The sequence below is a fragment of the Streptomyces caeni genome, assembly GCF_042678285.1.
Lineage (GTDB): Bacteria > Actinomycetota > Actinomycetes > Streptomycetales > Streptomycetaceae > Streptomyces > Streptomyces caeni.
In genome coordinates, this window is the sequence record NZ_JBHUDX010000013.1 from 3,782 (window position 1) to 58,869 (window position 55,088).

Annotated in this window: 55 protein-coding genes and 2 pseudogenes (1 of these 57 cut by a window edge); 23 read left to right on the forward strand and 34 right to left on the reverse strand. The window is 72.6% G+C overall.

Going from position 1 to position 55,088, the window contains the following annotated elements; genetic code table 11:
- A partial coding sequence (locus ACFSL4_RS05420) for an ROK family protein (RefSeq protein ID WP_381079318.1) occupies positions 1-662 on the reverse strand: 662 nt, incomplete at its 3' end.
- A 217-nt stretch (positions 663-879) separates the two neighbouring features.
- Here ACFSL4_RS05420 and ACFSL4_RS05425 point away from each other — a divergent pair.
- The gene (locus ACFSL4_RS05425) at positions 880-1,944 is read left to right on the forward strand and encodes a LacI family DNA-binding transcriptional regulator (RefSeq protein WP_381079064.1); all 1,065 of its coding nucleotides are present in this window, start codon (positions 880-882) and stop codon (positions 1,942-1,944) included.
- A 429-nt stretch (positions 1,945-2,373) separates the two neighbouring features.
- Here the strand turns inward: ACFSL4_RS05425 and ACFSL4_RS05430 are convergent, their stop codons facing one another.
- From ACFSL4_RS05430 to ACFSL4_RS05450, 5 genes are all read right to left on the reverse strand, one after another.
- On the reverse strand, positions 2,374-3,675 hold the full coding sequence (locus ACFSL4_RS05430; protein ID WP_381079066.1) for a DUF6986 family protein: 1,302 nt from the start codon (positions 3,673-3,675) through the stop codon (positions 2,374-2,376).
- Between the two features lie 350 nt (positions 3,676-4,025).
- The gene (locus ACFSL4_RS05435; protein WP_381079068.1) at positions 4,026-4,988 is read right to left on the reverse strand and encodes an electron transfer flavoprotein subunit alpha/FixB family protein; all 963 of its coding nucleotides are present in this window, start codon (positions 4,986-4,988) and stop codon (positions 4,026-4,028) included.
- 55 nt (positions 4,989-5,043) lie between these two features.
- Entirely contained in the window at positions 5,044-5,829 is a 786-nt protein-coding gene (locus ACFSL4_RS05440; RefSeq protein ID WP_381079070.1) for an electron transfer flavoprotein subunit beta/FixA family protein, read from the reverse strand.
- Between the two features lie 194 nt (positions 5,830-6,023).
- Positions 6,024-6,533 (reverse strand): flavin reductase family protein, encoded by a 510-nt coding sequence (locus tag ACFSL4_RS05445; RefSeq protein ID WP_381079072.1) that lies wholly within the window; start codon positions 6,531-6,533, stop codon positions 6,024-6,026.
- A gap of 226 nt (positions 6,534-6,759) precedes the next feature.
- On the reverse strand, positions 6,760-7,086 hold the full coding sequence (locus tag ACFSL4_RS05450; RefSeq protein ID WP_381079074.1) for a TlpA family protein disulfide reductase: 327 nt from the start codon (positions 7,084-7,086) through the stop codon (positions 6,760-6,762).
- A gap of 356 nt (positions 7,087-7,442) precedes the next feature.
- On the opposite strand from ACFSL4_RS05450, the gene ACFSL4_RS05455 reads away from it, so the two are divergent.
- Positions 7,443-8,171, forward strand: coding sequence for a lysophospholipid acyltransferase family protein (locus tag ACFSL4_RS05455; protein ID WP_381079076.1), 729 nt, complete (start codon positions 7,443-7,445; stop codon positions 8,169-8,171).
- A 6-nt stretch (positions 8,172-8,177) separates the two neighbouring features.
- Here ACFSL4_RS05455 and ACFSL4_RS05460 read toward each other — a convergent pair whose 3' ends face one another.
- The 5 genes from ACFSL4_RS05460 to ACFSL4_RS05480 all read right to left on the reverse strand — a co-directional run bounded on the left by ACFSL4_RS05460 (position 8,178) and on the right by ACFSL4_RS05480 (position 12,815).
- Positions 8,178-8,870, reverse strand: a complete 693-nt coding sequence (locus ACFSL4_RS05460; protein WP_381079078.1) for a B3/B4 domain-containing protein — start codon at positions 8,868-8,870, stop codon at positions 8,178-8,180.
- An 8-nt stretch (positions 8,871-8,878) separates the two neighbouring features.
- The gene (locus tag ACFSL4_RS05465) at positions 8,879-9,469 is read right to left on the reverse strand and encodes a transglutaminase domain-containing protein (RefSeq protein ID WP_381079080.1); all 591 of its coding nucleotides are present in this window, start codon (positions 9,467-9,469) and stop codon (positions 8,879-8,881) included.
- Positions 9,470-9,550: 81 nt separating this feature from the next.
- The gene (locus ACFSL4_RS05470; RefSeq protein ID WP_381079082.1) at positions 9,551-10,621 is read right to left on the reverse strand and encodes a threonine aldolase family protein; all 1,071 of its coding nucleotides are present in this window, start codon (positions 10,619-10,621) and stop codon (positions 9,551-9,553) included.
- Positions 10,618-11,370: an SDR family NAD(P)-dependent oxidoreductase gene (locus ACFSL4_RS05475; protein WP_381079084.1), complete on the reverse strand. Its 753-nt coding sequence runs from the start codon at positions 11,368-11,370 to the stop codon at positions 10,618-10,620. Before ACFSL4_RS05475 ends, ACFSL4_RS05470 begins: the two co-directional genes overlap by 4 nt.
- Before the next feature lie 47 nt (positions 11,371-11,417).
- Complete coding sequence (locus tag ACFSL4_RS05480) at positions 11,418-12,815, reverse strand: DUF6421 family protein (protein WP_381079086.1); 1,398 nt, start codon at positions 12,813-12,815, stop codon at positions 11,418-11,420.
- A gap of 415 nt (positions 12,816-13,230) precedes the next feature.
- Here ACFSL4_RS05480 and ACFSL4_RS05485 point away from each other — a divergent pair, with 415 nt between their 5' ends.
- On the forward strand, positions 13,231-13,914 hold the full coding sequence (locus tag ACFSL4_RS05485) for a glycerophosphodiester phosphodiesterase (protein WP_381079088.1): 684 nt from the start codon (positions 13,231-13,233) through the stop codon (positions 13,912-13,914).
- 49 nt (positions 13,915-13,963) lie between these two features.
- Here the strand turns inward: ACFSL4_RS05485 and ACFSL4_RS05490 are convergent, their stop codons facing one another.
- On the reverse strand, positions 13,964-14,521 hold the full coding sequence (locus tag ACFSL4_RS05490; RefSeq protein WP_381079090.1) for a GNAT family N-acetyltransferase: 558 nt from the start codon (positions 14,519-14,521) through the stop codon (positions 13,964-13,966).
- Positions 14,522-14,594: 73 nt separating this feature from the next.
- Between ACFSL4_RS05490 and ACFSL4_RS05495 the strand changes: the two genes are divergently transcribed.
- Complete coding sequence (locus ACFSL4_RS05495) at positions 14,595-14,987, forward strand: VOC family protein (RefSeq protein WP_381079092.1); 393 nt, start codon at positions 14,595-14,597, stop codon at positions 14,985-14,987.
- A 63-nt stretch (positions 14,988-15,050) separates the two neighbouring features.
- Here ACFSL4_RS05495 and ACFSL4_RS05500 read toward each other — a convergent pair whose 3' ends face one another.
- Entirely contained in the window at positions 15,051-15,761 is a 711-nt protein-coding gene (locus tag ACFSL4_RS05500; RefSeq protein WP_381079094.1) for a MarR family winged helix-turn-helix transcriptional regulator, read from the reverse strand.
- Positions 15,758-17,401: an FUSC family protein gene (locus ACFSL4_RS05505; protein WP_381079096.1), complete on the reverse strand. Its 1,644-nt coding sequence runs from the start codon at positions 17,399-17,401 to the stop codon at positions 15,758-15,760. Before ACFSL4_RS05505 ends, ACFSL4_RS05500 begins: the two co-directional genes overlap by 4 nt.
- A 190-nt stretch (positions 17,402-17,591) precedes the next feature.
- On the opposite strand from ACFSL4_RS05505, the gene ACFSL4_RS05510 reads away from it, so the two are divergent.
- The 4 genes from ACFSL4_RS05510 to ACFSL4_RS05525 all read left to right on the forward strand — a co-directional run bounded on the left by ACFSL4_RS05510 (position 17,592) and on the right by ACFSL4_RS05525 (position 20,710).
- A complete protein-coding gene (locus ACFSL4_RS05510) occupies positions 17,592-18,134 on the forward strand; it encodes a DUF5134 domain-containing protein (RefSeq protein WP_381079098.1) in 543 nt (180 codons plus the stop codon).
- Positions 18,135-18,251: 117 nt separating this feature from the next.
- On the forward strand, positions 18,252-19,187 hold the full coding sequence (locus ACFSL4_RS05515; RefSeq protein WP_381079100.1) for a M56 family metallopeptidase: 936 nt from the start codon (positions 18,252-18,254) through the stop codon (positions 19,185-19,187).
- An 84-nt stretch (positions 19,188-19,271) separates the two neighbouring features.
- Positions 19,272-19,979, forward strand: coding sequence for a phosphatase PAP2 family protein (locus ACFSL4_RS05520; RefSeq protein ID WP_381079102.1), 708 nt, complete (start codon positions 19,272-19,274; stop codon positions 19,977-19,979).
- A 32-nt stretch (positions 19,980-20,011) separates the two neighbouring features.
- The gene (locus ACFSL4_RS05525) at positions 20,012-20,710 is read left to right on the forward strand and encodes an HAD family hydrolase (RefSeq protein WP_381079104.1); all 699 of its coding nucleotides are present in this window, start codon (positions 20,012-20,014) and stop codon (positions 20,708-20,710) included.
- 47 nt (positions 20,711-20,757) lie between these two features.
- Here the strand turns inward: ACFSL4_RS05525 and ACFSL4_RS05530 are convergent, their stop codons facing one another.
- Positions 20,758-21,003 (reverse strand): DUF2630 family protein, encoded by a 246-nt coding sequence (locus ACFSL4_RS05530; RefSeq protein WP_381079106.1) that lies wholly within the window; start codon positions 21,001-21,003, stop codon positions 20,758-20,760.
- Between the two features lie 269 nt (positions 21,004-21,272).
- On the opposite strand from ACFSL4_RS05530, the gene ACFSL4_RS05535 reads away from it, so the two are divergent.
- On the forward strand, positions 21,273-21,956 hold the full coding sequence (locus ACFSL4_RS05535) for a TetR/AcrR family transcriptional regulator (RefSeq protein ID WP_381079108.1): 684 nt from the start codon (positions 21,273-21,275) through the stop codon (positions 21,954-21,956).
- Here the strand turns inward: ACFSL4_RS05535 and ACFSL4_RS05540 are convergent.
- Both ACFSL4_RS05540 and ACFSL4_RS05545 read right to left on the reverse strand, forming a co-directional pair.
- Positions 21,944-22,278: pseudogene (locus tag ACFSL4_RS05540) on the reverse strand (hypothetical protein); the annotation flags it as partial. The gene ACFSL4_RS05535 and the pseudogene ACFSL4_RS05540 sit on opposite strands and share 13 nt — an antisense overlap.
- A 55-nt stretch (positions 22,279-22,333) precedes the next feature.
- Positions 22,334-22,882, reverse strand: a complete 549-nt coding sequence (locus tag ACFSL4_RS05545) for a DUF6214 family protein (protein ID WP_381079110.1) — start codon at positions 22,880-22,882, stop codon at positions 22,334-22,336.
- Positions 22,883-23,057: 175 nt separating this feature from the next.
- On the opposite strand from ACFSL4_RS05545, the gene ACFSL4_RS05550 reads away from it, so the two are divergent.
- Together ACFSL4_RS05550 and ACFSL4_RS05555 are read left to right on the forward strand one after the other, a co-directional pair.
- On the forward strand, positions 23,058-24,431 hold the full coding sequence (locus tag ACFSL4_RS05550; protein WP_381079112.1) for an FAD-dependent oxidoreductase: 1,374 nt from the start codon (positions 23,058-23,060) through the stop codon (positions 24,429-24,431).
- Between the two features lie 131 nt (positions 24,432-24,562).
- Positions 24,563-25,960, forward strand: coding sequence for a nucleobase:cation symporter-2 family protein (locus ACFSL4_RS05555; RefSeq protein WP_381079114.1), 1,398 nt, complete (start codon positions 24,563-24,565; stop codon positions 25,958-25,960).
- Here the strand turns inward: ACFSL4_RS05555 and ACFSL4_RS05560 are convergent.
- A complete protein-coding gene (locus ACFSL4_RS05560) occupies positions 25,871-26,239 on the reverse strand; it encodes an ArsR/SmtB family transcription factor (protein WP_381079116.1) in 369 nt (122 codons plus the stop codon). The genes ACFSL4_RS05555 and ACFSL4_RS05560 overlap by 90 nt on opposite strands.
- 134 nt (positions 26,240-26,373) lie before the next feature.
- Between ACFSL4_RS05560 and ACFSL4_RS05565 the strand changes: the two genes are divergently transcribed.
- Both ACFSL4_RS05565 and ACFSL4_RS05570 read left to right on the forward strand, forming a co-directional pair.
- Entirely contained in the window at positions 26,374-27,453 is a 1,080-nt protein-coding gene (locus ACFSL4_RS05565) for an NADH:flavin oxidoreductase/NADH oxidase (protein WP_381079118.1), read from the forward strand.
- A 117-nt stretch (positions 27,454-27,570) separates the two neighbouring features.
- The gene (locus ACFSL4_RS05570; RefSeq protein ID WP_381079120.1) at positions 27,571-27,858 is read left to right on the forward strand and encodes a metal-sensitive transcriptional regulator; all 288 of its coding nucleotides are present in this window, start codon (positions 27,571-27,573) and stop codon (positions 27,856-27,858) included.
- A 207-nt stretch (positions 27,859-28,065) separates the two neighbouring features.
- Here ACFSL4_RS05570 and ACFSL4_RS05575 read toward each other — a convergent pair whose 3' ends face one another.
- Entirely contained in the window at positions 28,066-28,665 is a 600-nt protein-coding gene (locus tag ACFSL4_RS05575; protein ID WP_381079122.1) for an Rv1733c family protein, read from the reverse strand.
- A 223-nt stretch (positions 28,666-28,888) separates the two neighbouring features.
- Here ACFSL4_RS05575 and ACFSL4_RS05580 point away from each other — a divergent pair, with 223 nt between their 5' ends.
- On the forward strand, positions 28,889-30,031 hold the full coding sequence (locus tag ACFSL4_RS05580) for a WD40/YVTN/BNR-like repeat-containing protein (RefSeq protein WP_381079124.1): 1,143 nt from the start codon (positions 28,889-28,891) through the stop codon (positions 30,029-30,031).
- Between the two features lie 233 nt (positions 30,032-30,264).
- Here ACFSL4_RS05580 and ACFSL4_RS05585 read toward each other — a convergent pair whose 3' ends face one another.
- From ACFSL4_RS05585 to ACFSL4_RS05605, 5 genes and pseudogenes are all read right to left on the reverse strand, one after another.
- Positions 30,265-32,448, reverse strand: coding sequence for a TIGR03767 family metallophosphoesterase (locus ACFSL4_RS05585; RefSeq protein WP_381079126.1), 2,184 nt, complete (start codon positions 32,446-32,448; stop codon positions 30,265-30,267).
- Between the two features lie 313 nt (positions 32,449-32,761).
- Entirely contained in the window at positions 32,762-34,351 is a 1,590-nt protein-coding gene (locus ACFSL4_RS05590; RefSeq protein WP_381079128.1) for an FAD-dependent oxidoreductase, read from the reverse strand.
- Positions 34,348-34,995, reverse strand: a complete 648-nt coding sequence (locus ACFSL4_RS05595) for a DUF5987 family protein (RefSeq protein WP_381079130.1) — start codon at positions 34,993-34,995, stop codon at positions 34,348-34,350. Before ACFSL4_RS05595 ends, ACFSL4_RS05590 begins: the two co-directional genes overlap by 4 nt.
- A gap of 6 nt (positions 34,996-35,001) precedes the next feature.
- On the reverse strand, positions 35,002-35,661 hold the full coding sequence (locus ACFSL4_RS05600) for a hypothetical protein (RefSeq protein WP_381079132.1): 660 nt from the start codon (positions 35,659-35,661) through the stop codon (positions 35,002-35,004).
- A gap of 410 nt (positions 35,662-36,071) precedes the next feature.
- Positions 36,072-36,747 (reverse strand): annotated as a pseudogene (locus ACFSL4_RS05605) (uracil-DNA glycosylase).
- Positions 36,748-36,909: 162 nt separating this feature from the next.
- On the opposite strand from ACFSL4_RS05605, the gene ACFSL4_RS05610 reads away from it, so the two are divergent.
- The 3 genes from ACFSL4_RS05610 (at position 36,910) to ACFSL4_RS05620 (ending at position 39,181) form a co-directional block, all read left to right on the forward strand.
- On the forward strand, positions 36,910-37,062 hold the full coding sequence (locus ACFSL4_RS05610) for a hypothetical protein (RefSeq protein ID WP_381079134.1): 153 nt from the start codon (positions 36,910-36,912) through the stop codon (positions 37,060-37,062).
- A 14-nt stretch (positions 37,063-37,076) separates the two neighbouring features.
- On the forward strand, positions 37,077-38,090 hold the full coding sequence (locus tag ACFSL4_RS05615; protein ID WP_381079320.1) for an N-acetylglucosamine kinase: 1,014 nt from the start codon (positions 37,077-37,079) through the stop codon (positions 38,088-38,090).
- A gap of 167 nt (positions 38,091-38,257) precedes the next feature.
- Complete coding sequence (locus tag ACFSL4_RS05620; RefSeq protein WP_381079136.1) at positions 38,258-39,181, forward strand: sirohydrochlorin chelatase; 924 nt, start codon at positions 38,258-38,260, stop codon at positions 39,179-39,181.
- 125 nt (positions 39,182-39,306) lie between these two features.
- On the opposite strand, the gene ACFSL4_RS05625 is transcribed toward ACFSL4_RS05620, so the two are convergent.
- Positions 39,307-40,335, reverse strand: coding sequence for a lactonase family protein (locus ACFSL4_RS05625; protein WP_381079138.1), 1,029 nt, complete (start codon positions 40,333-40,335; stop codon positions 39,307-39,309).
- 62 nt (positions 40,336-40,397) lie between these two features.
- The gene (locus tag ACFSL4_RS05630) at positions 40,398-41,885 is read right to left on the reverse strand and encodes an FUSC family protein (protein ID WP_381079140.1); all 1,488 of its coding nucleotides are present in this window, start codon (positions 41,883-41,885) and stop codon (positions 40,398-40,400) included.
- Between ACFSL4_RS05630 and ACFSL4_RS05635 the strand changes: the two genes are divergently transcribed.
- From ACFSL4_RS05635 to ACFSL4_RS05645, 3 genes are all read left to right on the forward strand, one after another.
- Positions 41,878-42,081: a hypothetical protein gene (locus tag ACFSL4_RS05635; RefSeq protein ID WP_381079142.1), complete on the forward strand. Its 204-nt coding sequence runs from the start codon at positions 41,878-41,880 to the stop codon at positions 42,079-42,081. The two genes, ACFSL4_RS05630 and ACFSL4_RS05635, sit on opposite strands and share 8 nt — an antisense overlap.
- 37 nt (positions 42,082-42,118) lie before the next feature.
- Entirely contained in the window at positions 42,119-42,595 is a 477-nt protein-coding gene (locus ACFSL4_RS05640) for an Lrp/AsnC family transcriptional regulator (RefSeq protein ID WP_381079144.1), read from the forward strand.
- Positions 42,596-42,667: 72 nt separating this feature from the next.
- Positions 42,668-43,366, forward strand: a complete 699-nt coding sequence (locus ACFSL4_RS05645; RefSeq protein WP_381079146.1) for an HAD family hydrolase — start codon at positions 42,668-42,670, stop codon at positions 43,364-43,366.
- A 44-nt stretch (positions 43,367-43,410) separates the two neighbouring features.
- On the opposite strand, the gene ACFSL4_RS05650 is transcribed toward ACFSL4_RS05645, so the two are convergent.
- Complete coding sequence (locus tag ACFSL4_RS05650; RefSeq protein WP_381079148.1) at positions 43,411-44,343, reverse strand: NADP-dependent oxidoreductase; 933 nt, start codon at positions 44,341-44,343, stop codon at positions 43,411-43,413.
- Positions 44,344-44,420: 77 nt separating this feature from the next.
- A complete protein-coding gene (locus ACFSL4_RS05655) occupies positions 44,421-45,203 on the reverse strand; it encodes a LysR family substrate-binding domain-containing protein (RefSeq protein WP_381079150.1) in 783 nt (260 codons plus the stop codon).
- A gap of 58 nt (positions 45,204-45,261) precedes the next feature.
- Between ACFSL4_RS05655 and ACFSL4_RS05660 the strand changes: the two genes are divergently transcribed.
- On the forward strand, positions 45,262-45,669 hold the full coding sequence (locus ACFSL4_RS05660) for a DUF5997 family protein (RefSeq protein ID WP_381079152.1): 408 nt from the start codon (positions 45,262-45,264) through the stop codon (positions 45,667-45,669).
- Positions 45,670-45,703: 34 nt separating this feature from the next.
- Here ACFSL4_RS05660 and ACFSL4_RS05665 read toward each other — a convergent pair whose 3' ends face one another.
- Complete coding sequence (locus ACFSL4_RS05665) at positions 45,704-46,072, reverse strand: DUF6479 family protein (protein ID WP_381079154.1); 369 nt, start codon at positions 46,070-46,072, stop codon at positions 45,704-45,706.
- A 325-nt stretch (positions 46,073-46,397) separates the two neighbouring features.
- On the opposite strand from ACFSL4_RS05665, the gene ctaD reads away from it, so the two are divergent.
- Both ctaD and ctaF read left to right on the forward strand, forming a co-directional pair.
- Positions 46,398-48,071, forward strand: coding sequence for an aa3-type cytochrome oxidase subunit I (gene ctaD / locus ACFSL4_RS05670; RefSeq protein ID WP_381079156.1), 1,674 nt, complete (start codon positions 46,398-46,400; stop codon positions 48,069-48,071).
- Entirely contained in the window at positions 48,068-48,457 is a 390-nt protein-coding gene (gene ctaF / locus ACFSL4_RS05675) for an aa3-type cytochrome oxidase subunit IV (RefSeq protein ID WP_381079158.1), read from the forward strand. Before ctaD ends, ctaF begins: the two co-directional genes overlap by 4 nt.
- Here the strand turns inward: ctaF and qcrB are convergent.
- The 5 genes from qcrB to ACFSL4_RS05700 form a co-directional block, all read right to left on the reverse strand.
- Complete coding sequence (qcrB, locus tag ACFSL4_RS05680) at positions 48,387-49,835, reverse strand: cytochrome bc1 complex cytochrome b subunit (protein ID WP_465269750.1); 1,449 nt, start codon at positions 49,833-49,835, stop codon at positions 48,387-48,389. The genes ctaF and qcrB overlap by 71 nt on opposite strands.
- 371 nt (positions 49,836-50,206) lie before the next feature.
- Complete coding sequence (locus ACFSL4_RS05685) at positions 50,207-50,920, reverse strand: SDR family oxidoreductase (protein WP_381079160.1); 714 nt, start codon at positions 50,918-50,920, stop codon at positions 50,207-50,209.
- Between the two features lie 51 nt (positions 50,921-50,971).
- Positions 50,972-52,921: an acetate--CoA ligase gene (gene acs, locus ACFSL4_RS05690; RefSeq protein ID WP_381079162.1), complete on the reverse strand. Its 1,950-nt coding sequence runs from the start codon at positions 52,919-52,921 to the stop codon at positions 50,972-50,974.
- Between the two features lie 86 nt (positions 52,922-53,007).
- On the reverse strand, positions 53,008-54,573 hold the full coding sequence (gene mftF / locus ACFSL4_RS05695) for a mycofactocin biosynthesis glycosyltransferase MftF (RefSeq protein ID WP_381079164.1): 1,566 nt from the start codon (positions 54,571-54,573) through the stop codon (positions 53,008-53,010).
- Positions 54,570-55,088: the 3' portion of a mycofactocin-coupled SDR family oxidoreductase gene (locus tag ACFSL4_RS05700; RefSeq protein WP_381079166.1), read on the reverse strand. It continues 267 nt past the right edge of the window; the window shows 519 of its 786 coding nt (coding positions 268-786); its start codon lies off the right edge, out of view; the stop codon is at positions 54,570-54,572. The genes mftF and ACFSL4_RS05700 overlap by 4 nt, the downstream gene beginning before the upstream one ends.

Here is a 55,088-nt window from a genome sequence, read left to right on the forward strand (position 1 = left end):
CCGGGGGGGGCGGCGGCGGCCACCGCGGCCGCCGAGGTGTCGCCGTCGGGGCCCGGCTGCCAGCCGCCCTCCAGCGCACGGCGCGCGATGTTGGGCCCGCTCGCGATGCGCTCCACGCAGCCGCGCGAACCGCAGGGGCAGGGGTCGCCGTCCAGGTCGACGCTGATGTGCCCGATGTGGCCCGCGTTGCCGGTCGGACCGGGATGCAGCCGCCCGCCCAGGACCAGCCCGCCGCCGACGCCCGTGGAGACCACCATGCACAGCGCGTTGTCGTGGCCGCGGGCGGCGCCCTGCCAGTGCTCGGCGGCCGTGATGGCCGCTCCGTCGCCGATCAGCTCGACGGGCAGGCCGCCCGTCACCGCCCGGACCCGCTCGACCAGCGGGTAGTCACGCCAGCCCGGTACGTTGACCGGGCTCACCGTGCCGGTGGAGGCGTCCACCGGGCCCGCACTGCCGATGCCCACGGCACGCGCCCTGCCCCAGAGGGAGGAACGGGTCAGTTGCCCCACCACTTCGTCCACGGCCCCCATCACGGTGTCGCCGTCCTCCTGTGCGGGCGTCGCGCGCTGCGCGCGCACCAGGATCCGGCCGTGGCCGTCCACCAGCGCTCCGGCGATCTTGGTGCCGCCGATGTCGAGCGCGGCCACGAGGTCGGTGTGCATCAGTGTCAGATCTCCCAATGCCGAGTTGTAGCGGCCCCGACGTCCGGCGGTGCTGCGGCGGGGCCCGAGCCTCCGGCCGGGGAAGGGCAGGGGCACCTCTGGGGGAAGGCGCAGGCCGGAGATTGCGGTGGACAGTCTTTCGCGCATCTGACAACGTTGTCCAGGCTCTATGCTCGACGCCACATCCTCATACAACCCCGTGGACCGCCGCACCCCCGTGGACGACAGGACAGGACAGCGCATCGTGCCCCAGACCGGCCGCCGGCCCGAGAACCGCTACGGCAACCGTCCCACCATGAAGGACGTGGCAGCGCGCGCCGGTGTGGGGCTGAAGACGGTCTCGCGCGTGGTCAACGGCGAGCCCGGTGTCACCCCGGACACCGGGCGCCGGGTGCAGGAGGCCATCGACGCCCTGGGCTTCCGCCGCAACGACAGCGCGCGGGTGCTGCGCAAGGGCCGCACCGCGAGCGTCGGCCTCGTCCTGGAGGACCTCGCGGACCCCTTCTACGGGCCGCTGAGCCGCGCGGTCGAGGAGGTCGCCCGGGCCCACGGCGCCCTGCTGATCAACGGTTCCAGCGCGGAGGACCCCGACCGCGAGCAGGAGCTCGTGCTGGCGCTGTGCGCACGGCGCGTGGACGGCCTGGTGATCATCCCGGCCGGTGACGACCACCGCTATCTGGAACCCGAGATCAAGGCGGGCGTCGCCACGGTGTTCGTGGACCGCCCCGCCGGGAGGATCGACGCCGACGTGGTGCTGTCCGACAGCTTCGGCGGTGCCCGCGACGGGGTCGCCCACCTCATCGCGCACGGCCACCGCCGGATCGGTTTCATCGGTGACATGCCGCGCATCCACACCGCGGCCGAGCGGCTGCGGGGCTACCGGACCGCCATGGAGGACGCCGGCATACCGGTCGAGGACTCCTGGATGTCCCTCGGCGTCACCGATCCGGAGCGGGTGCGGTGCGCCGCCGAGGAAATGCTCGCGGGTCCCGCCCCCGTCACCGCCATCTTCGCGGGGAACAACCGCGTCACGGTCACCGTCGTCCGTGTCCTGGCCGGGCACCACCGCCCCGTGGCTCTCGTGGGCTTCGACGACATCGAGCTGGCCGACCTCCTCAAGCCGGGCGTCACGGTCGTCGCCCAGGACGCCGCCGCCCTCGGCCGCACGGCAGCCGAGCGCCTCTTCCGCCAGCTCGACGGCACGCTCATCACCCCGGAGCGCATCGTGCTCCCGACGCGGCTGATCACCCGCGGCTCGGGCGAACTGCCACCGGCCGGCTGAACGCGGGCCATCGCACCGGGGATCACCATACGCGGGTCACCACACGCGGGTCACCATACGACGTGGCCGTGCGCCAGACCTGGCAGTCGCACTTGCCGCCGTCTGTCGCTGTGCACGCTGCGGCGGAGGTCGAACCGCTGCCGGAGCCGCCGCCCGTGGAGCCTCCGGCCGAACCTCCGCCGACCGTGCCGGCGCCCGCCGTCCTCGACGGGCTCGCGGTCGCTCCGTGCGCGGGCCGGGACGCGCTCGTGGCCGTCGGCTCCCCCGTCGGGGACGCGGCCTTCGTGGGGCCGCGGCCGCTGGGCACCGGGTCGTCCGACAGGTCCACGAAAGCCCGGGGCGCGCCCCCTCGGTTCCGCTCGGCCGACCGCCGTCGGGGCGGCGCGGGGTGCCGCGGCGCATGACGCCGTGCCCGCACGGTGCCCGGCTTCACGCCGGCACCCCCGGCTTCCCCCGCCCCTGTGCCGCCAGATGCTCCAGGCCGGCTCGGGTCAGGCCGGTGGCCTCGGCGACCTCTGCGGTGTCGAGCGCGCCGCAGTCCAGTCCGCGCAGCAGATGGCCGCTCAGCGCTCTGGCGGTCGCCGGCTCGTCCATGACGTCGCCGCCGGTGCGGGCCGTGTAGCGGGCCAGGCGGGCCGCCGTCTGTTCGAAGTCCTCGCGGTAGAAGGCGAACACCGCCGCGTATCGGGTCGGGAGGTGGCCTGGGTGCATGTCCCAGCCCTGATAGTAGGCGCGGGCCAGGGCCCGTCGGGTGAGCCCGTAGTGCAGCCGCCACGCGTCGTGCACCCGGTCCGTCGGGCCGACCGGCAGGACGTTCGTGGAGCCGTCGCAGACACGCACACCGGTGCCCGCCGCCGCCACCTGCATGACCGCCTTCGCATGATCGGCGGCCGGGTGGTCACTGGCCTGGTGGGCGGCGGACACGCCGAGGCAGGCGCTGTAGTCGAAGGTGCCGTAGTGCAGTCCGGTGGCGCGCCCCCGGGCGGCCTGGATCATGCGGGCGACGGTCGCGGTGCCGTCGGCCGCGAGGACGGCCTGGCTGGTCTCGATCTGGATCTCGAAGCCGATCCGCCCGGGCGTGAGCCCGTGGGTGTTCTCGAACTCCTCCAGCAGCCTCACCATGGCGGTGACCTGTTCCGCGTACGTGACCTTGGGCAGGGTGAGCACGAGCCCGTCCGGGAGGCCGCCTGCCTCCATCAGTCCCGTCAGGAAGACGTCGAGCGTGCGGATGCCCCGGTCGCGCACCGGCGCCTCCATGCACTTCATGCGGATGCCCATGTACGGGGCGGCCGTGCCGTTCTCGTACGCCTCGGCGATCAGCCGGGCCGCGCGGGCCGCCGCCTGATCCTCCTCGGCGTCGGGCCGCGGCCCGTAGCCGTCCTCGAAGTCGACGCGCAGGTCCTCGACGGGCTCGCGCTCCAGCTTGGCGCGGACGCGGTCGTGGACGGGCTCGGCGAGTCGGTCCGCGAGGCCGAGCACGGCTGCCAGTGCGGTGGCGTCCGGGGCGTGCCGGTCGAGGGCGGCGAGGGCCTGCTCGCCCCAGGAACGGATGGTGCCGGCGGCGAAGACGTCACCGGGCACGTAGACCGTGTGGACGGGCTGGCGGCTGCCGGGGTCGCCGGGGTAGCGGCGCGCCAACTCCGCGTCGACCGGCGCGAGTGAGGCACTGATCTCCTCACCGACGTCGTCGGCGAGGCTCGTTGTCACCTTCTCCTGCCGGGCCCGGCCCAATGCCTCACCCTCCCGCTTTCCGCCCCACGGGATCAACAATCCGTTGAGCGAAGTTATCCGGAGGCTCACCGCCGGTCAACACCCCCTTGCGCACACGGCACCGCCGCCGCCGAACGCACGCGCCGTACGGCACCTTCCACGACTCCAACCGCCGGCACCGTACGGCGATCGCATCGACTGGATCCTGGCCACGCCCGCGTGACCGTCCACTGGGCGTCGGTCAACCCCTTGACGCAGGAGGGCCGGTACCCCGGCGACCACCTCCCGGTGCAGGCGTCTCTGACGCCGGGATGAGGGAAGGCCCCCGCGACCGTCACATGGTCGCGGGGGCCTTCCGCACCCGAAGCGGCTCAGCCCTTGCGGGTCTTGATCTCCTCGGTGAGCTGCGGAACCACGTCGAACAGGTCACCGACCACGCCGTAGTCGACCAGGTCGAAGATCGGCGCCTCGGCGTCCTTGTTGATCGCCACGATCGTCTTGGACGTCTGCATACCGGCCCTGTGCTGGATCGCGCCCGAGATGCCGGAGGCGATGTACAGCTGCGGCGAAACGGACTTGCCCGTCTGGCCGACCTGGTTGGTGTGCGGGTACCAGCCCGCGTCCACTGCGGCACGCGAGGCACCGACGGCCGCGCCGAGCTCGTCGGCGAGCGCCTCGATGATGGCGAAGTTCTCCGCGCCGTTGACACCGCGGCCACCGGAGACCACGATCGCGGCCTCGGTCAGCTCCGGACGCCCGGTCGACTCGCGCGGCGTCCGCGCGGTGACCTTGGTGCCGGTCGCCTGGCCGGAGAAGGACACGGACAGCGCCTCGACCGCACCCGCGGCGGGGGCGGACTCCACCGGCGCCGAGTTCGGCTTGACGGTGATGACCGGAGTGCCCCTGGACACCCGGGACTTGGTGGTGAAGGACGCGGCGAACGCCGACTGCGTGGCCACCGGACCCCCGTCGCCGGCCTCGAGGTCGACGGCGTCGGTGATGATGCCCGAGCCGATGCGCAGCGCCAGACGCGCGGCGATCTCCTTGCCCTCCGCGGAGGACGGGACGAGAACGGCGGCCGGGGAGACGGCCTCGAAGGCGGCCTGCAACGCGTCCACCTTGGGCACGACCAGGTAGTCGGCGTACTCGGCGGCCTCGTGGGTGAGGACCTTGACCGCGCCGTGCTCGGCGAGCGTGGACGCGGTGTTCCCGGCGCCGGAGCCGAGGGCGACGGCGACCGGCTCGCCGATACGGCGGGCCAGGGTCAGCAGCTCCAGGGTGGGCTTGCGGACGGCACCGTCCACGTGGTCGACGTAGACGAGAACTTCAGCCATGGGATGGATCTCCTTGCGGATTGCGAAGTCTGGGGGGCGGTCAGGCTGATGAGCCCTAGATGAACTTCTGGCTCGCGAGGAACTCAGCGAGCTGCTTGCCGCCCTCGCCCTCGTCCTTGACGATCGTGCCCGCGGAACGCGCCGGACGCTCGGCCGCGGACTCGACCGCGGTCCATGCACCCTCGAGACCGACCTCCTCGGCCTCGATCTCCAGGTCCTCCAGGTCCCAGGACTGAACCGGCTTCTTCTTGGCCGCCATGATGCCCTTGAAGGACGGGTACCGGGCCTCGCCCGACTGGTCGGTGACCGACACGACGGCCGGCAGGGAAGCCTCCAGCCGCTCGGAAGCGGCGTCGCCGTCGCGGCGGCCCTTGACCACCCCGTCCTCGACGGAGACCTCCGAGAGGAGGGTCACCTGCGGCACGCCCAGACGCTCGGCCAGCAGCGCCGGCACGACCCCCATCGTGCCGTCCGTCGACGCCATGCCGGAGACCACGAGGTCGTAGCCGGCCTTCTCGATCGCCTTGGCCAGCACCAGCGAGGTACCGATCGCGTCGGTGCCGTGCAGGTCGTCGTCCTCCACGTGGATCGCCTTGTCGGCGCCCATCGACAGGGCCTTGCGCAGCGCGTCCTTGGCGTCCTCCGGACCCACCGTCAGCACGGTGACCTCGGCGTCGTCGGCGTTCTCGGCGATCTGCAGGGCCTGCTCGACCGCGTACTCGTCGAGTTCGGAGAGCAGCCCGTCCACGTCGTCCCGGTCGACGGTCAGGTCATCGGCGAAGTGCCGGTCGCCAGTGGCGTCGGGCACGTACTTCACAGTGACAACGATCCTCAAGCTCACGCCGGCTCTCCTACTGCATCGTCATTTCTGGGCTGCCTTCTTCCAGGCAGCATAGGCGCCTGAAGCGGCCGATCCCGGTCGGGGCGACCCCGCGCTCCGAACGAAATATTACTCGCCAGTACACCCAGTGGGTGCCCACTAAGCAAGCGCTTTGAACTGTGACCTTGGCAACGCTCAGTAACCGACCAGTAAGTTCAGTCGCGCAGGCCGTTGAAGCGCCCCTGGTGGTAGAGGAGCGGCCGTCCCGTTCCCGAGGGATCACCCACGACGACTTCGGCGATGACGACGCGATGGTCTCCGGCGGGCACCCGGGTCACCACGCGGCAGACGAGCCAGGCGAGCACACCGTCCAGCAGGGGGACGCCCTCGGGGCCCTCCCGCCAGCCGGTGGGCGCCGCGAAGCGGTCCGCGCCGCTGCGCGCGAAGGTGCCGGCCAGGGCTTCCTGGTGCTCACCGAGCACATGCACCCCGATGTGGTCGGCCTCGGAGACGACCGGCCAGCAGGAGGAACGGGTGCCTATGCCGAAGGAGACGAGCGGGGGCTCGGCGGAGACGGAGCTGAGGGAGGTCGCGGTGAAGCCGACCGGGCCTCCGCCGCCCTGGGCGGTGATCACGGCGACTCCGGCCGCATGCCGCCGGAAGACGGAGCGCAAGAGGTCCGGGGAGGCGAGCCGAGGAGTACCGAGGCCGGGTATGGCCGTCATGGAACTGTCCTTCTGCGGGAGGTGACGAGGATCCGGGGTGTTCAGCGAGCCGGACAACATGCACTCGCGGTGCGGGCCGGATCCAGGTGGACACGCTCGAAAAGAAGGAGTTCCGGGGACATACGGTCAGGCTGACGATAGGTGGTGCGCGCAGTCAAGCGCGTTCCGGCATCTGGGAGATGTGTCACCCGCGGCCGGGACGGTGCGGCCCTCGGCCCGACGGGCGTCACACCGCCTCACCGAGGGCGGCGATCACATCGGCCTTGCGGGGCTGTCCCGTGGCGCGGCGCACGATCCGTCCGTCCGCGTCCAGGACGAGCACGGTCGGGGTCCTGAGGACGCCGAGCGCGCGGACGAGTTCGAGCCGCTGCTCGGCGTCGATCTCCACATGGGTGACGCCGGGCACCATGGCGGCCACCTCGGCGAGAACCCGTCGTGTGGCCCGGCAGGGGGCGCAGAAGGCACTGGAGAACTGGACCAGCGTCGCCCGTTCGCCGAGTCCCTGCCCCAACTCGGCCGCACCGAGCCGCTTTCCGTCGTCGCGCCCGCGCATGCTCGCTCTCCGCCTCTCCCGTTCCGCCGCAGGTGTGGTGCTCCCCGCGTTCTCGGACACTCCAGCACGGGACGGCCGCCGGGGATTCCCGGCCCCGCGCACCTCCCGGCCGGTGACGCCCGGCGGGTGGGCCGGGCCGGCCCGTACGGCGGGTCGGGGTAGGCGCGCGGTGGGGCCGGGGGAGAATGCGGACGTGGGCCGCTCGGCCGACGTGACGAGGATCTCGCCGTTCACCCGCACCAGGGCTGGCCCACCCGTCCGTCATGGGGGACGATCGGCGGGATGCCGTACCCTACGGCTGCGTAACTTCCCGCCGGGAGTCCCTTCCCAGGCAGAGAGAAGGGTCTGTCCCGCCCATGGCTGAGCTTGTCTACCGTCCCGTCATCGGTCTCGCCCTCACGATGTTCAAGGTGTGGGACCTGAAGATCGACTGCAAGGGCTCGGAGAACATCCCGCGCTCGGGCGGGGCGGTCCTGGTGAGCAACCACATCAGCTACCTGGACTTCATCTTCGACGGCCTGGCCGCGCTGCCGCAGAAGCGTCTGGTGCGCTTCATGGCCAAGGAGTCCGTCTTCCGGCACAAGATCTCCGGTCCCCTGATGCGCGCCATGAAGCACATCCCGGTGGACCGCAAGCAGGGCGAGGCGGCGTACGCCCACGCGCTGGACTCGCTGAGGTCGGGCGAAATCGTCGGGGTCTTCCCCGAGGCGACCATCTCGCAGTCCTTCACCCTGAAGAGCTTCAAGTCCGGTGCCGTGCGCCTGGCCCAGGAGGCGGGCGTCCCGCTGGTTCCGATGGCCCTGTGGGGCACGCAGCGGTTGTGGACGAAGGGGCACCCGCGCAACTTCAAGCGCAGCCACACCCCGATCACGATCCGGGTCGGCGAGGCCATCGAGGCGTCCCGCGACAGCTACGCCGGCGCGCTCACCCGCCAGTTGCGCGAGCGCGTCCAGGAGTTGCTGGAGGCCGCGCAGCGCGCCTACCCCGTACGCCCCAAGGGTCCGGACGACACATGGTGGATGCCGGCCCACCTCGGTGGCACGGCGCCGACCCCGGAGCAGTTGCGCGGGGCCGAGGCGCACTGAGGCGGGTCAGGCGGGCTCGCGTACGGTGATCCGGGCCCCGGGGCTGAAACGCTCCAGCAGGTCGGCGAGTTCGGCGGCGGCCTTCTCGACGTCGGCGGCCGCCATCGGAGTCAGGCCCTCCAGCAGGAAGACCGCCGAGGTGGTCTCCTCGGTGAGCCGGGTACGCGGACCCTGCCGCCAGTTCCAGCGGCGGCAGGTCACACCGGCGTCGTCGCACCAGACCACCTCACCGGCCTCGGGACGCTCGACGGCCTCCTCACCCGCGACGACGGTCACGAAGTCCTCCTCGCCCGTGGCCCGTACGAGCCGCATGCGGCCCTGGACGCGGTGGAGGTCCTCACCGCCGACCGGAATGAGATGGGCGACGCTGATCGCGTTGTAGACGTCGACGAGCACGTTGACGCGGGGCAGGCCGGCATCCGACAGGGCCCTCTTGGCGAGCGCCTCCGCGGAGTTGCGGGTGCGGGACGGCTTGGCGCCGAAGGCCGAGTACACCGCGCGCCAGGCCGCCATGTGCGGGTCCTCGTGCGGGGCGCGCCCGTCCAGGCGCGCGGTGAGCCGGCGGGCGGCGTCGTCGAGCAGTGCCGAGGTGGCCTCGGTGCTGGGACCGTTGACGAGCCCGGCTGCCTCGATCGCGACATGCGTGAAGCCGGGCGCGAGAGCACGCACCTCGTCGGACACGGTCAGGGTGAGAGTCATGGTCTGCCTCAGAGTGCGGTGGGGAGCGTCTTCCAGAGGGAAGGCCGGTCGGGGGCGGCCCTGAGGACGTTCACCACGACCGGATGAGGTTCAGCGTACAGCACCGGATAGTCCACCTCGTTGAACTTTTCCTCCGGGACCCAGGCGAGCCGCTCGCCCTGCAGGGAGAACCGGGCGTCGACACCGGGCTTGTTGCCGCGGGGGTCCTGCCGGTGCCAGGCGCCATGGAACCGCACGGCGACCAGACCGTGCACGGCGTGGCCGCCGCCGTCGAGCCGGAGCCGCTGGTAGCACAGCGCCGTCGGGATACCCTCCGCCCGCAGAAGGGCCGCCAGGGCGTGCGCCTTCGCGTAGCAGACGCCGGTGCGCCGCTCCAGGACGCCGGAGGCCCGGCAGGTGACCCGCAGGTCGCCGCTGTCGCCGGAATGCGGAATGGCGTCGCGCACGAACTCATAGGCGGCTCGCGCATAGTCATACGAGTCAACCATCCGCCCCGCGAGACGCGCGGCCGTCCCGCGCACGAGCGGGTGACGGTGGTCGATGACCTCATCAGCAGCCAAATAGGCAGACAGATCGGGGGTTTGCTGGATCAGCTCCATGACGCAGAGCATAGGAATGCGACCGATCGAGAGTCAATGACTTTCCAATCAGCCGCATACCTATGCATTGCTTGGGAGTGGCTACCTCGCCATCTCCTCCTTGAGCGCCGCCACAAACCGGTCCACGTCGTCCTCGGTCGTGTCGAACGCGCACATCCAGCGGACCTCGCCCGCGGCCTCGTCCCAGAAGTAGAACCGGAAGCGCTTCTGAAGGCGCTCGCTCACGTCGTGCGGCAGTCGCGCGAAGACGGCGTTGGCCTGCACCGGATAGAGGATCTCCACCCCGTGCACGGCCCGGACACCCTCGGCGAGACGCTGGGCCATCTCGTTGGCATGGCGTGCGTTGCGCAGCCACAGGTCCTTGGCGAGCAGCGCCTCCAACTGCACCGACACGAAGCGCATCTTGGAGGCCAGCTGCATGGACATCTTGCGCAGGTGCTTCATGCGGCGCACGGCGTCCTGGTTGATGACGACGACCGCCTCCCCGAAGATCGCGCCGTTCTTCGTCCCGCCGAAGGAGAGGATGTCCACGCCGACCGCGTTGGTGAAGGTCCGCATCGGGACGTTCAGGGAGGCGGCGGCGTTGGCTATCCGGGAGCCGTCCAGGTGCACCTTCATACCGCGGGCATGGGCGTGCTCGCAGATCGCGCGGATCTCCTGGGGCGTGTAGAGGGTACCGAGCTCCGTGCTCTGGGCGATCGAGACGACCTGCGGCATGGCGCGGTGTTCGTCCTCCCATCCCCACGCCTGCCGGTCGATCAGCTCAGGGGTGAGCTTGCCGTCGGGCGTGGGCACGGTGAGCAGTTTGAGCCCGCCCATGCGTTCGGGGGCACCGCCCTCGTCGACGTTGATGTGCGCGCTCTCCGCACAGATCACCGCGCCCCAGCGGTCGGTGACCGCCTGGAGCGCGACGACGTTGGCACCGGTTCCGTTGAAGACCGGGAACGCCTCCGCCGTGGCGCCGAAGTGGCCGCGGACGATCCGCTGGAGGTTCTCGGTGTAGACGTCCTCACCGTACGCGACCTGGTGCCCGCCGTTGGCCAGGGCCAGGGCGGCTAGCACCTCCGGGTGGGCGCCCGCGTAGTTGTCGCTGGCGAAACCGCGGGCCTCCGGGTCGTGACGCCGACGCGCGTCGGTCTTCGGAGGGTTCACGGCTTCTCGGTCAGCCACAGACGGTTCCCGTTCACTTCGGCGGCGGACTTCTCCCAGACCCCGGCGATGGCCTCGGCCAGGTCCTCGACATCGGTGAAACCCGCGAACTGCGCGTGCGGACGCTCGGCACGCATCGCGTCGTGCACCAGCGCCTTCACCACCAGAATGGTGGCCGCGGAGGCCGGGCCGCCCTCACCCGCGGTCTTGCGGAAGCCGTCGGCCATGGCCAGGGTCCACGCCTCGGCCGCGGCCTTCGCGGCGGCGTACGCCGCGTTCCCGGCGGTCGGCCGGGACGCGCCGGCGGCGCTGATCAGGACGTACCGGCCGCGGTCGCTGCGCTGCAGCGCGTCGAAGAAGGCGAGCGAGGTGTGCTGAACGGTGCGGATGAGCAGCCTCTCCAGCAGGTCCCAGTCGGACAGGCCGGTGTGCGTGAACGCGGAGCCGCCACGCCAGCCGCCGACGAGGTGGACCAGGCCGTCCACCCGGCCGAACTCCTTCTCGATGTGCTCCGCCCAGTCGCGGGTCGACTGCAGATCGAGCAGGTCGACCTTCTCCCCCACGACCGTGGCTCCGCCGTGCGCGTAGCGTGCCGCGTCGACGGCCTCCGCCAGCCGCTCGGGGTTGCTGTCGGACCCGACGACGACTGCACCCGCCTCGGCGAGCCGCAGCAGCGTCGCCCGGCCGGCGGGTCCGCCCGCGCCGGCCACCGCGATCACGGAGCCGCTCAGCGCCCCGTTCCCGTTCCCCATGCTCCTCGCCTCCTGGGCAGCGTCACTGTCACTCGTGCGCGGGGCGCTCACGCGACGGCCCGCTCGGTGGCCTCCGCGGTGATGCCCTTGGTCGAGGCAATCACGTTCTTGAGCTTCTTGGCGAGCGCCTCATAGAACATGCTGAGCGGAAACTCGTCCGGAAGCACGTCGTCCACGAGTTTGCGCGGCGGCTGCGTCAGGTCCAGGGCGTCCGCGCCCTTGGCCCAGCGGGACGCCGGGTGCGGCGAGAGGTAGGCGGAGACCAGTTCGTACGCCTTGAGCCAGTGGACGAGCTTGGGGCGGTCGATGCCCTCCCGGTACAGCGTCTCGATCTCGTCACACAGCTGGTTGGTGGCCTGCGGGGCACGCCGCCAGTCGATGGAGAGCTTGTTGTCGGTCCACCGGACGACATCGTGCCGGTGCAGGTAGGCGAAGAGCAACTGGCCGCCGAGGCCGTCGTAGTTGCGGACGCGCTCACCGGTGACCGGGAAGCGGAACATGCGGTCGAAGAGCACCGCGTACTGCACGTCACGGCCCTGCGGGAAGCCGTCGGTCTCCAGCCGCACGGCCTCCTTGAAGGCGGTGAGGTCGCAGCGCAGCTCTTCGAGGCCGTACATCCAGAACGGCTGGCGCTGCTTGATCATGAACGGGTCGAACGGCAGATCGCCGTGGCTGTGGGCGCGGTCGTGGATCATGTCCCACAGGACGAACGCCTGCTGGCAGCGCTCCTGGTCGTGAACCATCTCCGCGATGTCCTCGGGCAGGTCGAGACCGAGGATGCCGACGGCGGCCTCGGTGACCCGGCGGAAGCGCGCTGCCTCGCGGTCGCAGAAGATCGCACCCCAGGTGAAGCTCTCGGGGGTCTCGCGCACGGCGACGGTCTCGGGGAAGAGAACGGCCGAGTTGGAGTCGTAGCCCCCCGTGAAGTCCTCGAAGGTGATGCCGCAGAACAGCGGGTTGTCGTAGCGGGTGGCCTCCAGCTCGGCGAGCCACTCGGGCCAGACCATGCGCAGGACGACCGCTTCGAGGTTGCGGTCGGGGTTGCCGTTCTGCGTGTACATCGGGAAGACGACCAGGTGCTGGAGGCCGTCCCGGCGGATCTCGGCGGGCCGGAAGGCCATCAGCGAGTCCAGGAAGTCCGGCACCTGGAAGCCCTCGTCGGCCCAGCGGCGCAGATCCTTCACGAGCGCCTCGTGGTAGGCGGCGTCGTGCGGCAGCAGCGGGGACAGCTCCTCGACGGCCTGCGCCGCGCGGCGCACCGCTGCCTCGGCGTCCGCGCGATCCGGTGCGCCCTCGGCGTCGAAGTCGATCGAGCCGTCCTCGGCCTGCCACGGCCGGATCTGTTCGACGGCGTCCTTGAGCACGGGCCAAGCCGGGTGGTCCACCACCCTGCTCTGCGGAGGAACCCGCTCCTCCGAACCCACCTGCACAAGCATTTCCGTCATAACCCATCCTCCACGGGAGAACCTCGCGTAAGCACACCGTAAGCACAGAAGGTTTCCCCCAGCAAGAGGGCGGTCAGTAAATATTCCTGCACACCCTTGCCTTCACCGCTCTTTTTCCTGCCGCATACCTCGCGTTCGACGACATCGGCTCCGCCCGGCAGCCGATGGGGGCGCGCGTTCCCGAAGCGGGGCCCCGGGTCGCCCGAGCCTCATGTCAACACCTGCGCGACGCGCCCACCCGGAGGTGAGCCGCACCGGGCCGCCCGGCACGGATCGGCCCCGTGCCGTACGCCCATTGCCTCGTGAACGAGCGGGTTCAGCGCGGAGCCGGGCCACTAGGCTGCGGCCGTGCCGCGCGGGTACGGGAGCGCCACGCGCGACAGCCGAGCCGCCGTCGACGGAAGCGAGTTGAACCTTGAACTTCCTCACCATCGGTCACCGCGGAGTCATGGGTGTCGAACCCGAGAACACCCTCCGGTCCTTCGTCGCCGCCGAGCGCGCGGGCCTCGACGTCATCGAGCTGGATCTGCATCTGAGCAAGGACGGCGCCCTAGTGATCATGCACGACGCCGAGGTGGACCGGACGACCGACGGCGCGGGGCCCATCTCTGAGAAGACCCTCGCCGAACTGCGCGCGCTCGACGCGGGCCGTGGTGAGCGGGTCCCTGTCTTCGAGGAGGTCCTGGACGCGGTGAAGGCACCGCTCCAGGCGGAGATCAAGGATGTGGCCGCGGCGCGGGCGCTGGCCGACGTGATGCGCCGCAGGGACCTGGCCGGCCGGGTCGAGGTGTCGTCCTTCCACGATGCGGCGCTCGCCGAGGTCGCCCGGCTGGTGCCGGGCGTGCGCACCGCGCTGATCGCCGGCCGCTACGGCACCGACGTCGTGGAGCGCGCAGCGGACGCGGGTGCCACCACCGTCTGCCTCAACATCCGCCGGCTGACCCTCGAGGTCGTCGAGCACGCGCGCAAGGCGGAACTGAGGGTCATCGGCTGGGTCGTGAACACCCAGGAACATCTGCGGCTGGTGCGCGCGCTGGAGCTGGACGGCGCGACCACCGACTACCCGGAGATCAAGCGCACCGGCCGCTTCACCGCGTGACACCTGGGGGCCGCCCCCGGCGGATGCCCGTCCGGGTGCCGCCCGTCCCTCAGACCAGCGACTTGACCAGCAGCTCGAACTGCAGGTCGGCACGCTGCGGAATACCGAAGCGCTCGTCGCCGTACGGGAAGGGGCTCGTCCTGCCCGTACGGCGGTAGCCGCGCCGCTCGTACCAGGCGATGAGATCGTCCCGGACGGATATCACGGTCATCTGCATCTCCGTCACGCCCCAGGTGGCACGGGCCGTCCGCTCCGCCTCGGCGATGATCGCCTTGCCGAGGCCCGCGCCCTGGAGCGTCGGGCTGACCGCGAACATGCCGAAGTAGGCGTGGTCGCCGCGGTGTTCGAGCTGGCAGCAGGCAATGACCGCTCCGTCGCGCTCGACGGTGAGCAGCCGGCTGTCCGGCGCCTTGATGACGTCCAGCACCCCCTCGGGATCGGTGCGCTGCCCCTCCAGGATGTCCGCCTCGGTGGTCCAGCCGGCCCGGCTGGAATCGCCGCGGTATGCCGACTCGACCAGCGCGACCAGCGTGTCGACATCCGCCTCGGTGGCGTCGCGGAAGGTCAGTCCGTTCGTGGTGGTGGGGGCGCCGGCAAGGCTGTCCATGGGGTGCTTCTCCGTCTTCTGTGGCGCGAGTCGGGCATCTGCGAGAGTAACCGTCCCGCTAGTCTGCGCCTGCATGGTCCACGTACTGAGCAGCCGCACCCTCCTGCGACCCACCGACCCGGAGCGCTCGCGTGCCTTCTACGGCGGAAAGCTGGGGCTCGCCGTCTACCGGGAGTTCGGTACGGGTCCCGAGCGCGGGGTCGTGTACTTCCTGGGCGGTGGCTTCCTGGAGGTGGCGGGTCGCGGTGACGCCCCGCCGTCGCCCGCGCTGAAGCTCTGGCTGCAGGTACCGGACGTGACGGCCGCGCACGAGGAGCTGGCGGGCAACGGGGTCGACATCCTGAGGCCGCCCGTCAGGGAGCCGTGGGGGCTGATCGAGATGTGGATCAGGGACCCGGACGGCACACAGATCGTGCTGGTGGAGGTCCCGGCCGGCCACCCCCTGCGCTACCGCCCGGGCATCTGAGCCACCGGGCGGCCGCCGGGGCCGGCGCCGGGCGCCGCGCCGTTCGGTACCGGCCGGTCGCCGTCAGCGGCGGGGCGCGCCGAGCCGGCCCTCCAACTGGACGAGCAGTTCGCCGAGCAGTGCGGCGAGTTCGCACTGCCGGCCGCCTTCGAGCCCGGACAGGACCGCGCTCTCGTAGGCCAGTTGCTCGGGCAGGACGCCGTCTACGAGGTCGCGGCCCGCGTCGGTGAGGCGGACGTGGGCGACTCGGCGGTCACGGGCGTCCCCGCGCCGCTCGACCAGGCCGCGCTCGGTGAGCTGTTTGATGCGCTTGGTGACGGCGGCACCGGAGGAGAACGTTTCGCGGACGATCTCGCCGGGGGTCAGCTCATGGCCCGTGCGCCGCAGCGTGCCCAGGACGTCGAACTCGGCACGGGTCAGCCCGGCGCGGCGCAGGGGCGCGTCCTCGGCCTGCTGCAGCAGGGCGGCGCAGCGGTTGATGCGGCCGATGACCTCCATGGGGCCGGTGTCGATGTCGGGGCGGACGGTCCGCCACTGGCGTACGACGGCGGCGACGATGTCGCCCGCCGGCCCGCGCCCGGCCGGTTCGCTCGCCCCGGCCTCCCGCCCCGCGGCGGCGGCCGCGGCCCCTGCGCCAGCGCCAGCCGGTGTCCCCTGTCCCTCCGGCCCGTTGCCCCCGGCCCTCCGTTCGCCCCGCCCCTGCGCACCGGCGCCCGCGGCCGGCCGGACGGCCGCGTCGTTCCCCGTCGTCGCCCGCCCTTTCGCCGCCGTCATACGCGTGTGCCTTCCGACATGTGGGGTCGCTGCCGTCGTACCGTCGCGGCGAGCGTACGGTGTCCGGCCTCTTCGGCGCGCAGCACGCCCTCGGCCGGCAGGGCACGCTGCCACCACTCGCCGGCCGCGGTGTCCGCCGCGGCGCGCAGGTCCACGACGGCGGCGACCAGATGACGACGCGCGGCCACCACGGCGCCGGCCGGGCGGTGCTCGGCGGTCAGCACCTCGGCCGCGTGCTCACGGGCACGCTCCACGGCGGTGAGGGCGTGCTCGACGCGGTCGCCGGCGCGCCGGTTGGTGACGGCGACCGCGGCGGCGAGGCCGGCCCCCGCCCCGATGAGGGTGTCCAGGACCCGGTCGGCCATCAGCCCGCCGGCCTGCTGGTAACGGGCGAACTCGGTGATGATCAGGGCCATCGGGGTCACGAGGACACTCCCGAGCCAGTAGTTGCGGCTGATCAGCGCCTCAGCGCCGAAGTTGAGGGCGAGACCGCACAGCACGAGGGCCAGGGGACCGAGGTGGGCGAGCGGGGTGATGGCCGCGAAGAGCAGGACGCCGGCGAGATTGCCGGTGACGCGCTGGACGCCGCGGCTCCAGGTGAGGGTGACGTTGGCCTGGTGCAGGCAGGCGGCGGTGACCAGCGCCCAGTACGGGCGGCCGACGCCCAGCGCGAGCGAGGCGTAGCCGGCGAGGGCGCAGCCGAGGGCGGTGCGCAGTGCGAGGGGAGCGAGGGGGCCCAGCCGGTGGTGCAGCGAGGGCAGCGGCGGGCCGTCGCATCCTGTCGCGGCGCCGGGGAGATCGCCGTCGGCCCCGGCGAGGTCGCCCGGCCGGGGAACGGGTCCGGTACCGCGCAGGACACCGGCCCAGGCGCGCAGCCGTGCGGGATCGGCGCCGTCGGGCGCCGCGAGCGCCGCCTCTGCGCGGATGACGAGCCGCTCAAGGGCGTCTCGGTGCTCCGATCGGGGGCCGGTGGACCGCAGCGTCTTCCGGGCGGTGTGCACGGCGGCCGCCGCACCCGCACGGGCAGCGGCCTGCCCGGTCCCGGCGAACGCGGCGGCCGACCGCAGGGCGTGGGCAGTGGCGCGGCGCTCGGGTCCGTGCGGCCGTATGAGGCCGGGGGCCATGCCCACGATCCACGACCAGGCCCCCGCCGCGGCGGCCAGCGCGACATGGCCGGGCACCTGTCCGAGGGTCTGCGGCGCGAACAGGGATCCCGAACTGACGAAAGTGAAGATCACATTGCCGGGCGGCCCGATGCGGGTGGCGTCGCAGAGCGCCTTGTGGAAGGCCGCGAGCACGGCTCCGACGGTCACCAGCACGACCGCGTCGGTGGTGAGTGACGCGGCGACCAGGGCGACGGTGAGACCGGCGAGCATGCCGAGGACGACCCGGACGAGGGTGCGCGCCCGGGCCGCGTACGGGCGGTTGTGCGCGTAGAGGACACAGAGCGAACCCGCCATCGCATAGGCCGCCAGGTCGAGACGGCCCAGCGCGACCAGCGTCAGGTTCGGCGGTGCCGCCGCCACGACCACGCTCAGCGCGGGCTTGAACCAGATCTCGGAGGGCCTGCCGAGCCGCAGAAGGCCGGAGAGGGGCAGGGGGCGCACACGGGAGACCGGAGGCGGGATCGCGCTGCCCATGCGGAAATATTAGCAAGTGTTTTACTCGTGAAATATTTTCCGGGCGGCCGCGTCCCAGGTCGCGGCGGCCGCGCTCCCCCGTGTACCGCCGCGCGCCTCCATGCGCTCGCTTGCGCATCGCCCATGGAGGGCACGTCCCCCTTACGGCTGTTTACGACCGTTCTAGACCGTCGAGCGGGGGAGGTGGGCGGTGCACGGACCGGCTTCGCCCGGCTGGCTGCTCGTCGCACTGTGCGCGGCGACCGGTGCCTACTGCCTGCTGCGCCTGCGCAGCAGCGTCGAGGAGCAGCGGCGGACCGCGGGCGGCGAGGCAGTGATGGGTTTCGGGATGGCGCTGATGGCCGTGCCCGCGACGGTGGCCGTGCCGCCCCCCGGGGCCTGGATCGCCTACGCGGCGGTCTTCGGCGGCGCGGCGGCACGGTCGCTGTGGGCGGCACGCACCAGCGCCCACCATCTGCACCACCTGGTGGGCGCGCTGGCCATGGTCTACATGGCGGTGGCGATGGCCGCCTCCCCCGGGCACCACGGGCACGGCGGGGTCCCGCCGCTCACCGGGGTGCTCCTGCTGTACTTCGCGGGGTATGTGCTGTGGTCAGGGACGCGACTGGTGCCGGTCACAGCGGTGGCCGCCGCGGGCACGCGCTCCGTCGGCTGGGGCGACCGGCCCGAACTCGCGCGTGTGTGCCGCCTGGCCATGGCCATGGGGATGCTGGCGATGCTGCTCGCACTGTGAAGCGGGGCGGCGAGGACGTCCCGGCCGCCGACCCGGGGTGTACAAAACCGTGGCGTGCGTCACATTGCCTCGTCCCTCCGTATCCCATGGCACCGCACGGCTCTTAGGCTTTGCCCCATGATGGTCCCCGCGGCACTGCTGCTGCTCGGCGCCCTGACCGCCGTGCTCGCTCCGCGGCTGCTCGCCCGGGCGCACTGGCTGGACCGGGAACCGGTGGTCGCCCTGTGGGTGTGGCAGTGCACGGTGGCGGCCGTCCTGGTGTCCTGCGCCCTCTCGATGACGTTGAGCGCGGCCGCCGCCTGGGCCGCCGTCCGGGGCCATGTGTTCGCCCCCGCACCGCACTCGGTCGTGGACGCCTACGCGTTCGACACCGGAAGCCCGTGGGCCGCGGCGACGGCGGTGGTGCTCGCCTGCGGTGGGGCCTGGAGCGCGGCGATGCTGGTCCGGGAGGTCGCCCGGGCCCGGGCCCGTCGCCGCCACAGCCGGGCCGAACTGCTCGTACGCGCCCCGCTGCTGCCGGGTGAGGAGCCCGAAAGCGACCGGCTGGTGGTCCTGGAGGGAGAGCGGCCCGACGCCTGGTGGCTGCCCGGTGCCACGCCCCGGTTGGTGATCACGACGGCCGCGTTGCGCCGGCTCAAGGGCAGGCAGCTGGACGCGGTGCTCGCCCACGAACAGGGGCACGCGCGGGCCCGGCACCACTGGCTGCTGCACGCCTCGACGGCGCTCGCCACCGGCTTTCCGCAGGTGCCGGTCTTCGCTGCGTTCCGCGACGAGATGCACCGCCTGGTGGAACTCGCCGCCGACGACATGGCGTCGCGCCGTTACGGCCGGCTCACGACCGCGCTCGCGCTGGTGGGACTGAACGAGGACCGCGGCGTGTTCGGCCCCTGCCCCACTCCGGAGGCCCACGTCCCGGAGCGCGTCCACCGCCTCCTCACTCCCCCCAACCGGCTTCCGGCGGTGCACCGGCTGCGGCTGACGGCGACCGCGGCGCTGGTGCCGGTGATCCCCGTGCTCGTGACGTTCGTTCCGGGGCTGCGCGCACTGGGGTAGCGGGGGCCACTGCAGCCGCCCTCGCGGGAGTCGCCGGGCGCACCGGGCTGGCCCCGGACCCCGCGTGTCGGCGAGGATCACGGTATGCACCTCGCGCCCGTTGAATCACCGTCCCGTCGGCCGAGAGCGCGGCCCGCGGCGCTCACGGCCGCCGCCCTGACCGTGCCGGCGATGGTGCTCCTGGTGCTGGTCGCCGTCTCCTGGCACCCGCTCATGGCGCTGGACGGCGGGGTCGCGCGCGCCGCCCACCGCCGGGCTGTGGGTGAGCCCGGGCTCACCCACGCGTTCCGCATCCTCACGGACTGGGTGTGGGACCCGACGACCATGCGGATCCTGGGTGGGGCCGCGGTGCTCTGGCTGCTGTGGCGGTACCGGGCGCGGGTGCTCGCCCTGTGGGTGGCGGGCGCCGTCGCGCTGGGGGCGCTGGCGCAGCAGTCCCTCAAGGCCGCCGTCGGCCGGCGACGCCCCGCCTGGCCGGATCCCGTCGACTCCGCGCACAACGCGGCCTTCCCCTCCGGTCACGCCATGACGGCGACGGTCGTGTGCGGTCTGCTGCTGTGGCTCCTTCGCCGGTACGGCGCCAGGGGCGTCGTGTGGCGCACGGCGCTCGCGGCGGCCGTGGTCTCCGTCCTCGGCGTCGGGCTGACCCGTGTCTGGCTCGGGGTGCACTGGCCGTCGGACGTGGTGGGCGGCTGGCTGTTCGGCGCCCTGCTGGTCGCGCTCGCGGTGGCGTCGTACGAGCGGTGGCGGGGACCGGAGCGGCCGACGGATCGGCGGGAAGAGCGTTGTTGACCCGCCCCGCACACCTCACGAAGGATCGGTCCATGGCGATCAAAGGCGTGCTTTTCGACTTCTCCGGGACCCTCTTCCGCATCGAGTCGAGCGAATCGTGGCTGCGTGCGGTGCTGACCAAGAGCGGCGTCGCCCTGCCCGAGCCCGATCTGGTCCGCGCGGCGCAGCAACTGGAGTCGGCGGGCGCGCTGGCCGGCGGCGCCTTCCCCACGGGACCGCTGCCGGACGATCTCGCCGCGCTGTGGGCGGTCCGGGACCGCACCGCCGAGGCGCACCGGGCCGCGTACACCGGTCTCTCGCGACAGGTGCGGCTGCCGGACCCGGGACTCCACGACGCCCTCTACGACCGCCATATGACACCCGCCGCCTGGCAGCCGTACCCCGACACCGCCGAGGTGCTGGGCGCGCTGCGCGAGCGCGGGGTGGCCGTCGGCGTGGTCAGCAACATCGGCTGGGATCTGCGCCCCGTCTTCCGGGACCACGGCGTGGACCCGTACGTCGACGCGTACGTACTGTCGTACGAATACGGCATCCAGAAGCCCGACACACGGCTGTTCGCCCTGGCCTGCGAGGCGCTCGGGGTCGGCCCGCGGGACGCCCTGATGGTCGGCGACGACCGCCGCGCCGACGGCGGGGCGGCGGACCTGGGCTGTGCCGTGTACTTCGTCGAGCACCGCCTGGTGACCGAGCGCCCGGACGGTCTCCGTCCCGTCCTGGACCTGCTCGGCTGACCCGGCCGGCCGGGTCGTTCGGCCCGTGTGGCTGTCGGCCCGGCCCGTCAGCCCTCGTAGTTCTCGACCTGGGACGACGGACGGACCCGGGCATCGTCGGGGTTCCCACCGAACTCGGCCCTGGCGCGTCGCTGACGCAGCAGGTCCCAGCACTGGTCCAGCGCGCGTTCCAGCCGCGCGAGCCGTTCGTGCTCCGTCTCGCTGTCGATCCGGCCGGCCGACAGCGCGTCACGCAAGGCGTGCTCCTCGTCCACCATCGCCGTGATCCTCGCCAGGATCTGGTCTTGATCCATGGGGGTCAGCCTCCTCCCGACTGTGCCCACTCTAGGGACGGTTCGGCGGCCCTGCGACAGCTGAGCCGGGCCTGCCCGGTGCGCACACGGCCGTGGCTCGCTCCCGAGACCGCGCGGCCGACCGACCGGCTTCCGCGCGGGCATGCGGCTGCCCTGGACCATCCCCCGCGTGGCCCAGGGCAGCCGCCACCCGGAACCGCCCCGTCGGGACGGGATCCGGGATGCGTTGAGTATAGTTGGCTGGCAGCCAGTCAACGCAGGAGTCCAGCATGTCCCCCCGCAGCGCCTCGGTCAATGAAGAATTGCGGCGGCGTTCCCGCGAGCGGCTTCTGCAGGCTGCGGTGGAGCTCGTCGGCGAGCGCGGTTACGACGCGACGACGCTCGGCGACATCGCGGACCGCGCCGGCTCCGCGCGGGGCCTGGTGTCGTACTACTTCCCCGGGAAGCGGCAGCTCCTGCAGTCCGCCGTGCACCGGCTGATGCACCGCACCCTGGAGGAGGCGCTGGAGCGCGAGCCGCGCACCGATGACGGCCGGGAGCGCATGGCACGGGCCGTCGACGCGATCCTCGGCCTGACCGTCCATCACACGGTCCTCATGCGCCAGCACATGGCCGGAATCCTGCAGGCCGAGGGTTTCGTGCAGTGCCCCGAGCAGCAGCGGCTGGCGGAACTGCTGCGGGACACGGTCACACGGCTGGGGTCACCGGACCCGGACAGCGACTATCCGATGCTGCGGGCACTGCTGATGGGCGCGGTCTACGCGGCACTGGTGCCGGGCGTTCCGATGCCGGTGCCCGTGCTGCGGGCCGAGTTGTTCAAGCGGTACGGCCTCGACTGGACGATGGGTGTGCCACCGGGCCCCGAGGGGACCGGCGGCACACCCGACACGGATCTGTCGCGGTTCTTCGCGACGGAGAGCCGCTGCCCGGAGGGGAACGGTCAGTCGAAGTAGTCCGGCTGCGTCCGGACGTTCGGCTCGTGCAGCCGGATCAGCTGTGCGGGATTCGTGCGGCGGTCGTTCAGCCTCAGGACGTCGAAGCCCTCGGCGATGTCGTTCGAGTAGACGTAACCGTTTGTAGTGGTACGCCGACCAGGAGCCGCCGACGGTGAGCGTGCCGGTGCTCAGCGGGGCCGCGCTCGAAGCAGGCGATCCCCTTGGGGTTGCGGAAGTCGGTGAAGTCCCACACCGAGACCCCGGCCCGGCACCGCGCCCGGGCCATGAGATCCCGGCCCTTGGCCGGACGGGGCAGACGGGCGAGATCGGCAGAATGCGCGCCCCGCGGTGACGGGTTGGCCGGCTCGCATCGGCGTCGCGCTCGCGTCGGTTGTTCAGGGCCGTGCGTGACGGGGGGTCAGCATTCCCGCATCGCGGGCGCCGCCGATCAGTTTCAGCGACCTGCGGCGGCTGTGTCCCGTCGCGGCCATCACGGCGAGCACCGGGTCGGCGCCCTGCCCCTGGGCCGCCAGGTACTCCTCGGCGACGAGGCGCCACCCCTCGGCCACGGACGGCGGGGCGGGGCGGGCACACCCCGGCGAATCCCCGGGCGGCTCGCGGGGCGCGGACTCGCCGGGCACGGACTCGCCGGGCAGGGACTCCGCCGCTCCGCACGCCTCCAGCAAGGGCTTCTCGATCCAGTCGGCGAGTGCCGCCAGGTCGTCGAGGGACAAAGGCGGCTGGGCCCGTACCTCCTCGATACCCACGCATCCGCCGCCCACCACGGCGAGGACGTCGACCCCGCCCCCGTCGGGGAAGTCCAGCCGCACGGCGAACCACGTCGTGTGGTTCTCGGGCTCCTGCACTTCCCATGCGGGCCACACGGATACGGCCCCATCCGATCGATAACGCTCAGAAAAATCCCGAAAGGACACTTCCAGCACATACGCAACGTAAGCGAATGATCACACACCCGGCGGCGAGCCACGCACGGGAAGGGCGTGCACCGCACCCCGTCGGCCCAGCGCCACGCCTGCCGCTCCTCCCTTCTCCCTTCCCGCGCTGTGCGGTGCCATGCTGGAGGCATCAAGCGATCTCCTCTGCCGAGGGAGTTCCGCCGTGCTGCGTGTCGCCGTCGTCGGTTCAGGGCCGAGCGGGGTCTACACCGCCCAGAGCCTTGTCCAGCAGGATCCCGAGGTGCGCGTCGACGTCCTCGACCGGCTGCCGTGCCCGTACGGGCTGGTGCGGTACGGAGTCGCGCCCGACCACGAGAAGATCAAGTCGCTGCAGGGGAATCTGCGGACGGTCCTCGAGCACGAGCGGGTCCGGTTCCTCGGCGGCGTCCCCGTGGGAACCGGCGGGGTGCCGCCAGCCCGGCTGCGCGAGCTGTACCACGCCGTGGTCTACTGCGTGGGGGCCGCGACCGACCGACGTCTCGGCATCCCGGGCGAGGAACTGCCCGGCAGCTGGTCGGCGACCGAGTTCGTGTCGTGGTACAGCGCGCACCCGGACGCCGGTGCCGACGGCTTCCTGCTGGGCGCACGCGAGGCCGTGGTGATCGGGGTCGGGAACGTCGCGGTCGACGTGACCCGCATCCTGGCCCGCGGGGCGACGGAACTGAGCCCCACCGACATGCCTCAGGCGGCGCTCACCGCACTGGCCGCCAGCAGCGTCACGGAGATCCACATGGTGGGGCGGCGCGGCCCCTCGCAGGCCCGCTTCACCACCAAGGAACTGCGTGAGCTGGGCGCCCTGCCGGACACCGACATCGTCGTGGACGAGGAGGAGCTGGCGCTCGATCCCGCGTACGCCGATCCGTCCGCGCTGCCGGCCGGCCAGCGCCGCAACGTCGAGGTGCTGCGCGGCTGGGCCGCGACGCCGCCGCGCGGCGCCCCGCGCCGGATCCGGCTGCGGTTCTTCCTGCGCCCGGCCGGACTGCTCGCCGATGACCGGACCTCCCCGCCCGGGCCGGGCGGAGGCCGCGTCGCGGCGGCGCGTTTCGAGCGGACGGTTCCGGACGGCCGCGGCGGGGTGAGGGGCACCGGCCGGTACGAGGACATCGAGACCCAGCTGGTGCTGCGCTCGGTCGGCTATCGCGGAGTGCCGCTGGAGGGGATGCCGTTCGACCCGGAGACCGGCACCGTGCCGCATCTGGCGGGACGGGTGCTGCGCGACGGGGCGGTCTCGACGGGCGAGTACGTGGCGGGGTGGATCAAGCGCGGACCGACGGGCGTCATCGGCACGAACCGCCCCTGCGCGAAGGAGACGGCGGAGTCGCTGCTGGCGGACGCGCCGGCCCTCGTACGACGTGACGTGCCCGACGACGCGCTGTCCGCGCTGCGCGCGGACGGCCTGGCACCCGTGGAGTGGGCGGGATGGCTGGCGATCGAGCGGGCGGAGGCGGAGCTCGGGGCCTCGCTGGGCCGACGGGTCGTCAAACTCCCCGACTGGCAGTCCCTCATGGCGGCGGCCCATGGTGGCGGCCCGTCCTGAGCGGCGCGGGGACGGGGTGCGCCCGGCGGCCGTGACACACCGGCAACACCCCCGACATCAACAAACTGTTCAAGCCTCCTACGGTCTCGTGCTGTCCCGCATCCCCTGCCCAGCACCGCCCTGGAGCGCCCATGGCAACCATGACACCCGTGCACCCCGTCGACGAGGTCCCACCCCTGCGCCACCTGGCCGCCTACGGACTGCAGCACGTGCTCGCGATGTACGCGGGCGCGGTGGCCGTCCCCCTGATCGTGGGCGGGGCCATGCGGCTGCCGGCCGCGGACCTCGCCTATCTCATCACCGCGGACCTGCTGGTGTGCGGCATAGCCACGCTCATCCAGTGCGTCGGCTTCTGGCGCTTCGGCGTGCGGCTGCCGATCATGCAGGGTTGCACCTTCGCCGCCGTCTCCCCCATGGTGCTCATCGGCACCACCGGCGGCGGGCTGCCCGCGATCTACGGCTCGGTGATCGTGGCGGGTCTCGCGATCATGCTGCTGGCACCGGTCTTCGGCAGGCTGCTGCGCTTCTTCCCGCCGCTCGTCACGGGCACGGTGATCCTGATCATCGGTGTGTCCCTGCTGCCGGTGGCGGGCAACTGGGCCGCGGGCGGGCAGGGTTCGAAGGACTTCGGGGAGCCGAAGAACCTGGCGCTGGCGGCCTTCGTGCTGGTGGTGGTGCTCGGAGTGCAGCGATTCGCGCCGGCCTTCCTGAGCCGGATCGCGGTGCTGACCGGCATCGTGGTGGGGCTCGCCGTCGCGGTGCCGTCCGGGTTCACGGACTTCGGCGGGGTCCGGGAGGCCGACTGGGCCGGGATCAGCACGCCCTTCCACTTCGGCACGCCGGTCTTCCACGCCTCCGCGATCGCGTCGATGCTGGTGGTGGCCCTGGTGACGATGACCGAGACGACGGGTGATCTGATCGCGGTCGGCGAGATGACCGGCCGGCGGGCCGAGCCGCGGTCGCTCGCGGACGGACTGCGGGCCGACGGGCTCTCCACGGTCCTCGGCGGCGTGTTCAACACCTTCCCGTACACGGCGTACGCGCAGAACGTCGGCCTGGTCGGCATGACCCGGGTGCGCAGCCGCTGGGTGGTGGCGACCGCCGGGGGCATCCTCGTGGTCCTGGGCCTGCTGCCCAAACTGGGCGCGGTGGTCGCGGCCGTTCCGGCGCCGGTGCTGGGCGGCGCCGGCCTGGTGATGTTCGGGACGGTCGCCGCCGCCGGGCTGCGCACGCTGGCGCAGGTGGACTTCAAGGGCAACCACAACCTGACCGTGGTGGCCGTCTCGCTGGCGGTCGGCATGCTGCCGGTCGGCGTGCCGACGGTGTACGGAAAGTTCCCCGACTGGTTCCAGACGGTGATGAACAGCGGGATCAGCGCCGGGTGCCTGACCGCGATCGTATTGAACCTGCTCTTCAACCACCTTCCCTCGAAGGCCGGTTCAGCCGCCGGTGCGGCCTCCGACGCGGTCGGCCTGGTGAGCGGCGGCGGTGAGCAGGGTGTCGAGGAGTCCCGGGAAGAGGCCGTCTAGGTCGTCCCTGCGCAGGACGTTCATCTTGGCCGTGCCCCGGTAGGTCTGCCGGATCACACCGCTCTCGCGCAGCACCCGGAAGTGGTGCGTGGTCGTGGACTTGGTGACCGGCAGGCCGAACTGCGAACAGGTGAGCTCGTCGCCGTCGGCGGCGAGCTCACGCACGATCTGGAGCCGCACGGGGTCGGACAACGCGTGCAGCACGGCCTCCAGGCGGATCTCGTCGCGCGCCGGGTGCGGAAGGGCACGGCTGCTGGTGGCGGGGGCGGCTGTGGTCACGACGGCTCCAGTGCGTCCGGGAGGTGAACCGGGGGCCCCCTCATTGTACGAGACCTATCGTAGTTTGACATTCAGCGTACTACGATGCCTATCGTACGAGCCGTCCGTCGACCCCGCACCGAATGGAGTCCGCCGTGAGCACGCTGTTCGAGCCGTTCACCCTGCGCGGCACGACCATCCCGAACCGCATCTGGATGCCTCCCATGTGCCAGTACTCGGCGGCACCGGAGGGCCCGGGAACGGGCGCGCCCCGGGACTGGCACTTCGCGCACTACGCGGCGCGGGCGACCGGCGGCACCGGACTGATCGTCGTCGAGGCGACGGCCGTCTCCCCCGAGGGCCGCATCTCTCCCTACGACCTGGGCCTCTGGAACGACGCACAGGCCGAGGCGTTCCGCCGGATCACGCGTTTCCTCACGGAGCAGGGCACGGTGCCGGCAGTCCAACTCACGCACAGCGGCCGCAAGGCGTCGACCGACCGCACCTGGAAGGGCGGTGCGCCCGTCGGCCCCGACGCCTACGGGTGGCAGCCGGTCGCCCCGAGCCCGCTCCCCTTCACGGCGGAGCACCCCGTGCCCACCGAGCTGACCGCGGACGGCATCAGGGACATCGTGGGCCGGTTCGCGGACGCGGCCCGCCGCGCCCTGACCGCGGGCTTCGAGGTCGTCGAGATCCACGGCGCGCACGGCTACCTGCTCAACGAGTTCCTCTCCCCGTACTCCAACCACCGCACGGACGCCTACGGCGGCTCGTACGAGAACCGCACCCGTTTCCCGCTCGAAGTCGTCGACGCCGTGCGGGAGGTGTGGCCGGACGACAAGCCGCTGTTCTTCCGCGTCTCCGCCACCGACTGGCTGGGCGAGAACGGGTGGACGGCCGACGACACCGTCCGCTTCGCGGCCGATCTCCGGGCCCACGGCGTGGACCTCCTCGACGTCTCGACCGGCGGCAACGCCGCGGGCGTGCACGTGCCGGCGGGCCCCGGGTACCAAGTCCCCTTCGCCAACCGCGTGAAGGCGGAGACATCGCTGCCGGTCGCCGCGGTCGGGCTCATCACCGAGGCCGGACAGGCCGAGAAGATTCTGGTCAGCGGCGAGGCGGACGCGGTGTTCCTCGGCCGCGAACTCCTGCGCAATCCTTCGTTCGCCCGCCTCGCGGCCCGCGAACTGGGCGCCGCGGTACGGGTTCCGGAGCAGTACCACCGCTCGGTCTGAGCCGGCGGTCCCACCCGGCCCGGCTGTCCCGCCGCCGGGCATCCCTGTCATCCTTGATTGTCGCTGATAACCCGAAGGGGGGTAGATTACCCCGAGGGGTATGTCTGAGGAGTGAGCGTGGACCTGGATCTCGCGGGCGCCGAGCTACGAGCCGTGCTGAACCGACTGCGTCGTGCGCAGGGCCAGATCTCCGGTGTGATCCGGATGATCGAGGAAGGCCGCGACTGCGAGGACGTGGTCACCCAGCTCGCCGCCGCGTCGCGCGCCCTCGACCGGGCCGGCTTCGCGATCATCGCGACCGGTCTGCAGCAGTGCCTCGTCGACGGCGAGGACGACACGGAGCCCGCGGAGGACCGCGAGCAGATACGGGCGCGCCTGGAGAAGCTCTTCCTGTCGCTGGCGTAGGAACGCCGGCGCCGCGCGGGGCACCACTGGGAACCGGCCACGCCGCGACGGCCGAACGGCCCCCGCCGGGGACCGAACGTCCTGGGCGGTACCGCCGGCCGTCGATCCGGTGCCGTCGGCCGGGGGCCGGTGCCGTCGGCGGCCGGTCCCCGGCCGGGTGTCCGGGAGCCCGTCGTTCCCGCCGGGTGACCGGCCCGCGCGACCGCGTCAGCCCGTCTTGTGCCCCCACGTCCGCCCGAACCGCGCCCATGCCTCGTCCCACTGCGCCATGCGGCGCCGCTCCAGGCAGCCGCGAATGATCCGCCCGCTCGTGAAGGGGACCACCCCCACACCCACTCCCGCCAGCGCACCGACCGCGGCCGCGCGCGTCCGGGCCTCGGACGCGGTCGCGGGCCGTGACACCACAGACCCGTCACGGTCGGTCCACACGGTGACGGCCGTGCCCGTCGGGCTGCCAGCGGCAACACGGGCCAGGCCGGAGTGGGGCGAGCCGTCCGTTCCGGTCCAGCGCACCTTCGCCCACACCCGTGCCGGACGGGACACCCTCGCGGCGGCCGCCCGCGGCGCGTCCTGGCTGAGCAGGGCCACCACCGGGCGCCACTCGGCCCGCTCCCGGGCCATCCCGCGCTCCACCGCGTGGGTCGCCGCCAGTCCCGTCAGCACGCCGCCGACCACGATCAGGACCCAGACCGCGAGCACGAGCCACGCCTCCAGCACATCGCTGCCGCGCCGCAGCGGATTGCGCCGCCACCGCCACAGCCACACCGCGGGGCCACGGAACGCCGTCACCGATGCCGGCCGTCTCATCGATGCCATCCACCTCACGCGGGCACACGCCCGGCCGCCGTCCCGTACGCGTGCCGGCGGGCCCGCGCTCATGTGATGTCCGTCAACCGGCCGGATCCCCGTGCGTCCGAGCCCGGGCGCACGGGGATCCGGACCACCGGCCCGGCCCGCCGCGGCATCTCCCTCCAGCTCGCGGCAACACGGCGCCGACCTGCACGGAAACCGCACACGGAGGTGGCTGTCAGTGCCGGGGTGCAGACTGGCCCATGTCTGGGACAACGGCGTTTCGGAGGTGGTCGGCATGGCCGACGTTCTGCTCACCGTAGGTACTCGCAAGGGGCTGTTCATCGCACGACGACGAGGCGGCGCCTGGGAGTTCGACGACAGTCCGTGCTTCAACGCGCAAGCCGTCTACTCGGTCGCCATCGACACCCGGGGCGGCACCCCGCGTCTGCTGGCCGGAGGGGACAGCTCGCACTGGGGACCGTCCGTCTTCCACTCCGACGACCTGGGCCGCACCTGGACCGAGCCGGCGCAGCCCGCCGTCCGGTTCCCCAAGGACACGGACGCTTCGCTGGAGCGGGTATGGCAGCTGCACCCGGCCGCCGCCGAGCCGGACGTGGTGTACGCGGGCACGGAACCGGCCGCGCTCTACCGCTCCGAGGACCGGGGCGAGAGCTTCGAGCTCGTCCGCCCCCTGTGGGAGCATCCGACGCGCGGCAAATGGGTGCCGGGCGGCGGGGGCGAGGGTCTGCACACCGTACTCACCGACAAGCGGGATCCGAAGGCGGTGACGGTCGCTGTGTCGACGGCCGGGGTGTTCCGGACCCAGGACGGGGGTGCCAGCTGGGAGCCGTCCAACTCCGGTGTCTCCGCGGTGTTCCTGCCCGACCCGAACCCGGAGTTCGGCCAGTGCGTACACAAGATCGCCCGGGATGCGGCGAACCCGGACCGGCTGTATCTGCAGAACCACTGGGGGGTGTACCGAAGCGACGACGCGGGCGCCCACTGGACGGACATCGGTGAGGGGCTGCCGTCGACGTTCGGGTTCGCCGTGGCCGCCCATCCGCACCGCGGGGACACTGCGTACGTCTTCCCGATCACCGCGGACTCGGACCGTGTCCCGGCCGACCGCCGGTGCCGCGTCTTCCGCACGGCGGACGCGGGCGCGACGTGGGAGGCGCTCACGGCGGGTCTGCCGCGCGAGGACCACTACGGCACGGTGCTGCGCGACGCCCTGTGCACGGACGACGCGGACCCGGCGGGCGTGTACTTCGGCAACCGCAACGGCGAGGTGTACGCGTCGGCGGACGACGGCGACAGCTGGCGGCAACTCGCCTCCCACCTGCCGGACGTGCTGTGCGTACGAGCGGCGGTGATCGGCTGAGGCGACGCCTGACCGTGAACGACTCCGCACCGGCAGCACTCCGTGACGCCCCTGGCGCCACGACCGTTGCGTGAGATCGCCGAACCCGGCTGGGCCTGGAGACCGCCAGGGGGCACACCTGCCTGCCGCCGACCGTACCGTTCCCGGCCAGCCGCCCGCGCAGTGCCGCGTTCCCACCACGCGGCACCGGCGGCTCGGCGTCGGCCGGTCGGCAGTCCCGTGGGCGGTCCGCGTCACAGCGCGGTCAGCGTCTGCCAGGTCGTGGACGCGACGACCCCGTCGGCCGGCAGGCTGTGTGCGGACTGGAAGGACCGCACCGCGCTGTCGGTGGCCGAACCGAAGGAGCCGTCCACGCTCAGCGCGGCCCCGTGGGCGTTGAGCTGGCGCTGCAACGCCGTCACCGCGGGCCCGCTGCTGCCCTGCTGCATCACAACGGCGAGGGCCCGCCAGGTCGCGGGTCCGACGATCCCGTCGGCGGACAGACCGCGGCTGGACTGGAAGGACTGCACCGCGCCGCCGGTGAGCGGGCCGAAAAAGCCGTCCACGCTCAGCGTCGCCCCCCGGGCGTTGAGCAGGTATTGCGCGGTCCTGACCCGCTCACCGCTCGCCCCCTGCTGAACCACCGGCCAGCCGACGCTCGGAAGCGGCGTGCCGCGTCCGGCGGGCAGGGAGAAGGGAGCGGGGAGGAGCAGCTGTGTGTTGCGGGCATCGGCTGTTCCACGGCGCTTGCCGATACCGGCCGCCACCGCCTGGAGGTCGTTGGCCGCCAGCTCGCGTCCCAACGAGGCGAGGGCGGCAGGGGTGCTGGTGTCCCCGTTGCACGACAGCGGTGCGTCGGAGTCGACCATGGTCGTGAAGATCGACAGGATGCCATCGCCTTCGGCGATCTCGAAGATCCGGCTCTGGATGGGCCAGTCGATGTGCGAGGCCGTGTTCACCTCCCAGAAGCCGTTGCCGATGGCGGACGGCCAGGAAGCCTTGTGGGCCCAGATGTTGTTGGTGTGCGTGTGGCCGTCGACCATGAGTATCACGTTCGGGAAGCGCAGCAGCAGGTTGCGGAGTTCCGTGCCGCCGTACGGGGACCCGCTGTCCGTGTTGTCCATGGAACCGAGCGTGTGATGGCAGCAGATGACGATGAATTTGTCGGTCACGCCGGGCTGGTTGATGACCGTCCTGGCCCGGCTGCCGTCGGAGTCGTCGAGTTCGTAACGTGAGCTGTTGGCCTGGAGCTGGGCGTTCAGCCAGTTCCACTGGTCCTGGTCGATGGCGCCGTTGGCGCCGCCGCTGGTGTTGGTCGTGTCCAGCACCAGGAACTGGAACATGTCGTTCGGCCCCGAGGGAATCGCATAGTAGGCCCGGTCGCTGCCGGACGTGAACCCGTGCCCGCGAGGCACACCGGTGGTGTTGAAGTGCTCGGCGACGAAGTCGCTCCGCGATAGCAGCCGCCGGGACGGATCCTCCGTCACGTGGGCGGTCTGGAGGGTGAATTCGCCCGTCAGTATGTCTTTGAGCAGGTCCAGGTAGTACGTCGCAGTGTTGTCGAAGACGTCCGGAACTCCCTCGATCTCCGTCAGTTTGGTGGAGCCGGTGGCGATGCTCTTGAGCGGGTCGAAGGGGAGGATGTCGATCGGGACGTTGCCCTGGACGAGCGCATCGTGGTTGCCGTAGGCGGCGTACCAGGGCATGCCCAACCCGGTTGCCGTGAACGGTCTGCGGGCGCCCTTCAGCAGACCGCTCACGACCGGAAAGCCGTGGAGCGCGTTGTTGTCGGGCGGGGTCTGCCGTGCTTCCGGATGCCAGTAGTGGGTGTCCGTCCCGAACCGGCCGCTCGCCACGCTCTCGTCCGTGGTGAGGTCACCGGAGTCCGGGTGCACCGTGTTGCCGTCGAGCAGGTCGATGTACCACCGCGACTCGTTGTACTGGCAGTTGTCGACCGCGTCGCCCGTGACGACGGTGAAGGCCAGCGGTGTGCTGGTCCGCGGACTCCGGAGAACCTGCCGGACGGCTCGGCACATCGCATCGGTCGTCTGCGTCGAAAGGAATTCGTGCGCGCGGTACGCCGATTCGGTCGGGTACGAGTTGTAGTGCGGGGGTCCGTAGTCCGCGAGCCGGTCGAGACACTCGACGCGCAGCGGGGACTGGTCGTCGACGATGTGCAGGTCGGACATCTGGGCGAAGGCGATCAGCGAACGGGTGACCTGCGGCGTGGTGGTGAGGGTGAAGTCGTTGCGGATGATGTGCGGTTCGCCGGGGCCGGCGGCCACACCGTGGTACCCCATGCCCAGGTCGGGACCGATCTGCACCGTCTGGTCCAGAGTCGTGAGCCCGAATGCCGCACCGGTGCCGAGCGGCGGCGACGCGGCGCTGGCGACGGCGCGCAGGCTTCCGACATCGATGGCCGCGGCTACCACAGCCACGCCGGCAACTGTCAGGAGCCTGCGACGGGAGATTGCCATGTCGATCCCTTCGGTGATGGGCTTCACATGCCGCGAAGTCGTGGTTCGCCCGTCCTGCACCCCGTTGTCCGGGGTGGGGTCCCGGCAGGGGTCCGTGACGGCACGGTCGTGCGGGAGACGGAGACCCGCGCAGGTGCCGGCCCTGCCGCTGATCGGCGGGGCGGCATCTGCGTTCAGGCGGAAGAGTGGGGCGGATCGGGTGCTGCCGGGTCTTTCACAGCCCGCCGAAGGCGTGGGTGGCGCGCTGCTGGTCCCGCTGCCGGCCACGGCCCCGTCAGCGGCCGGGCAGCGGAATGTCGCGGCGGAGCGCGACCCCGGCGTCGGCGGCGCGGGTGGCGATCGTGGCGACGGCACGTTCGGCCAGGGCCGCGATGGTCAGTGAGGGGTTGACGGTGAGGGAGGTGGGGACGGCGGCGCCGTCGGTGACGAACAGTCCGCTGTGGCCGCGTAGCTCATGGCCGTCGGTGAGCGCGCTGGTGGCGGGATCGTCGCCGATCCGCGCCGAGCCGAGCGGATGGGCCGTGACGGTGCCGGATACGTCCTCGCTCCACGGGCGGACCCGGGAGAGGCCGTCCTTCTCCAGGATTTCCCGCAGTGCGGTGTCGGCCCGGTCCCATGCCCGGCGGGTACGGGAAGTGGGCTGGTAGGTCACCGTGCCCAGTCCGAGCCCCGGCGCCAGCCGGGTGAAGCCGCCGGTGAGCGGGACGGCCCCGAAGGTGCCTTCGTTGTCGTCCTCGGTCATGGCCAGCAGGGTGAGCCAGGAGCGCCACCGGGCCCGCATGTTCCGCTTCTCGATGCCGAACCAGGCGGGTGACCCGGCGCTCTGGGCCAGCACGTTGGTCAGCGGGGGGAAGTAGATCTGCTGGAGGGTGAAGCGGCTGTACTCCGGGGCGGTCGGATCCAGGTGGTCGTAGGTGGCGGCGGTGATGGGCCGGCCCACGGGCAGCCCCTGGTAGGCAAACCCGTCGGGACGTGACAGGCCCAGCAGGGAGCGCGCCTTGTCCTCGACGATGTCCGCGACGCTGACGCGGTCGCCGTTACCGGAGAAGTAGCGCCCCACGGCGGCCGGGATGCCCCCGAGGAGGAGGGCGGAGCGCTGGAGGATCACGGGCGTGCCCACGGCGCCGGCGGCGAGGACGACGACCTTGGCGTGGACGACGCCGGCCTGCGCGGTGCAGCTGTAGTCGTCGGGGTCCAGGACGGTGTAGCCGACGGCGTAGCGATAGCCGGACAGCGGCGACGGGGTGATGGTCTGCACCTCGTGCAGCGGGCGGATGTCCGCGCCATGGGCCTCCGCCGCCGGCAGGTAGTTGAGCAGCAGGGAGCGTTTGGCGTCGAAGCGGCAGCCGGAGAGCATCCAGTTGCAGTTGGTACAGGCGGTGGTGTCGACCGCCACCGGCACGGGATTGCAGGTGTGTCCGGCCCGCCGGCAGGCGGCGGCCAGGACCCCGCCCGCATAGGACACGTCCGGCCAGTCGGTCCGAGTGACCGGCAGCGCCTCCTCGACCCGGTCGTACCAGGGGTCGAGGGCGGCCCGGGTCAGGGAGGCCGGCCACAGCCGGCGGCCGAGGTTGCCCTGGCGCTCGAAGACAAAGGACGGTGCGCGCAGTGAGGCGGCGAAGTAGACGACGCTCCCGCCACCGACGCAGTTGCCTGCGACCACCGCGACTCCGTCGCCACGGATCACGTCCACGATCTTGTTGTACGTGCCCAGGCGCATCGAATGCGTGAAGTCGGCGGCGGCCGCACGGGGGCCCCGCTCCAGAACAGTGACGCGGGCTCCGCCCGCAGCGAGGTAGTAGGCCGGGATCGCGCCGCCGAAGCCGCTGCCGATCACCAGGACGTCCGTCGTCTGCGCCGTCATGCCGGGCTCCCGGAAGCGGTCGTGTTCGGATGGAGTTCCGCGAGCGGGCGGCCGTAGGAGAAATCGGGGAAACGCCAGAGGCCGTCAGCGTCCGGCTCGGGGAAACGCAGCCACGTCAGTCCGGGATGGCCCTGGCCGAGGGCGTCGACGGTGTCCTGCTGTCCGGCGGTGTCGAACGCCAGCCCCACCAGCAGGCTCATCACCTGCCATATCGGCCGGTCCGGGTCGTCGGGGTCGAACAGGCCGCCGACCAGGGCGGTGCGGTCGGAGAAGGACAGGCCCACGAAGGGCGGGTGCGTCGGTGGCAGCCAGATCAGCCGAAGTGCGGCATAGGCGACGGCGCGGGCGTCCAGCAGCGCCGCGATCGCCGGCAGCAGCGGCGCCACCGGCAGTTCGGGCGACTCGAGGAGGGCGACGACACCGGCCTGTACCGCACCGGGGCCGGTGACCGCCCCGGCGACCGCCACGTCACCGGAAAAGCGGCGCTGGCCCGGGATCAGGGTGTCGGCGAACGCCTCGAGGGTCTGCGTCGTCCAGCTCTCGGATGCGGCGGCGGCAGCGGGTGCGCCCAAACCGCCGACGGACAGTCCTGCGAACGTGGCGACCAGTGCCTTGAGGATGGATCTCCGGTCGGGTCCGGTCATGGTGACTCACCCGGCCAGTGCGCAGCGCAGGTCGTACGGCAGGGACACGGTCAGTCCGGTCTCGCCCGCGGCCCGACCGTAATCGCTCAGCGCGCGGGCGACGTCGGGGAAGTCCGGTTCGAGAGCGGCGACCGCGTCTCCGATGCCCACCGTGTGTCCGTCGATGCGGAAGTTGGTCAGGCGGGCTCCGGCCCGTCTCGCGGCCTTGTCCCACCAGTACTGACCGTCCCACGCCACCCACGGCGTCGCGCCGTGGGTGGACTGCACGCTCCAGTGGTCCTTCTGGTAGTAGTGGCAGGTCACCATGGCGATGGCGAACCGGGAGGGTTCGGCCACCAGGAACCGCAGGGCCCCTCCGTCGTCGACGGTGATGTCCCGCTTGCTGTACTCCACGCACAGCGGGTCGGCGAACGTCAGCCACCACGGCGGCTGCTCCCCCTCCCCGAACTCGTGCCAGGTGCAGTCGGCGGCGAAACCCGGTTCGGTGAACGGGCCCACGGACGCGTCGGCGGCCCCTGCGGAGCTGGTCGCCTGACGGACCGGGCCCTCGCGGACGACCGGCTTCGAGGATGCCGCAACGGCGGTGCTGCTCGAGAGCAGCGCCGCCGACGCGCCCAGAACCAGCGCGCAGCCGGCTGCGGAGACACGAAGACGCAGAGGAAACACGGGACCTCCCGTAAGCGGAGCAGGGCGAACGCCACTCAGGACTCACTGCCGCCGCAGCGCGCTGGGCGGGCGACCGACGTACCGAGGATGGGGCACACCTACCGGTCAGTACAAGAGGTGGCTCAGTGACTCAGCCACTGAGCCGGTAAAAAAAGCCGCCGTCAGATGCGCCGCGCGGCACGGCGGTTGGGCCCCCAACGGGACATGTCGGAGTGACCGCCAAAGCGCCGATGCCGCGGGTGTTGCCTGAGGACGTCGGGCAACTGGCCCGTGGCACACTCCTCGGCGTCAAGCCCGGCGGCTCGGCCGGGTGGACGCAGCTGACGTGCGCCCACCTGCCGTGGGTGCCTGCGGTGATCACAACCTGCTGGTACTCAGCCGAGGAGGCTCGCACGCGGCGGAGGCCGTCGCTACGGCAGGCGCCAGTCCACCGGCTGCGCCCCCTGCCGGGTCAGCAGGTCGTTGGCCCGGCTGAACGGACGCGAACCGAAGAAACCGCGGTCCGCCGACATCGGCGACGGATGGGCGGACTCGATCGCCGGGAGATCCCCGAGCAACGGCCGCAGATTGCGCGCGTCACGCCCCCACAGGATGGACACCAGCGGCTTGCCGCGCCGCCAGCGCCCGGATGGCCTGCTCGGTGACCTCCTCCCAGCCCTTGCCCCGGTGCGCGCCCGGCTTGCGCGGGGCCGTGGTCAGCGCCCTGTTGAGCAGCAGCACGCCCTGCTGCGTCCATGGCGTCAGATCGCCGTTGGACGGCCTGGGCAGCCCCAAGTCGGAGTGCATCTCGCGGAAGATGTTCTCCAGACTGCCCGGCAGCGAACGCACCTCTGGCGCCACCGCGAAACTCAACCCGATGGCCATCCCCGGGGTGGGGTAGGGATCCTGGCCGACGATCAGGACGCGGACGTGGTCGAAGGGCTGCTGGAAGGCCCGCAGGACATTGGCTCCGGACGGAAGGTAGGTCCGGCCGGCCGCTATCTCGGCCCGGAGGAAGTCCCCCATCGCAGCGATACGTTCGGCCGCGGGTTCAAGAGCCTTCGCCCAGCCTGCTTCGACAAGTTCATGCAAGGGTCGTGGTGCCACAGCGCGTCACCCTACTGGCACGCGCCGGGGTCCCGCACACGCGGCAGGCCCCGCGCGCGGACGCCGCGCTCGGCGCTACTCTTCCTCCTCATCGAGGCCACCGGGCCGGTCCGGCGGATCTCGCGGTCGGCCACCGGAAGGGAGGGGAGCCTGTTGCCTCCAGTGATCAAGCCACTCCGCCGGAGTCACCTGGGGCTGCCCCAGCCCTCGAACGGCGGCCTCGCCCCGTGGACCGAGCGGGGTGTGCCGCCGTTCAGCCGGGCCGACGACCCGCTGGTCCGGCAGCCGCAGCCGGTGGACCGGCGACTGCCGTGAGGCGGCGGGGCCTCGTGGACGGCCCGGCGGCGGGGGCGTCGGGGCATGTGCCGGAGGCCGTCCTCGCCGTGGACTCCGGAGGTTCCGGGCTGCGGGTCGTGCTCGCGCCGCGTGGTGGTCCGGCCTCGGCCGCGACGTCCCCGGCCCTGTCCGGGGAGCCGGTCCGCACGGGTACCCGCGGCATCGACGCCGGCCATCTGCTGGCGCAACTGCTGCCGATGGCACGGCGGTTGCTGGGCGACGCCGGTGATCCCCGGCTGTGTGCGGTCGCGATCGGGGCGGCCGGGCTCGCCTCACTGGGCGACCGCCTGCGAGCGGAGCTTCCTCCGGCGCTGGCCCGTGAGTTCGGCGTGCGCAGGGTGGCGCTGGCCGCGGATGCCGTCACCGCCTACACGGGCGCGCTCGGCACGCGTCCCGGAGCGGTGATCGCCGCGGGCACCGGTCTGATCGCGCTCGGCACGGACCTCAGGAGCTGGCGCCGGGCGGACGGCTGGGGCCATCTGCTGGGCGACTGCGGGGGCGGCGCGTGGATCGGCCGGGCGGGGCTGGAGGCGGCGCTGCGCGCCCACGACGGACGGCCCGGCGGTTCGGATCGCCTGCTGGGGCGGGCGAAGGCGGTGTTCGGGCCGGTCGCCGGGCTGCCCGGGAAGGTCTACCCGCGTGCCGACCGGCCCGCGGTGCTCGCCTCGTTCGCCCCCGAGGTGGCCGGCTGCGCGGCCGAGGACCCGGTCGCGGCCGGAATCCTGCGCGCGGCGGCCCGGAACATGGCCGAGTCCGCGGCCGCCGTGTGCCCCTCCGCGGGTGAGCCCCTGGTCGCCCTCACGGGTGGTCTGTTCAGGATGGGAGAGGTGCTCGTGGCGCCGCTGCGGGAGGAGTTGGCGCAACGGCTGCCACACGCCCGGACGGCCTCCGCGGAAGGCGACCCTCTGCACGGCGCCGTACGTATCGCGCTCGCACTCGCGAACGACACGCTCGAACTCCCGTGCGACGGGCGGCTGCTGCGCGTGATGCCCGAAAAGGGCGGGTGACCCCCCTTGCCGAGAGAGAGGCGTTGCTCCCGGTGCACGACAGAAAGGTCAGACCGTACCGATCACGTCTCATCGGCACGTAACTCATCAGACAAAACAGGACGGATACCGCTCACCCGCACCCTCACCGAACAAGGGAGCCCAGAAAGCCAGTAGCATGCGGCGCCATGAGCTCCCCCACTGGGCCCGCATCCGGCCTGCCAGTACGAATGCCGCGACCCCGTCAGCCCGGCCGGCACCGCCGCCCGGAACCCGTGGCGGCTCCCGAGGGCGCGCCCGCGCTCGTCCTCGCGGTGCCGGGCACGCCCAGCACCGCCACGCGCAGCCTCGCCGAGGAGGTCGTGAGCATCGCGCGTTCCGAGCTGCCCGGCCTCGACGCCCGGATCGGCTACCTGGACGGGGACGGCTCCGAGTTCCCCTCCCTCCAGTCCGTTCTCACCAAGACGGCCGAGGAGCGCACCGAGCGCTACGAACAGGCTGTCGCCGCCGGCGTGGAGACCAAGGAGCCCGAGGGCCCCGTCGCCGTCGTGGTGCCGCTGCTGGCCGGTCCGGACAGCGCGCTGCTGCGCCGGGTCCGTCAGGCCGTCATGGACAGCCGTGTCGCGGCCGATCTGACCGATGCGCTCGGCCCGCACCCGCTGCTCGCCGAGGCCCTGCACGTGCGCCTGTCCGAGGCCGGTCTGGCCCGCGCCGACCGTGCCCGGCTGTTCACCGTGGCGACGGCCGCGGACGGCATCATCCTCGCCTCGGTGGGCGGCGAGGAGGCCGTGCAGGCGGCCGGGATCACCGGCATGCTGCTGGCCGCGCGGCTCGCCGTGCCGGTGATGGCGGCGGCGCTGGACCAGGAGGGCTCGATCACGGCCGTCGCGGAGCAACTGCGCTCCTCGGGCTCCCAGCAACTGGCGCTCGCGCCCTACCTGATCGGCCCGGAACTCGACGCGGAACTGCTGGCCGCGGCCGCCAAGGAGGCGGGCTGCGACGCCGCCGAGCCCCTCGGCCCCTATCCCGCGATCGGCAAGCTGGCGCTCGCCAAGTACACGACGACCCTGGGCATCGCCCCGCAGCAGCCGCAGAGCACGCCGGCCCGCTGAGCCGCACGAGGACTGCCGTACGCCCGGGGGGCCGCTCCGTCGGAGCGGGCCCCTCGCCGCCCCGGGCCGGGGTGTGGAGGCGGGCGCCGGCGCGGTGCGGCAGGAACCGTCCCCCGGTGTCCGGTTCAGCCGAGGACGACGCAGGAAGCCGCCGGCGCCCGTACCGATCCACCCCGCCGCAACACCCCGGTCTCGGGGTCCACGGCGAACCAGGTCACATCGCCCGAGCGTTCGTTGGCGACGTACAGGAAGCCGTCCGAGAAGGTGATCGCGCGCGGCCAGGCGCCCCCGCACGGCACCGTGGTGACCGGCTTCAGCGTGTCGCCCTCGACCGCGAGCACGGACAGCACGTCCGCGCCGCGCGTGGCGGTCCACACGAAGCGCCCGTCGGGCGAGACGGCGATCCCCGAGGGATAGGCGTCGCCCGCGGGCGGGTCCGGCAGCACGGGCGTCTCGGCCACCGGCTCCAGGGCGCCGCTCCCGGCGTCCCAGCGGCAGACGATGACCGTCGGGGTCAGTTCGTTGAGGACGTAGGCGCGGTCCCCGTCCGGGTGGAAGGCCAGGTGGCGCGGCCCGGCGCCGGGACGCAGCGCGATCTCGCGGTGCAGCCGCAACGCAGCGCCCTCCAGCACGCACACGAGGACCGAGTCCGTGCCCAGGTCGACGCCGACGACCCACCGCCCGCTCGGGTCGGGCTGCACCTGATGGGTGTGCGGTCCCTGCTGGCGCTGCGGAACCGGCCCCGACCCCCGGTGCCGGAGCACGGCGGAGGGAGCGTCTGCCACGGTGCCGTCGCCCCGCAGCGGAACGACGGTGATACTGCCGGAGCCGTAGTTGGCGGTCAGGACATGGCCGGCGTGCACGCTCAGGTGCGTGGGCCCGCTGCCGCCGACAGGGACGGGCGCACCGGCGAGTTCGGGTGTGCCGCCACCGAGGCGGTACGCGGCGAGCGCGCCGTCCGCCGTCTCGCTGACCGCGTACAGCATGTCCCCGGACACCGCGAGGTAGGACGGATCGGGTACGCCGTCCGCGGCGCCGAGGACGGTGAGCGCGCCGCTGCCGGGGGCCACGTCCGCCACGAGGACACCGTGCCCTCCCGCTGCCGTGAACGACCCGATGTAGGCCCGCCGCTGCCGCCCGCTGCCGTCCGCCACTGCCGTCCCCTCTCGCCGACGCATGCCGGGACGACGGTAGCGCAGGTCTAGACCAAAAGGGGTCAGGCTCGGGCTGGCGTCGCTGCGCACAGAGGCGCAGTCAGGGCGACCAGCGCCCGTTCGAGCCCGTGGAGATGGGTGAGGGCCCGCTCGGCGCCGGGGTGGTGCGCCGGGGCGCTCACCGAGGCCGTGAGGACGCGTTCGGGCACCGCCCCGAGCAGGGTCTCCGCCGCGGCCTCGACGCGTCGGCACGCGGCCGTGAGACGAGCGTCGTGCGATGCCTCCGGGGCAGCGGCGAGGGCGGCCAGCCCGCGGGTCTCCCGGGCGCACACGTCCAGCAGCGCGAGGATGCTGCGGGCCCGCGCCTTGCGGGCCCGCAGCGGACTGAGCGGATGCACCAGCGGCGCGAGGGCCTGCCCCACCCGCGTCAGAAGCGCGTCGAGCTCCGCCGCCCGGGACGCCGGGTCCGCCTCCGCGTCGCCCGCCAGCCGCCGTGTCGAGGCGGCGGTGCAGTCGTGCACCGCCTGCACGGCCCGGCGCACCCACTGATCGGTGACCGCGTGCGTGGTGATCGGCAGGACGAAGGCGACGGCGAGCACGGCCGCCAGCGCCCCGACGCCCGTCTCCGCGAGGCGCAGACCGAGCAGGCCCGGGCGCAGGACGCCCAGGAGGCCGTACAGCAGGCCCGCCAGGACGGTGACGAAGAAGATCATCCAGCTGTAGGAGAGCGCCGCCGTGTAGAAGACGCCGAACACGCAGACGGCGGCGAGCGCCGCCGTGGGCACCGGGGCCCCGTGCAGCGGGACGGCGATCAGGAGTCCGGCGGCGACGCCGGTCACCGTGCCGAGAACGCGCCGGAAGCCCCGTACGAGGGTCTCACCGCGGGAGGCCGTGTTCACGAAGATCCACCAGACGGTGCCGACGGCCCAGTACCAGCGCTCGTGCGACAGCACCTGGCCCGCCGCGACCGCCACGGCACAGGCGGCGGTCGCCTGGAGGGCCTGGCGGGTGGCGGGCCGCGCGAGCCCCTTCCCGTCGAGCGGGGCGGGCGCAGCGGGCGGGGGCGTACGGCGCTCGACGCACCACACGCCGAACCGCACGGCCGATGCGGCGGCCAGTGACAGCACCACGGCCGCGGACAGCTCCGGGAGCAGACCGGGGACGGCGTGCAGGAACTGCGCGGTGAAGAAGCCCATGAACGCGAAGATGCCGAGTGCGTTGCCCCGCGGCCCCCAGCGCCGGGCGTGGACACCGGCGAAGACCACCGCGAGCCAGACCGCGTCCCGCACCACGGGCACGTCGTGCAGCGAGGTCGCGAACACCAGGACGGGCAGGCCGGCAGCGGGCAGCAGCGCGGTGGTGACCGCCTGGCCCCGCACGGTCGGGTCGGCGACCGTGAACAGCGCGAGGAGCGCGGCGAGCCCTCCGGCGACGGAGGCGGCCGGGGACAGCCCCGCCGCCTCGCACACGGTGACGGCCAGGCCGATGCCGAGCACCGCGCGCAGCGCGACCCGCAGCCGCAACAGCCCCGGATCCGGAGCCGTGAACATCTTCTTCACCGTCGGCAGTCCGCTCCCGCTTCATGTCGTCATCACCACGCCAGGACATGGGAATGGCGCCGCGGGCACGGATTCCGGCTTCTTCACCGGTCCTGCGCTACGCGGCGCCATCAATGGACACAAGGAAAGCATCTCGGAGGCAGTGGCTCAACCGATACACATTCGGCTGGGCCATTGGTACAGTTGAAGGCGATCCCTCAGTACGTCCGGGAGGCCAACGGACCATGGCCGTCGACGAACTCGACACCCGCATCCTGCGGCTGCTGCTCCGGGAACCGCGGACCAGTGTGCGCGAGTACGCGCGCATCCTGGGCATCGCCCGCGGCACCCTGCAGGCCCGGCTGGACCGTCTGGAGCGCGATGGTGTGATCACCGGCACGGGCCCCTCGCTGTCCCCCGCCGCGCTGGGCCACCCCGTCCTCGCGTTCGTGCACATCGAGGTCACGCAGGGGCACCTGGACGACGTCGGCGACGCCCTCGCGACCGTGCCGGAGATCGTGGAGGCGTTCTCGATCACCGGGGGCGGCGATCTGATGACCCGGGTCGTGGCCCGGGACAACGCCCACCTCGAGGACGTCATCCAGACGCTGATCAGCCTGCCCGGCGTCGTCCGCACCCGGACCGAGGTGGCCCTGCGTGAGCGTGTGCCGTACCGGCTGCTGCCGTTGGTGGAGTCGATCGGCCACGCGGCCGCGAACTGACCGCACCGGTGCCGCCGGACCGGGCGGGCCGCCGGGGCAGGGCCCGCCACCCCTCTTGGCATCCTTGACCTCATGAGCATCCTCGGCGCCACCGCGGTCATCTTCGATCTCGACGGAACCCTCGTGGACAGCGAGCCCAACTACTTCGAGGCGGGGCGGCAGCTCCTCGCCGAGCACGGCATCATGGGCTTCACCTGGGCGGAGCACCAGCGCTACGTGGGCATCAGCACGCGGGAGACGCTCGAACTGTGGAAGGAGCGCTACCGCATCGAGGCCCCGCTGGAGGAGTTGCTCGCCGGGACGAACCGCCGCTACCTGGACCTGGCCCGCGCCTCCACCCCGGTCTACCCGGAGATGCGGAAGTTCGTGGAACTGCTGGCCGCAGAGGGGGTCCCGATGGCGGTGGCCTCGGGCTCGTCACCGGAGGCCATCGAGGCGATCCTGGCGGGTACGGGACTCGCGTCCTGGTTCGCGGCGGCGGTCTCGGCCGACGAGGTCGCGCACGGCAAACCGGCACCGGACGTCTTCCTGGAGGCCGCCCGGCGCCTCGGCGCGCCCTTCGCCGACTGTGTGGTGCTGGAGGACGCGGCGCCGGGCGCCGCCGCCGCGCACGCTGCCGGGATGAGGTGCATCGCGATCCCGTACGTGGCCGCGCAGGCCGGCGATCCGGCGTTCGCGACCGCGGCCCTGCTGCTGCGCGGCGGGCAGGGGGAGTTCACGGCGCGCGCGGCCTACGCGTGGCTGGCGGACTCGGCTGCCGCGTCGTCGTAGGCGCCGCGTCGTCGTAGGCGCCGGGTCTGCGTGCGGCCCGACAGTCACGACACCTCGATCACGATCTTCCCGCGCCGGTGCCTCTCCTCCAGGGCCACGTACGCCTCCGCGGCCCGCTCCAGCGGCACCACGCGGTCCACACGCGGGACCAGCCTGCCCTCCGCGACCAGCCTGGACAGCTCCTCCAGGCCGGCCCGGTCGGGCTCGACGACGAAGAACACGCCCCCCTCCTTCGAGGGGTCCGGCGGGGCCACGATGCTCACCAGGACACCGCCGGGGCGCAGCACCTGCCAGGAGCGCTCCTGGGTGTCGCCGCCCACCGTGTCGAGAACCAGGTCTACGTCCCTCACGTGGTCCTCGAAGCGCTGCAGGCGGTAGTCGACCACCAGATCGGCTCCCAGGGCACGGACGAAGTCGGCGCCCTCCGCGGTGGCGGTCGCGATGACCGAGGCACCCAGCGCCACCGCGATCTGGACCGCGAGGGAACCGACACCGCCCGAGCCGCCGTGCACCAGCACCCGGGAACCCGGCCGCAGACCACCGTGCCGGACCAGGCCCTGCCACGCCGTCAGCCCGGCGAGCGGCAGCGCCGCCGCGTGGTCGTGGTCGAGCCGCGGGGGCTTGGCGGCGAGCACGGCCGCGGGAACGGCGGTGAACTCGGCGGCCGCCCCGTCCCGGGTGAACGGGATCAGCCCGTACACCTCGTCGCCCACGGCCCAGTCCGTCACCCCGGGGCCCGCCTCGGCGACGGCTCCGGACACCTCCTTGGAGGGGATGACCGGCACACGGGGGTTTCCGCTGCCGTCCAGACGATCGGTCCAGGTAGCGTCCCAGTCCAGCTCACCCAGGGTGATGGAAGCGGAACGCACGGCGACCAGCACCTCGCCCCCGCCCGGCACCGGGCGCGGCGCGACCTCGTAGGTCAGCTGTTCCGGGCCGCCGCGCCGGTGTCCTCGTACCGCGTGCATGGTGTTCATCTCGCCCTCCGGGTCCGGAACCGATATCTCCAGACTGGGGCCGCGGCCACCGTCCCGCACGGCTCGCCGGAGCGCGGCTACGACCGGCGGCGAGGCCTGCCGCGCCGGCCGCCCCTGGCGGTGCCCGAACCGCTCCGTGTGCTCTTGCCCGTCGTGCCCGTGCCCGTCGTCTTCGCCGCGGGCTTGCGCCGGCCGTCCAGCGCGTCCGGGCGCCCGCGCTGCGGCTGCACGGGGGCGGAGTGGGCAGAAGCGCGGCCCCGTGTGCTGTTGACCGTCCGCCCGCGGACGATCCCGATGAAGTCCTCGACCAGGTCGGTTTTCGCGTCCTGCGGCCACGACAGCGCGACGCTCGACTGCGGGGCGTCCACGACCGGCCGGTAGGTGAGGTCGCGGCGATGGTGCAGCCGCGCCAGCGACTGGGGGACGACGAGGAGGCCCACGCCCGCCGCCACGAGTTCCACGGCGTCCGCCGTGGTGGCGGGGCGCTCGAACGCGGGCCGCCCCGGCGGCTGGTCCCAGCCGAGGACGTCGTCGAGCGGGTGGAACACCACGTCGTCGGCGAGATCCCCGACGGACACCTCGTCCGCCGCGGTCACGATGTGGTCCTTGGGGACCACGACCACCGTCGTCTCGGTGTAGAGGGGGATCGCGCTGAAGACCGTGCGGTCGACCGGCAACCTCACCAGCCCCGCGTCCGCCGCTCCGTCGCGCAGTGCCTGGGACGCCTCGGCGGCCGGTACCTGAACGAGCGTCAGCGGGACGTGGGGCAGTCGCTCGTTCCAGATCCGTACCCACTTGGCGGGCGTCACCCCGGGGACGTAGGCGAGCCGGAACGACGGGGATGCTGCCGAGCCTGTCACGCTCCCAGGTTACCGTGCGTGGTCGGAGGCCCCCGACACGGCCGATAGTCTTGACAGCATGACGTCCCACCCGACCACCCAGACGATGAAGCCCGCGACCGCGGCGAAGAAACTGGGTGTGTACCTCCCCGCCACCCCCGCCGAGTTCCAGGAGGGCGCCGTCTCGCGCACCGAACTGAACGGGCTCCAGACCGATCCGCCCGAGTGGCTGCGGGAGCTGCGACGCAACGGCCCGCACCCCCGGCCGGTGGTCGCGGCGAAGTTGGGTGTCTCGATCGCGGGCCTCGCACGCGGCGGGGTCACAAAACCGCTCACCACCGAGCAGATCGAGGCGTTGAAGCAGGACCCGCCCGAGTGGCTGGAGAAGGAGCGCACCACCCAGGCCGGGGTCCGCAGGGAAGCGGCCCGTATCAGGGAGAAGAACGCGGCCGAGCGCGCCGAGCGGGTCCGCGGGCCGCGTTCCTGACTCACCCGTGCCGTGATCCGGTGCGCCCGGCGGATCAGGTCGCGCCCGAACCGCCGCTGCCGAACGAGCCGCTGGATCCGGGGCTCCGGCGGGGACGGTCCTGGTTCTCGCTGCGTTCGCCTGTGACGGCGTGGATCTCGTGCGGGGTGAGGCGTGCGCTCTCGTCCCCTGCGCGCGGCACCTCGTTCGGCTCCCTCAGCTCCCGGGCTGCCCCGACCGGGCCGGAGGGCGGCACGGCCGGGTGGTCCCAGCGCCGCGGCGGTGCCGGTTCCCGGCGGCGCACCCTGATGCCCGGCCGGACGGCCCACACCAGAGCCCCGGCGACGACGAGGCCGCCGATGAAGGCGACGAGAACGCCCCCGGCGGCATTCGAGGCGATCGCTTCCACAGGGATCGTGGTCATGCGGGGCCGGGTGCCCCAGCCCGTCGGACGAACACACCACGGAGGTTCGCGCTCCCCGAGTCGCACGCGTCCGCCCCGGCCCACCCTGGTGAACCCTCCCGCGACAGGCGTGGCGCGACGTCGGCCACGGAGTCCCGGCGATACCGTCGCGGCGAACGGTCGTGGTCAGGACCGGCGCCGTCGCCGGGGACCGGCTCCCTGCCCCCTTCTTCGTCCGGACCGGTTTCCCGCGGCGCGGCCGGGGCACCCGCGCTGCGCTCGCGTGCCGTCCGGCCCGTGCGACGGACCGACGGCCGCGCGGGGCGACGGCCCGTGGAGGAGGACGATGGCGGAACTGGCGAAGGGCTCGCCCGCTGCCCGGCGGAAGACCGCTCCGGTGCCCTCACTCGGCCGGGCGCTGCTGCGCTGGAGCACGACGACCGATCACAAGGTGATCGGTCGTCTCTACATGGTCACGGCCTTCTGCTTCTTCCTCTTCGCCGGTCTGCTGGCCCTGGGGATGCGGGCGGAGCTGGCCCGTCCCGGGCTGCAGTTCATGTCCCAGGACGCCTACAACCAGTTGTTCACGGTGCACGGCACGGTGATGATGCTGCTCTTCGCGACGCCCATGTTCGCCGGATTCGCCAACGCGGTGATGCCGCTGCAGATCGGCGCCCCGGACGTGGCGTTCCCGCGCCTGAACGCCCTGTCGTACTGGATGTACCTCTTCGGCGGGCTGATGGTCGCGTCGGGATTCGTGGTGCCCGGCGGGGCCGCGTCGTTCGGCTGGTTCGCCTACGCCCCGCTGAACAGCGCGTACCACTCCCCCGGTGCCGGTGGCGACCTGTGGGTGATGGGCCTGGTGGTGACGGGCGTGTCGACGACGCTTGGCGCGGTCAACTTCATCACCACGATCATGTGCCTGCGGGCCCCCGGGATGACGATGTTCCGGATGCCGATCTTCACCTGGAACGTGCTGTTCACCTCGGTCCTGGTGCTGCCCGCGTTTCCCGTCCTCACGGCGACGCTGCTCGGCCTGGAGGCGGACCGCAAGTTCGGGGCGCACGTCTTCGACGCCGCGAACGGCGGCGCCCTGCTGTGGCAGCACCTGTTCTGGTTCTTCGGCCACCCGGAGGTCTACATCGTCGCGCTGCCGTTCTTCGGGGTCGTGACGGAGATCATCCCGGTCTTCTCGCGCAAGCCCCAGTTCGGCTACCTGCCGATGATCGGTGCGACGATCGCGATCACCATGCTCTCGGCGGTCGTGTGGGCGCACCATATGTTCGCCACCGGGGCCGTGCTGCTGCCGTTCTTCTCTCTGACGTCGTTCCTGATCGCGGTGCCGACCGGGATCAAGTTCTTCGCGTGGATCGGCACGATGCACCGGGGGTCCCTGTCGTTCGAGACGCCGATGCTGTGGGCGCTCGGATTCCTCGTGTCGTTCCTCCTGGGCGGGCTCAGCGGCATCCTCATCGCCTCCCCGCCGCTCGACTTCCATGTCACCGACTCGTACTTCATCGTGGCGCATCTGCACTATGTGCTCTTCGGCACCGTGGTCTTCGCGATGTTCGCGGGCTTCTACTTCTGGTGGCCGAAGTTCACCGGGAAGATGCTGGACGAGCGGCTGGGCAAAGTGCACTTCTGGCTGCTGTTCCCCGGCTTCCAGCTGACCTTCCTGGTGCAGCACTGGCTGGGCGCGGAGGGCATGCCGCGCCGCTTCGCCGACTACCTACCGGCCGACGGCTTCACCCTGCTCAACACGCTGTCGTCCACGGGGGCGTTCCTGCTCGGGATCTCCACGCTGCCGTTCCTGTACAACGTCTGGCACACCGCCCGGCACGGTGAACGCGTCACGTCGGACGACCCCTGGGGATTCGGCCGGGCGCTCGAGTGGGCGACGTCCTGCCCGCCGCCGCGCCACAACTTCGTGGCGCTGCCGCGCGTGCGGTCCGAATCGCCGGCCTTCGACCTGCACCACCCCGAGACCGTGCGGCACTCTCTGGAGGAGGGACTGCGGTGAAGATCGAGGCACTGCTCTTCGGCGGCGTCGCCCTCTTCTTCGGGGCCTCCGCCGCGCTGTACGGCGCGTGGTCGGGCGAGCCGGCCGGTACGGCGGTACTGATCATCGCCTTCGGCATGGCCGCCCTGGTGTCCTTCTTCTGCGCGGTGCAGTACCGGCGCCGGGGGCGCCGCCCCCAGGACCGCACGGACGCCGAAGTGGCGGACGGATCCGGCCCCCTGGAGTTCTTCCCCGCGCACAGCCCCTGGCCCGTGATCACGGCGCTGGGTTTCACCGTCGCCGCCGTGGGGGTGGTCTACGGGCTGTGGCTGTTCCTCATCGGCGTCGGCGTACTGGTCCGGGGCGTTCTCGGGATGGCGTTCCAGTACGCGACTCGTGGGGGGTGAGCGGCTTCCTGGGCGCTCCGGGCCGGAACCGGGTGACGGGACGGTGGCCGCTCTCGTAGCCGCCTTCCACGGTCTGGCGGACCTCCCCGCTCTCCTCCCCCTCGCTCAGGCGCTGCTGCTCCTCCGCCAGCAGGGCGTGGCACAGCCGCCGGGTGAGCAGGAAGGCCAGGACCGGAGCCGCGATCAGGCAGACGCGCAGGATCCATGTCAGGGCGTTCAGGGAGACCTTGAAGGTGTCCGCGATGATGTCGTTGCCGCCAGCCAGCAGCAGGACGCCGTAGAAGGTGATGCCGGCGACACCGAGCCCGGTACGCACGGGACGGTCCCGCGGCCGGTCGCACCGGTGGCGTTCCTCACGCCACTCGCCGGTCAGCCGCTGCTCGACGAACGGGTAGGCGTACAGCACGAGGAACAGCAGGGCCGGCAGGACGACGGCCGGCAGCAGGACGTTCCACATGAGCGTGTGCCCGGCGACGTTCGTCTCCCAGGGCGGTACGAGCCTGAGCGCACCCTCCAGGAAGCCGACGTACCAGTCGGGCTGTGAGCCCGTGGACGCCTGGTCCGGCCGGTAGGGTCCGTACGCCCACACCGGGTTGATCTGGGCGAGGCCCCCGAGCAGCGCCGTCACGCCGAAGACGGTGAGGGCCAGCCCCGTCGAGGAGGCCGTGAACTGCGGGTAGAGCGGCTTGCCCACCACATTCCCGCTGGTCCTCCCCGGTCCGCGCCACTGAGTGTGCTTCAGGTGGAACACGAGGATCAGGTGCACGGTGACCAGACCGATCAGCACCCCGGGCAGCAGCAGGATGTGCAGGCCGTACAGACGGCTGATGAAGTCCTCTCCGGGGTACTGCGATCCGAAGACGAACATGCTCACGTACGTCCCCACGACCGGCAGGGACAGCATGATGCCGTCCGCGATGCGCAGCCCCGTGCCGGAGAGCAGGTCGTCGGGGAGCGAGTAGCCCGCGAAGCCCTCGGCGAGGGAGATCAGGAACAGGGTGACCCCGATGACCCAGTTGATCTCGCGGGGCCTGCGGAAGGCGCCCGTGAAGAAGATCCGCAGCAGGTGCACGCCGATCGCGGCGACGAACACCAGGGCCGCCCAGTGGTGCATCTGCCGGATCAGGAGGCCGCCGCGCACATCGAAGCTGATGTACAGGGTCGAGTCGAAGGCCGACGACATACGGACGCCCCGCAGCGGCACATACCGCCCGTCGTAGACGACTTCGCGCATCTCCGGGTGGAAGAAGAAGGTCAGCCACACGCCGGTCAGGACGAGGACGAGCAGGCTGTAGAGCGCGATCTCCCCGAGCAGGAACGACCAGTGCTCGGGAAACGCCTTGCGCAGCAGCCGCCCGCCGCCCTCCAGCACGGGCAGCCGTGCGTCCGCCGCGTCGGCGAGCCGTTCCCCGGGCCGGCAGGCCGCGGCCGCCGGCGGGCCGGGCGGCCGGCGCTCCCCGTCCACGCCGGCGGCGGGCCGTTCGTCCCGGTCCCGGTCCACGGAACGCCTCCTTCTGCGGTGCTCGCCGACCGCTCGCCGTCATGCATTGCCCTTCGGGTCGGCGGGGCGGGTACCCCGGCTCCGCGAAACACCCGCGCGCCGTCGGCGGTACACCCGTCCGGGTGAGCACGGCGCCGGCCCGCGGCTCCTTCGCGTTCCCCGCCGCGTACGGGACACGTATCCGCGTGCCGGGCGGCGGTCGGTGGTCCGCGGCCCTGCAGGGGGTGGGCCGGCCGCCTCGCCCCTGGTCAGGCGGCCCGGCTCGGTGGTGCGCAGCGGTCGGACAGGACGAGGACCGGGCCGGGCACGGGCTCGCCGGGAGCCCCTCCGCCCGGCGCCCCGGAGCACGCGGCGTGGGTCAGCAGGCCGGGCAGCGCGTCGGCGAGGTGCGCCCGGTACCGGGCCCCGTGATGCGACGGGCTGGGCACGACGGCATGGACGTCGACGCGCGGTGCCAGCTCGGCCGCCAGCCATTCGGTGAGTTCGGTCAGCGCGGCGAGGGCGGTGCCCTGCGCCCCGTCCCGGACCACGTCCGTCGCGGCGGTGACCACCGTGCCGCTGTGGTGGGCCATCCACCGCCGGTGGGCGTGCCGGATCCAGGTCAGGGGTGTGACGAGGTCCCGCTGCAGGTCGTTGCGCAGGCTCTGCGGGTCCAGTTCGATCAGCGGCCGGGGCCGGGGCGGAACGGCCACCAGGTTCACCAGGTGGTCGAGCCGCCCCAGGCGGCGGACGACGGTGCCGACCGCCCGGCCCACCGCGGCCGGATCACCGGGGTGGCAGGGGACGGCCAGCACCCGGTCGTCGGGATCGGAGGAGGAGGTGGCTGCGGCGGTGAGGTCGGCCGTCGCGCCCGCCACAGCCACCCGGGCGCCCTGTGCCAGGAGCACCTCCTTCATCGTCCCGGCGGGGTCCGCCCCGGTGAGGAGCGCGACCCGGCCGGACAGCAGACCGCGCTGTCCCATGTTCCCTTTCCCTTCCTCTTCCCTTCCTCCGTGCCCGTCGGCCGGCCGGGGTCAGTCGGTCCGCGGGGGCCGGCCGGTGAGCCCTGCGGTGATCAGGTCCATCACGGAGGCGTCGGCGAGCGTCGTGACATCGCCGGCCTCGCGGTTCTCGGCCACGTCGCGCAGCAGCCTGCGCATGATCTTCCCGGAGCGCGTCTTGGGCAGTTCCGGGACCACCAGGATCCGGCCGGGCTTGGCGATCGGACCGATCTCCCGCGCCACGTGCTCGCGCAGTGCCGCGGTCACCTCCGCCGCGTCCCCGTCGGTGGCGCCCGCGCGCAGGATCACGAAGGCCACGATCGCCTGCCCGGTGGTCGGGTCCGAGGCCCCCACCACCGCGGCCTCGGCCACCGAGGGGTGCGACACGAGCGCCGACTCGACCTCGGCGGTGGAGATCCGGTGCCCGGAGACGTTCATGACGTCATCCACGCGGCCCAGCAGCCAGATGTCGCCGTCCTCGTCGTAGCGGGCGCCGTCGCCGGCGAAGTAGTGGCCGCGGTGGGCGAAACGGGCCCAGTAGGTCTCGCGGTAGCGGTCCTCGTCGCCCCAGATGCCGCGCAGCATGGCCGGCCAGGGCTGGTCCAGCACGAGGTAGCCGCTCTCGCCCCGGCCGACCTCCCGGCCCTGGTCGTCGACGACCTTGGCGGAGACGCCCGGCAGCGGTGCCTGTGCCGAGCCGGGCTTGGCGGGCGCGGCTCCGGGAAGGGGCGCGATCATCACGGCGCCGGTCTCGGTCTGCCACCAGGTGTCCACGATCGGCACGCGGTCGCCGCCGATGTGCTTGCGGTACCAGCGCCACGCCTCGGGGTTGATGGGCTCCCCGACGCTGCCGAGCATGCCGATCGACGACAGGTCGTAGCGGGCCGGGAGCTGCTCGCCCCACTTCATGAACGTGCGGATCAGGGTGGGAGCGGTGTAGTAGACGGAGACCCCGTACTTCTCGATGACCTCGAAGTGCCGCCCCTCGTGCGGGGTGGTGGGCGTGCCCTCGTACAGGACCGACGTGGTCCGGTTGGCGAGCGGCCCGTAGACGATGTACGAGTGCCCGGTGATCCAGCCGATGTCGGCGGTGCACCAGTAGACGTCGGTGTCGGGGTCGAGGTCGAAGACGGCGCGGTGGGTGTACGCGGTCTGCGTGAGATAGCCGCCGGAGGTGTGCAGGATGCCCTTCGGCCTCCCGGTGGTGCCCGAGGTGTAGAGGATGAAGAGCGGGTGCTCGGCGTCGAACGCCTCGGGCCGGTGCTCGTCGGGCTGTGTGTCGACGAGGTCGTGCCACCACAGGTCGCGTCCCTCGGTCCAGGGCACCTCGGTGGCGGTACGCCGCACCACCAGGACGTGTTCGATGCTCGGGGCGTGCCGTGTCGCCTCGTCGGTGTTCGCCTTCATGGGTTCCGCACGGCCCCGGCGGTACTGCCCGTCCGAGGTGATCAGCAGGCGCGCCCCGGCGTCCTCGATGCGCGACTGCAGGGCAGCGGGCGAGAACCCGCCGAAGACCACGCTGTGCGGCAGCCCGAGCCGGGCGCAGGCCAGCATGGCGAACACGGCCTCGGGGATCATCGGAAGCTGGATGGCGACCCGGTCGCCGGCCCTCAGCCCCAGGGACAGCAGGGCGTTGGCGGTTCTGCAGACCTCGCGCCGGAGGTCCGCGTAGGTGATCGTGCGGGTGTCGCCGGGCTCGCCCTCCCAGTGGAAGGCGACCTGATCGCCGTGACCGGCCTCGACGTGCCGGTCGACGCAGTTGTACGCGACGTTCAGCCGTCCGCCGGTGAACCAGCGCGCGAACGGCGCGGCCGACCAGTCCAGGACCTCGGACCACCTGGTCTCCCAGTGCAGTTCTTCCGCCTGCCGCGACCAGAACGCCAGGCGGTCGGCCGCCGTCCGCTCGCCGGGCCGGGGCGCCGCCTTGGCCGCTTCGGCGGGCGGACCGCCGGCCGCGGGACGGGGATCGGGGCGCGGGGACATGCTGATTTCCTCCAGGTGCGCGGGTCGGGGCGACGGGCCTGCCGCTCGACGGGCCTGCCTCTCGGGGAGCGGTCACGGCACGGCCGTCACCAGGTCTCCACGGTGGCCGTGGCGGGTTGGTGCGAGGTTGGCGCCACGGGGCGGGGCTCCCAGGGGCGCCGTACGGAACGGCGGCCCGCACGACGCAGGGGCAGGGCGAGGCGGGGAACCAGCGGCGCGACGGTCCCGCGCCGCACGGCGCCGTGCCACACGCCCCATCCGTAGGCCAGATCGTCCAGGCGCCGGATCGCCGTGTACGTCAGCGGTCCCAGCGATGTCCCCGAACGGCGGTGGTCGGCCAGTCCTTCGGCGAGGGCGGCGGTGGCCAGGATCCACCGGGCCCGGCGGCCGGTGGCCGCGGCCGCCACGGCGAGCGGCCAGTGGTGCCGGGTGGCGCAGCGCAGCAGTTGCTCGGCGGTGCCGCGCAGCGCGGCGAGCGCCAGCAGGGTCCCGGCCCGGGCGGGGGCGGCGGCGTCCGGCATGTGCCGTGCCACCCGTACGGCGGTCGTCGCGGTCAGGGTGAGTGCCGCGGCCGCCGGCAGCGGTCTGCCCCGCAGGAGCAGCGCGCAGGCGGCGAGCGACCAGGGAGCGGCGTACAGCGGGGGCACCTGGCCGGGGTGACGCAGCGCCAGGTCGGCGGCGCCGGTGCCGTATCCGGCCCGCTGGGCGAGCCAGCCGCGCAGGTCGGTGCGGTGGCGGTGGCCCACGCGGACGGTGGGGACGTAGCGCAGCCGCCAGCCCGCCTCGTGCAGCCGCATGCACAGGTCGACGTCCTCCCCGACCCGCATGCCGGGGGCGAACCCGGTGCCGAGCGCGGACCGGCGGACCACGATGGTCGCGCTCGGGACGTAGGCGAGCATCGAGACCGGCACGACCGGGCCCTCCCGCGGCCCCATGTCGAGCGGCGAGCGGACCTGCTCGTAGCGGTCCAGGCGCCCCGGCCCGGGAACGGGCAGGGCGACCACCCTGGGGGCGGCGAGGGCCACGGCGGGGTCGCCGAACTGCGCCAGCAGCGGGGCGAGCCAGCCCCGTTCGGGCACGACGTCGGAGTCGCAGAACGCGACGTACGCCGTGCGGGCGTGCCGCAGCGCGGTGTTGCGGGCGGCGGCGGGGCCGAGGTTGCACGCGTGGACGAGCAGCCGGGCACCGTGCCGCCGGGCCGCCCGGGCGAGGGCGTCCGGGTCGCGGGAGCCGTCGTCCACCACCAGGACCGGCAGGGGCGCGGTGGCCGAGTCGGCGCGCAGCGCGGCCAGCAGTGCGTCGAGCTGGGCGGCCCGGTCGCGCACCGGGATCGCGATCGTGGTGTCGCGGACCGGTGCCAGCGGGGGGCGGGGGTGGGCCGCGCCCGCGTCCAGGAGCCGGCGGGCCAGTGCGGCGCTTGCTGCGTCCGTCACGACGAACCCGCCGTCCCGCAGCAGCCGGACCGCCGCGGGCTTCAGACGCAGCAGCCGGGGAGGCGAGCCGCCGAGCATCAGGTGGCCGTCGCGCGAGCGATGGGTGTCGTCGGCGAGTTCGATCGCGAACCCGTCGGGGAGGCGGACGAGGGGCGGGGGCGGCAGCACTCCCGGCGGTGGAGGGGGGCCCGCCCCGGGGTGTCCCGTCAGCCGTGTCATGCCGTGAACCCCCCGTCTGCGTGCAGCACCGAACCGGTGATAGCGAAGGACTCCGCCGAACAGGCCCAGGCCACCGCGGCGGCCACCTCCTCCGGCTCCAGCGGGCGTCCGGTGAGCTGCCGTTCGGAGAGCGTGTCGATGCCGGGCAGGCCGTACAGGCCGGCCGTGGCCCGCAGCATCTCCGTGCGGGTGGAGCCCGGGGACACGGCGACGGCGCCCACGCCGGTGTCCCGCAGGTCGCAGGCGAGGCCGCGGACCAGTCCGACCACCGCGTGCTTGGCGGCGCAGTAGGCGCCCAGGCCCCATAGCCCCCGGTGCGCGGCGGCCGAGGCGAGGGCGACGAACCGGCCGCTGCGGGGCCGCGGCCGGCGCAGCAGTGCGGGGACGGCGGCGCGCGCCAGGTGGGCCACGCCCAGGACGTCCACGTCGAGCAGCGTGCGCCACTGCGCGTCGCTCTGCTCCCACACCGGTTCCCCGCCGAGCATCACCGCCGCCGCGGCCACGGCGGCGTCGAG

Coding starts and splice junctions, on each gene's coding strand:
- ACFSL4_RS05455 (WP_381079076.1), top strand. CDS start 7,443: ATGGCTGAGCTTGTCTACCGTCCCGTCATCGGTCTCGCCCTCACGATG.
- ACFSL4_RS05555 (WP_381079114.1), top strand. CDS start 24,563: ATGGCAACCATGACACCCGTGCACCCCGTCGACGAGGTCCCACCCCTG.
- ACFSL4_RS05535 (WP_381079108.1), top strand. CDS start 21,273: ATGTCCCCCCGCAGCGCCTCGGTCAATGAAGAATTGCGGCGGCGTTCC.
- ACFSL4_RS05515 (WP_381079100.1), top strand. CDS start 18,252: ATGATGGTCCCCGCGGCACTGCTGCTGCTCGGCGCCCTGACCGCCGTG.
- ACFSL4_RS05640 (WP_381079144.1), top strand. CDS start 42,119: ATGGCCGTCGACGAACTCGACACCCGCATCCTGCGGCTGCTGCTCCGG.
- ACFSL4_RS05450 (WP_381079074.1), bottom strand. CDS start 7,086: ATGCGCGGGCGCGACGACGGAAAGCGGCTCGGTGCGGCCGAGTTGGGG.
- ACFSL4_RS05525 (WP_381079104.1), top strand. CDS start 20,012: ATGGCGATCAAAGGCGTGCTTTTCGACTTCTCCGGGACCCTCTTCCGC.
- ACFSL4_RS05575 (WP_381079122.1), bottom strand. CDS start 28,665: ATGAGACGGCCGGCATCGGTGACGGCGTTCCGTGGCCCCGCGGTGTGG.
- ACFSL4_RS05650 (WP_381079148.1), bottom strand. CDS start 44,343: ATGAACACCATGCACGCGGTACGAGGACACCGGCGCGGCGGCCCGGAA.
- ACFSL4_RS05685 (WP_381079160.1), bottom strand. CDS start 50,920: ATGGGACAGCGCGGTCTGCTGTCCGGCCGGGTCGCGCTCCTCACCGGG.
- ACFSL4_RS05530 (WP_381079106.1), bottom strand. CDS start 21,003: ATGGATCAAGACCAGATCCTGGCGAGGATCACGGCGATGGTGGACGAG.
- ACFSL4_RS05665 (WP_381079154.1), bottom strand. CDS start 46,072: ATGACCACGATCCCTGTGGAAGCGATCGCCTCGAATGCCGCCGGGGGC.
- ACFSL4_RS05495 (WP_381079092.1), top strand. CDS start 14,595: ATGGTCCACGTACTGAGCAGCCGCACCCTCCTGCGACCCACCGACCCG.
- ACFSL4_RS05630 (WP_381079140.1), bottom strand. CDS start 41,885: ATGTTCACGGCTCCGGATCCGGGGCTGTTGCGGCTGCGGGTCGCGCTG.
- ACFSL4_RS05465 (WP_381079080.1), bottom strand. CDS start 9,469: ATGGAGCTGATCCAGCAAACCCCCGATCTGTCTGCCTATTTGGCTGCT.
- ACFSL4_RS05660 (WP_381079152.1), top strand. CDS start 45,262: ATGACGTCCCACCCGACCACCCAGACGATGAAGCCCGCGACCGCGGCG.
- ACFSL4_RS05590 (WP_381079128.1), bottom strand. CDS start 34,351: ATGACGGCGCAGACGACGGACGTCCTGGTGATCGGCAGCGGCTTCGGC.
- ACFSL4_RS05435 (WP_381079068.1), bottom strand. CDS start 4,988: ATGGCTGAAGTTCTCGTCTACGTCGACCACGTGGACGGTGCCGTCCGC.
- ACFSL4_RS05505 (WP_381079096.1), bottom strand. CDS start 17,401: ATGGGCAGCGCGATCCCGCCTCCGGTCTCCCGTGTGCGCCCCCTGCCC.
- acs (WP_381079162.1), bottom strand. CDS start 52,921: ATGTCCCCGCGCCCCGATCCCCGTCCCGCGGCCGGCGGTCCGCCCGCC.
- ACFSL4_RS05500 (WP_381079094.1), bottom strand. CDS start 15,761: ATGACGGCGGCGAAAGGGCGGGCGACGACGGGGAACGACGCGGCCGTC.
- ACFSL4_RS05490 (WP_381079090.1), bottom strand. CDS start 14,521: ATGGACAGCCTTGCCGGCGCCCCCACCACCACGAACGGACTGACCTTC.
- ACFSL4_RS05520 (WP_381079102.1), top strand. CDS start 19,272: ATGCACCTCGCGCCCGTTGAATCACCGTCCCGTCGGCCGAGAGCGCGG.
- mftF (WP_381079164.1), bottom strand. CDS start 54,573: ATGACACGGCTGACGGGACACCCCGGGGCGGGCCCCCCTCCACCGCCG.
- ACFSL4_RS05460 (WP_381079078.1), bottom strand. CDS start 8,870: ATGACTCTCACCCTGACCGTGTCCGACGAGGTGCGTGCTCTCGCGCCC.
- ACFSL4_RS05475 (WP_381079084.1), bottom strand. CDS start 11,370: ATGGGGAACGGGAACGGGGCGCTGAGCGGCTCCGTGATCGCGGTGGCC.
- ctaD (WP_381079156.1), top strand. CDS start 46,398: ATGGCGGAACTGGCGAAGGGCTCGCCCGCTGCCCGGCGGAAGACCGCT.
- ACFSL4_RS05480 (WP_381079086.1), bottom strand. CDS start 12,815: ATGACGGAAATGCTTGTGCAGGTGGGTTCGGAGGAGCGGGTTCCTCCG.
- ACFSL4_RS05445 (WP_381079072.1), bottom strand. CDS start 6,533: ATGACGGCCATACCCGGCCTCGGTACTCCTCGGCTCGCCTCCCCGGAC.
- ACFSL4_RS05645 (WP_381079146.1), top strand. CDS start 42,668: ATGAGCATCCTCGGCGCCACCGCGGTCATCTTCGATCTCGACGGAACC.
- ACFSL4_RS05620 (WP_381079136.1), top strand. CDS start 38,258: ATGAGCTCCCCCACTGGGCCCGCATCCGGCCTGCCAGTACGAATGCCG.
- ACFSL4_RS05595 (WP_381079130.1), bottom strand. CDS start 34,995: ATGACCGGACCCGACCGGAGATCCATCCTCAAGGCACTGGTCGCCACG.